This window comes from Granulicella sp. L60 (assembly GCF_009765825.1).
Classification (GTDB): Bacteria; Acidobacteriota; Terriglobia; order Terriglobales; family Acidobacteriaceae; genus Edaphobacter.
Genome location: NZ_LMUR01000018.1, coordinates 1,925,302 through 1,972,207, shown reverse-complemented (window position 1 = coordinate 1,972,207; position 46,906 = coordinate 1,925,302). Strand labels below are relative to the sequence as shown.

41 protein-coding genes and 1 tRNA gene (1 of these 42 cut by a window edge) are annotated in these 46,906 nt (G+C 56.2%); 11 read left to right on the top strand and 31 right to left on the bottom strand.

Annotated features, from left to right (window positions below; translation table 11 throughout):
* Positions 1-71, top strand: a 71-nt coding sequence (locus GSQ82_RS25805; protein ID WP_371417236.1) for a DUF6527 family protein, incomplete at its 5' end; no start/stop codon positions are given.
* Between the two features lie 140 nt (positions 72-211).
* Entirely contained in the window at positions 212-4,288 is a 4,077-nt protein-coding gene (locus GSQ82_RS18470) for a tetratricopeptide repeat protein (RefSeq protein WP_158793614.1), read from the top strand.
* Positions 4,289-4,579: 291 nt separating this feature from the next.
* Here the strand turns inward: GSQ82_RS18470 and mobF are convergent, their stop codons facing one another.
* The 17 genes from mobF to GSQ82_RS18385 all read right to left on the bottom strand — a co-directional run bounded on the left by mobF (position 4,580) and on the right by GSQ82_RS18385 (position 23,349).
* On the bottom strand, positions 4,580-7,711 hold the full coding sequence (gene mobF / locus GSQ82_RS18465) for a MobF family relaxase (protein ID WP_158793613.1): 3,132 nt from the start codon (positions 7,709-7,711) through the stop codon (positions 4,580-4,582).
* Positions 7,712-7,719: 8 nt separating this feature from the next.
* On the bottom strand, positions 7,720-9,795 hold the full coding sequence (locus GSQ82_RS18460) for a type IV secretion system DNA-binding domain-containing protein (RefSeq protein ID WP_254061741.1): 2,076 nt from the start codon (positions 9,793-9,795) through the stop codon (positions 7,720-7,722).
* Positions 9,792-10,169 (bottom strand): ribbon-helix-helix protein, CopG family, encoded by a 378-nt coding sequence (locus tag GSQ82_RS18455; RefSeq protein WP_158793612.1) that lies wholly within the window; start codon positions 10,167-10,169, stop codon positions 9,792-9,794. The genes GSQ82_RS18460 and GSQ82_RS18455 overlap by 4 nt, the downstream gene beginning before the upstream one ends.
* Before the next feature lie 184 nt (positions 10,170-10,353).
* On the bottom strand, positions 10,354-10,680 hold the full coding sequence (locus GSQ82_RS18450) for a hypothetical protein (protein ID WP_216847110.1): 327 nt from the start codon (positions 10,678-10,680) through the stop codon (positions 10,354-10,356).
* Entirely contained in the window at positions 10,667-11,689 is a 1,023-nt protein-coding gene (locus tag GSQ82_RS18445; protein ID WP_158793611.1) for a CpaF family protein, read from the bottom strand. The genes GSQ82_RS18450 and GSQ82_RS18445 overlap by 14 nt, the downstream gene beginning before the upstream one ends.
* A gap of 62 nt (positions 11,690-11,751) precedes the next feature.
* The gene (locus GSQ82_RS18440) at positions 11,752-12,135 is read right to left on the bottom strand and encodes a single-stranded DNA-binding protein (protein WP_158793610.1); all 384 of its coding nucleotides are present in this window, start codon (positions 12,133-12,135) and stop codon (positions 11,752-11,754) included.
* Between the two features lie 452 nt (positions 12,136-12,587).
* Complete coding sequence (locus GSQ82_RS18435) at positions 12,588-13,274, bottom strand: VirB8/TrbF family protein (RefSeq protein WP_158793609.1); 687 nt, start codon at positions 13,272-13,274, stop codon at positions 12,588-12,590.
* Positions 13,275-13,284: 10 nt separating this feature from the next.
* Complete coding sequence (locus tag GSQ82_RS18430; protein WP_158793608.1) at positions 13,285-14,154, bottom strand: type IV secretion system protein; 870 nt, start codon at positions 14,152-14,154, stop codon at positions 13,285-13,287.
* 22 nt (positions 14,155-14,176) lie between these two features.
* A complete protein-coding gene (locus GSQ82_RS18425) occupies positions 14,177-14,980 on the bottom strand; it encodes a hypothetical protein (RefSeq protein ID WP_158793607.1) in 804 nt (267 codons plus the stop codon).
* Between the two features lie 51 nt (positions 14,981-15,031).
* Positions 15,032-15,319 carry a hypothetical protein gene (locus GSQ82_RS18420; RefSeq protein WP_158793606.1) on the bottom strand — a complete coding sequence of 96 codons (288 nt, stop codon included), beginning with the start codon at positions 15,317-15,319 and terminating at the stop codon, positions 15,032-15,034.
* An 8-nt stretch (positions 15,320-15,327) separates the two neighbouring features.
* The gene (locus GSQ82_RS18415; protein WP_158793605.1) at positions 15,328-16,656 is read right to left on the bottom strand and encodes a TrbI/VirB10 family protein; all 1,329 of its coding nucleotides are present in this window, start codon (positions 16,654-16,656) and stop codon (positions 15,328-15,330) included.
* 30 nt (positions 16,657-16,686) lie between these two features.
* Positions 16,687-17,454: a TrbG/VirB9 family P-type conjugative transfer protein gene (locus tag GSQ82_RS18410; RefSeq protein ID WP_158793604.1), complete on the bottom strand. Its 768-nt coding sequence runs from the start codon at positions 17,452-17,454 to the stop codon at positions 16,687-16,689.
* A gap of 11 nt (positions 17,455-17,465) precedes the next feature.
* Entirely contained in the window at positions 17,466-19,955 is a 2,490-nt protein-coding gene (locus GSQ82_RS18405; protein WP_158793603.1) for a VirB4 family type IV secretion system protein, read from the bottom strand.
* Positions 19,955-20,257: a VirB3 family type IV secretion system protein gene (locus GSQ82_RS18400; RefSeq protein WP_158793602.1), complete on the bottom strand. Its 303-nt coding sequence runs from the start codon at positions 20,255-20,257 to the stop codon at positions 19,955-19,957. The genes GSQ82_RS18405 and GSQ82_RS18400 overlap by 1 nt, the downstream gene beginning before the upstream one ends.
* 57 nt (positions 20,258-20,314) lie before the next feature.
* Entirely contained in the window at positions 20,315-20,647 is a 333-nt protein-coding gene (locus tag GSQ82_RS18395; protein WP_158793601.1) for a TrbC/VirB2 family protein, read from the bottom strand.
* A 137-nt stretch (positions 20,648-20,784) separates the two neighbouring features.
* Positions 20,785-21,759: a LysR family transcriptional regulator gene (locus GSQ82_RS18390; RefSeq protein ID WP_158793600.1), complete on the bottom strand. Its 975-nt coding sequence runs from the start codon at positions 21,757-21,759 to the stop codon at positions 20,785-20,787.
* 702 nt (positions 21,760-22,461) lie between these two features.
* Positions 22,462-23,349: a LysR family transcriptional regulator gene (locus GSQ82_RS18385; protein WP_158793599.1), complete on the bottom strand. Its 888-nt coding sequence runs from the start codon at positions 23,347-23,349 to the stop codon at positions 22,462-22,464.
* 124 nt (positions 23,350-23,473) lie between these two features.
* Between GSQ82_RS18385 and GSQ82_RS18380 the strand changes: the two genes are divergently transcribed.
* From GSQ82_RS18380 to GSQ82_RS25800, 3 genes are all read left to right on the top strand, one after another.
* Entirely contained in the window at positions 23,474-24,232 is a 759-nt protein-coding gene (locus GSQ82_RS18380; RefSeq protein ID WP_158793598.1) for an SDR family NAD(P)-dependent oxidoreductase, read from the top strand.
* A gap of 10 nt (positions 24,233-24,242) precedes the next feature.
* Positions 24,243-24,638 carry a cupin domain-containing protein gene (locus tag GSQ82_RS18375; protein WP_158793597.1) on the top strand — a complete coding sequence of 132 codons (396 nt, stop codon included), beginning with the start codon at positions 24,243-24,245 and terminating at the stop codon, positions 24,636-24,638.
* 219 nt (positions 24,639-24,857) lie between these two features.
* Entirely contained in the window at positions 24,858-25,784 is a 927-nt protein-coding gene (locus GSQ82_RS25800; protein WP_158793596.1) for a CPBP family intramembrane glutamic endopeptidase, read from the top strand.
* 93 nt (positions 25,785-25,877) lie between these two features.
* Here the strand turns inward: GSQ82_RS25800 and GSQ82_RS18365 are convergent, their stop codons facing one another.
* The gene (locus GSQ82_RS18365; protein ID WP_158793595.1) at positions 25,878-26,609 is read right to left on the bottom strand and encodes an SDR family oxidoreductase; all 732 of its coding nucleotides are present in this window, start codon (positions 26,607-26,609) and stop codon (positions 25,878-25,880) included.
* 60 nt (positions 26,610-26,669) lie between these two features.
* Here GSQ82_RS18365 and GSQ82_RS18360 point away from each other — a divergent pair, with 60 nt between their 5' ends.
* Positions 26,670-27,119, top strand: coding sequence for a MarR family winged helix-turn-helix transcriptional regulator (locus GSQ82_RS18360; protein WP_254061740.1), 450 nt, complete (start codon positions 26,670-26,672; stop codon positions 27,117-27,119).
* Between the two features lie 127 nt (positions 27,120-27,246).
* On the opposite strand, the gene GSQ82_RS18355 is transcribed toward GSQ82_RS18360, so the two are convergent.
* Entirely contained in the window at positions 27,247-27,984 is a 738-nt protein-coding gene (locus GSQ82_RS18355; protein ID WP_158793594.1) for a sensor histidine kinase, read from the bottom strand.
* A gap of 345 nt (positions 27,985-28,329) precedes the next feature.
* On the opposite strand from GSQ82_RS18355, the gene GSQ82_RS18350 reads away from it, so the two are divergent.
* The gene (locus GSQ82_RS18350) at positions 28,330-29,586 is read left to right on the top strand and encodes a GAF domain-containing sensor histidine kinase (RefSeq protein WP_158793593.1); all 1,257 of its coding nucleotides are present in this window, start codon (positions 28,330-28,332) and stop codon (positions 29,584-29,586) included.
* A gap of 133 nt (positions 29,587-29,719) precedes the next feature.
* On the opposite strand, the gene GSQ82_RS25795 is transcribed toward GSQ82_RS18350, so the two are convergent.
* From GSQ82_RS25795 to GSQ82_RS18290, 12 genes are all read right to left on the bottom strand, one after another.
* Complete coding sequence (locus GSQ82_RS25795; protein WP_158793592.1) at positions 29,720-30,037, bottom strand: helix-turn-helix transcriptional regulator; 318 nt, start codon at positions 30,035-30,037, stop codon at positions 29,720-29,722.
* Positions 30,038-30,135: 98 nt separating this feature from the next.
* Complete coding sequence (locus GSQ82_RS18340; protein ID WP_158793591.1) at positions 30,136-31,200, bottom strand: site-specific integrase; 1,065 nt, start codon at positions 31,198-31,200, stop codon at positions 30,136-30,138.
* Between the two features lie 74 nt (positions 31,201-31,274).
* A tRNA-Leu gene (locus GSQ82_RS18335) sits at positions 31,275-31,361 on the bottom strand.
* Positions 31,362-31,477: 116 nt separating this feature from the next.
* Positions 31,478-32,389, bottom strand: a complete 912-nt coding sequence (mak, locus tag GSQ82_RS18330; protein WP_216847108.1) for a fructokinase — start codon at positions 32,387-32,389, stop codon at positions 31,478-31,480.
* A gap of 165 nt (positions 32,390-32,554) precedes the next feature.
* Positions 32,555-33,598, bottom strand: a complete 1,044-nt coding sequence (locus GSQ82_RS18325; RefSeq protein ID WP_254061739.1) for an Asd/ArgC dimerization domain-containing protein — start codon at positions 33,596-33,598, stop codon at positions 32,555-32,557.
* Positions 33,599-33,637: 39 nt separating this feature from the next.
* Positions 33,638-34,504 carry a CDP-diacylglycerol--serine O-phosphatidyltransferase gene (gene pssA, locus GSQ82_RS18320; RefSeq protein ID WP_371417229.1) on the bottom strand — a complete coding sequence of 289 codons (867 nt, stop codon included), beginning with the start codon at positions 34,502-34,504 and terminating at the stop codon, positions 33,638-33,640.
* A complete protein-coding gene (locus GSQ82_RS18315; protein ID WP_158793589.1) occupies positions 34,504-35,163 on the bottom strand; it encodes a phosphatidylserine decarboxylase in 660 nt (219 codons plus the stop codon). The genes pssA and GSQ82_RS18315 overlap by 1 nt, the downstream gene beginning before the upstream one ends.
* A 99-nt stretch (positions 35,164-35,262) precedes the next feature.
* Positions 35,263-35,481: a DUF465 domain-containing protein gene (locus GSQ82_RS18310; protein WP_158793588.1), complete on the bottom strand. Its 219-nt coding sequence runs from the start codon at positions 35,479-35,481 to the stop codon at positions 35,263-35,265.
* Positions 35,482-35,613: 132 nt separating this feature from the next.
* Positions 35,614-36,102, bottom strand: a complete 489-nt coding sequence (locus GSQ82_RS18305) for a GNAT family N-acetyltransferase (RefSeq protein ID WP_158793587.1) — start codon at positions 36,100-36,102, stop codon at positions 35,614-35,616.
* Positions 36,102-36,755 carry a tRNA (adenosine(37)-N6)-threonylcarbamoyltransferase complex dimerization subunit type 1 TsaB gene (tsaB, locus tag GSQ82_RS18300; protein WP_158793586.1) on the bottom strand — a complete coding sequence of 218 codons (654 nt, stop codon included), beginning with the start codon at positions 36,753-36,755 and terminating at the stop codon, positions 36,102-36,104. Before tsaB ends, GSQ82_RS18305 begins: the two co-directional genes overlap by 1 nt.
* Positions 36,755-37,960 carry a methylmalonyl Co-A mutase-associated GTPase MeaB gene (gene meaB, locus GSQ82_RS18295; RefSeq protein ID WP_254061738.1) on the bottom strand — a complete coding sequence of 402 codons (1,206 nt, stop codon included), beginning with the start codon at positions 37,958-37,960 and terminating at the stop codon, positions 36,755-36,757. Before meaB ends, tsaB begins: the two co-directional genes overlap by 1 nt.
* A 30-nt stretch (positions 37,961-37,990) precedes the next feature.
* Positions 37,991-40,276, bottom strand: a complete 2,286-nt coding sequence (locus tag GSQ82_RS18290; RefSeq protein ID WP_158793584.1) for a M48 family metallopeptidase — start codon at positions 40,274-40,276, stop codon at positions 37,991-37,993.
* Between the two features lie 499 nt (positions 40,277-40,775).
* Between GSQ82_RS18290 and GSQ82_RS18285 the strand changes: the two genes are divergently transcribed.
* The 4 genes from GSQ82_RS18285 to metG all read left to right on the top strand — a co-directional run.
* Positions 40,776-41,696 carry an alpha/beta fold hydrolase gene (locus GSQ82_RS18285; RefSeq protein ID WP_371417228.1) on the top strand — a complete coding sequence of 307 codons (921 nt, stop codon included), beginning with the start codon at positions 40,776-40,778 and terminating at the stop codon, positions 41,694-41,696.
* A gap of 285 nt (positions 41,697-41,981) precedes the next feature.
* Positions 41,982-43,325, top strand: coding sequence for an MFS transporter (locus tag GSQ82_RS18280; protein ID WP_158793582.1), 1,344 nt, complete (start codon positions 41,982-41,984; stop codon positions 43,323-43,325).
* A gap of 141 nt (positions 43,326-43,466) precedes the next feature.
* Positions 43,467-44,231: a FadR/GntR family transcriptional regulator gene (locus GSQ82_RS18275; RefSeq protein WP_254061737.1), complete on the top strand. Its 765-nt coding sequence runs from the start codon at positions 43,467-43,469 to the stop codon at positions 44,229-44,231.
* Positions 44,232-44,600: 369 nt separating this feature from the next.
* Positions 44,601-46,906 carry the 5' portion of a methionine--tRNA ligase subunit beta gene (metG, locus tag GSQ82_RS18270; protein WP_158793580.1) on the top strand. The gene runs 124 nt beyond the window's last position, so 2,306 of the gene's 2,430 nt are visible here — the first part of the coding sequence; its start codon is at positions 44,601-44,603; its stop codon lies off the right edge, out of view.

Below are 46,906 nucleotides of genomic sequence, written 5' to 3'. Positions count from 1 at the left end.
CTGTATGGAGGACGCGCGGCTGTAGGTCACACTTCATTTTGCGGGACGGTACCGTCCAGTGGTGTACCTAGCTGGCGGGTCCAAAGCGACAATCACGATGTGGTGACAGTTGTGTCTGGGACGTAAGAGAGTTCCACCAAACTATCTTCCGATAGAAGGTCGGATTTAAGCATCCCGTAGGTCTATTCTCTTTTTATTCGCCGAGGATTCCGTGAACAACCCCTTGTCTCACATCCCGCAATTCTATGAACTGGTGCCTGCCGACGACATTGCTGCCGAAGAGTCTGCTGTAACCGAGCGTCCATCTGATACGAACGCCGAAACGCTGCCGTTCACGCAGTTGGGCGGACCCCGGTTCGAAGTGCTTTCTTATCAGATCCTTTGTGGTGACCCGCTTAATCCCCAAGCAAAAGTCGTCCTGGTGAAGGCTTCCGGCGATCAGGGACGCGATGTTCTTGTCTATAACGACGGGATATTGCGAACTATAGTGCAGTGCAAGAATCAAGCATCTCCCGTGACGAAGCCGCAGCTCCTGCGGGAGCTTGTCAAACTCATGTTGCACGATTCAATGACACCGTTTCTTGCTTCCGGAGGAGTGGCTTATGAGATCTGGGCACCGGGAGGCCTTACGGAGCCTGCAGAAAAACTGCTTGCTGAATGGCCTCACACACTCCCCAGCGAGGAAATTAGGCAGGCTTTCGATTCGGTGACTGGAGAGTACGAGAAGCTGAAAGGGTTTCAATGGGACATTTGCGGCGAAGCGCTAATTGCGTCTTTGGGCGCGAAAATCAAACCCTGGCGTCAGTTGAATGTCGATCTCGCACGGAGGGTGCGAAATAACTCTGATCTCCATGTGCGATATTTTGTTGCCACAAGCGTGATGCCCACGCAGGCGGTCCAAGCGTTCTTTCGTCAGAAGGAAGCCGAAGATCAGGACACTAGAACCACGCTCCTGTCAGCAGTGACACAGACAAACGAGAGCTTTGGAGTCATTCGAGAAAGTTTGTCAAAGCTTCAGGTGCAAAGCGACAACAGTGAGATTGATCTCGATATCGACTATGCACGCGATCGTGTTCGTGCCGGGTATACAGACGAGGGCAAGACGCTGCTCAAGAGAGTGCAGGAAAAGCACGTCGCGAAGCTTACGGCATACCATCGCTTCCGCTTGGCGTCGAACTTGGCATTTGCGGCTTTGCAGGAAAGTAAGCTGGCTGAAGCGTCCCAGCTATTCTTGCAAGCATTGCAATATGAACCCGAGAATGAACTGGCGCGCGTAAACGAAGTCTTAGCGTATTACCTAATTCGAGACCACGTGACTGCCTTCGGCAAGGCATCATCACTGCGGGCGATATACCCTGCCTCTGGTCGCCTAGCATCCTTTTGGATCATGACTGCTCCGGAAGAAACGAAAACTTCAGAGCTTGCCGATCAGGTTGGCCCCATTCTCCGAGCCGATGCCGACGTTGCCCTTGCCGTCGCGCAGCGAGGGGTACAACATGACGAGCTTGAATTAGCTGGCGAGTATGCCTTGATCCTCAAGAAGATTCGTCCAGAAACGTCGCAACCTTTCTCCATACTTGCGCAGATTGAATTGAGGCGGACTATTCGCACTTTGAATAGCCGACCGTCGAATAAAGAAGACTTGATTGCGCACGCAGAGGAAACAGCAAAGCTCGCGTCAGAAGCTTTGACCTTTGCGGCTCGCGAAGGCACAAAGCCTACCCAGGTAGAGATTTTACTTGTCAGGTGCCGGGCGCTGTTAGCGCAAGGCAAATCGTCTGAAGGCTCCAAAGACGCAGCGACGGCGTTCGCTCTGCTTCCTGGACATCCGGATGCTCTGCTGGCGTTGGCAGAAAGCCATTTGGCGGCCGGCAATTTTCAAGAATCGGCGGATGCAGCGGAAAAGCTGAACGAAGTTTCACCAGCTCTTCCGGTACGAGTCATGCAGACGCACGCGCTGATTGCCACGGGCAGCGAAGCTAACTTGGATAAGGGAATCGCTATTCTTCGTGAAATTACGGGGCAGCTTCCGCAACCAATGTTGGCACCAGCAGCGATCATGGCAGTAAAGGCGATGCTTCGCCGGAACGCTATCGACGTTGCTCAAGTTTATCTCAATAGTCTGTCAGGAAAGCTCGATGTCGTAACCGAACTTGCACTCCAGAGCGCTATCGAACCGGATGCGAACCGGGCAGTGGAGATTGCCCTGGATTCCAAGTCACGGTGTACGGATGAGGTTAGTACCGAAACAAAGGATTTCTTGGCCCGAACGTTCATGCGACTCCAGCGACCTGGAGATGCACTTTCTTTATTCCAAGAACTTTATGAACGAGATTTGCCCGGCTTTGAACTGAGGTTCCTCGTCGATTGTGCGTTCAAACTAGAGCGTCACGATCTCATCATGGAGGTGTTCGATAAGCTGTCTGAACGACCGGGGCGGACATGGGATGAGGTCGAGTTTGAGGTTCAATTCCTTGAGAAATACAACATTCCCAAGGCAATCACTAGACTGACAGCGTTTTTGGAGGACAACCTCGACCATAAGCTTGCGCAGCTACGTTTATCGACAATAGGAGTTCTCCATCGCAAACCTGAGTTGGTCAAATCCTCTATTGTCGATTTGCCCACAGTCGAAGAACTCCCAGATCGCTATATTAGGGTTGCCGTCGGTGTTCTCAGTCAGGGTCCAGATAAAGCTAAGGCCGTGGATTACGCCTACCGTTATTTGCGGAATCACTTCGATGAACTAGACGCTCATCAAGCAATGATGCAGAGCGTTCTCGCGACTGGAAGCCTCGCGATTCCCGAGATAGCACTTCCAGTAGTGGAAATGGGAGCGGCGGTTCAATATCAAGTGTTGCCGAATGGCGAACTGAAGTGGATCGTGCTCGAAGAGACCGACCACCCCGTTCGAGACTTTGACGAAATTTCGCAAAGCGATCCGCGGACTGCCGAACTGCTCGGCAAGAAAGTCGGAGATAGCTTTATAATCGTCAAGCAAAATATCCGCGACATTGATGGTGTCATCAAGCAGATCATGCCGAAGTATCTTCGGCGTCATCACGCAACGCTCGCTACTATCTCTGAGCTATTCCCCGGCTCTCATGTTGTGGAATCCATCACGATAGAGCCAGCGGATCATCCTTTGCAGTTAGGACTCGCCGCCGTGCTCGCTTCGGCACAGTCGCGTTCCCTTCGTGTTGAAGAGATGCGGAAGGTCTATCAGACTATGCCGATGTCGCTGCATTTATACGGAGCGCATGTTGGAAGGAATGCCTATGAAGCTCTCGTTAACATTGCTTCTACGGAAAAGCTGGCAGTCAAATGCGCCGTAGGGACGAGCGACGAATATCAGCGAGCTTCCGCTTCATTGGCCAACGCTAAGCTAATCGTTCTGGACCTGTCAGCAATAGCCACTCTGAGGCTTTTGGGATTGACCGATGCTCTATCGTCGCCGGTATACCGCTTCGGGATGTCTGAATCGACGTGGCTTGAATTAGCTGAAACACTGGGTCCCGGAGTGACGGAGATATCAGACGGCGGGATTCTCGCATTCGAGGACGGTGAGTATCGAATGTATCAAGAGAGTGCTGAAGAGAAGAAGCGCAGATTGGCAAGAGACGAAGAATTCATCAGGGAACTTGAGTCAAAGGTGCAAAGACTTCCCCCTACCCAGCTGGCGGCTTGGTCACCGGAAGAGCGAAAGACTGTAATAGATTTCGTGGGTTTATATGGCGCTGAGGCGATCGCATTATCAACTCAGGAGAACGCCGTTCTATGGACGGATGACGTTATCCAATCGCACTTGGGGGCCGGCATGTTTGGCGTCTCCGGTGCCTGGACACAATGCGTCCTTGCACGTCTCGCAGATTCGGGAACCATATCGAGACAGGAGTACGTCGAAGCGACGGCTAAGCTCGTTGGATTTGAATACGCTGGTACTTACCTGGATGGCGATGTGCTTATTGAGTGTGCTCGACAATCTCAATACGATCCAGAAGTCGCACCCCTCAAGCAAGCTATCGAGGTCATTGCATCCCCGCAGGCGAACCCCCAAGTGAGGTTCGGAATGTTCAGACAGCTTTTGGCCCATTTGTACAGCGGAGATGTCAGCCCTATGCGGGGCTGCATGGTAATTCGGTCCTGCTTGATTGCACTTGCACAGACTCCTGTACTTTGGCAGCAGCTAATGATCTTGAGACGAAATAGCCGGGTTTTGTTTGGATTGGATGTCATTGCGGAGCAGAATTTCAATCGCTGTTTCGACGCATGGACGCGAGGCTACTAGTTTCCCAAGCATTGAATGGCAATACTGCGGCGAGGCATTGATTGCATACCTATATTGACCAGAACTTCCTCATAAACTGCGCGAACAGCTCCGAAATGCTAGCGAGAGCTAGAGCAGCCTCGGCCAACCCTGCGATATCTTTTGTTCTATCGCCCTGGCACTTTTATGAGCTTGGGTCGATTGAGCCGTGTGGTAGCGACGCAATGCCCGTTCAGGGTTGCAGAGGGTCAATCCGCAGAGACCTTCTTGAACTCTCTTCACTGAAGTCTTCTTAGTCATGTACGTTGATGGTCAAAGGCTGATTGCGTTGTCTGTTACCACGGAAGCCTTAGTCAATGTTTGACCAGAATCGTTGTTGCCGATTGAATGAGACGTGGGATGATGAGCGTGTTCGAGTGCCTGATCGCGTGAAATAGCTTGGACCTGTCTATCGTAAAACTGTCCCTGCGGGTCGATATGCAACCATCCGTTCGTTTGGTTGTGCTGATAGCTCTGGATGTCGCCTGTCTCGCGTTTCCAATCGTAGCCGGACGCCTCATTCGGCAACGCAGTCTGTAAAGGTGTGTAGTGACGGAGCTCGGTTTCGCTTTGGGTTCGCACTTTATCGCTCGCTGGAATCTGAGCCTCATGATGGAACTGCCGACGCTGCTCTTCCTGGGTCTGCTCTCTTGTGTTGGTCATGGTTTGCTCCTTGGGTTGGGGTTGCGGGGTATGTGCCTCAGAATTGGCTTTTGGAATCTCGACGGCCGAGGCTTTACTAATGTCGGTGCTGAGGCGTTCGGCGAGCGTTGAAGCGTCGTTGGTATAGATTCGCGCGTCCTGGGATGCGCGGGAGACAGACACATAGGCGAATCGGGTGTTGATGAGTTCTGGGTGCGTTGTGGTGTCCATGTTGACGAGGACACGATCCGTGGTGAGTCCCTGGGAGCTGTGCGACGTGACTACGTAGCCATGGTCAAAGTGCCGCATCTGCGATGTATCGAACGTCAGAGTTCGGTCCTTCTCGCCATCCATGCGAACGGTCATAGCTGGGCCGTCGATCCGTTCGATGGTTCCCAAATCCCGGTTCTTCACGTCCATATCCGGCTTGCTCACGGTGAACTGAATTCGGTCTCCCTCCGAGAAATCGCGGACGATCTCGCGGTAGGCTGCGATGCCGTGTAACCTTTCGGGGTTATAGGTGACGTGCTGGCCGTCCTGCCGCTCGACCGTGAGCTGGTTATCCTTGGGGTTCGTGGAAACGACGGTGGCGTAGGTGCCACGGTCGATTCCGAGTTCTTTGCTGCCTCGCGTGTAATACAGAACGTCGGCTGGCTGGTACAGGGCGGCCCAGTTCCGGTCTGCGCTCGTCAGCTCCGACCGCTGCGTGAGAACGGTCATGGGGTGGTTCTCTTTCGACAGAGCACCGCTGTTCTGCAACTCCGCGCGGACGGCATCGTTGATGTCGCGACGGCTGACATTGTCGGGCGAGACGATGAGCGTACTCTCAGGCCGCGCAACGTAGTCCTTCGCGATAGCTTCGATCCGCTGTTTGTTGTCTGAAATCTCGGAAATGCGCTCCTGCTGCTGGAGAAGCTGAATGCCGGTGCTCGTCTCATTCCGTGAAAGGTGCTCGACGGCACGGAGAAGTTCCGGGTCTTTCTGACGAACGATCTGGTCAAGCTGGGAGGTACGCATCCCAGCTTCCTGCATCTGCTCGAAGGGCTTTCCGGCGTCTACCCCCTGGTGCTGCCGTGTGTCGCCGATAAGCAATACCCGGTCTTGTGGGCCGATCTTTTCGAGGAAGGATTGCATCTGGCGGGTGCTCGCAAGACTGGACTCGTCAAGCATGTAGAGGTGCCGCGCGTTCGGGTCTCCCGCGTTCCGTTCGACGCCTCCACGTGCAAGGAAACCTTGCAAGGTGTCGGCTGGAATTCCAGCATCGCGCAGTTGGCCGGCAGCGCGGCTGGTGGGCGCAAAACCTTCTACGGCGTAGCCGTTTTTCTCTGCACCCTCACGAATACTGGACAGAGCCGAGGTCTTGCCTGAACCTGCGAGGCCCTGTAGCCCATGTATTCGGTCTTGCGAGGTAAGCACTTCCTCGATGGCTCGTTGCTGGGCTGGATTCAGGAACTCGCGGGAGCGGGCATGGGTGGCGGCGTCATCCTGACGCATTACCGGCTCGACGGTCTGTTGGCCCTTTTGCATCTGCTTGATGGTCGAAAGCTCCTCGGCAATCGCCTCGCGGGTCGTGAACTGGCGGCCCGTTTCATGTTTCTGGCCGGGTGCGATCTGGAACTCACCGGAGGTCACTCGCTGCTCGAAATGACCTCGCACCTGGCTGTAGGTCAGGTCGCCCATACCGCGCCGCAAGGCATCGCGCATGATGTCTCGTTCATCGGTAACGGCTTCTCGTTCAAAGTTGCGGCTCTTTGCGAAGGTAACGGCTTCCTGAACGCGTTTCGCTGCTGGAAGCGGTTTCCGTTCCATGCTGTTTGCTCGGTCTCTTGCCTCTTGGACGACTCGATCTGCCTGATTGCCGAACTCTGCGGCAACCTGCCTGTGGGCAACCAGCACCTCCGACGGGGTATGAATCTCCTTCTTGTCGCGGGTGGTATGAGCGGCGATCTGCGCCGCCTCTGGCCCCGCAAAGCCGCTCCTTTCGAGGTAATCCCGAATCTGCTGGCTGCGGGGACTGGAGGCGTCAAGGTACTCCTGCGTGTAGCCTTTGATCTCGGGTGCGCCGCTTCTTCCCGGCACGATCTCATAGCCCAACTGAGAGAGCCGGTACATCAGCTCCGATTGGTAGACAGCGGTCGCAAACTGCTGGCTATCGAAGTAGCTCTGGGGCTGCACTGCGCGAATGGAGCCGTCCGCGCGCTCCGTCATATTGAAGATGACAGCGTGGGTGTGGAGCTGAGGCGCGGCGTAGCCATCGACAGGACGGGCGGTGTCATGCTCGAACTTGGCGGCAATAAACTTCCCGGTTGTTTCGGCGGCGTGGTTCCCGCCGATTCGAGCCTGAGTGTATCGCTCCAACTCGGTGAGAGCGGTTGTGACAGCTTCCCGATGCGCCTCGCGCACCCGGTCATCTCCACCGACAAGGGCAGTCAACGACACGGACTTTGGCGCTGAGAACGTGGCATCCCAACCGGCCCGATGCTCGACGGGTTTCACGGTGGTTCCGTCGTCAGTCGTGTACTCCTGACCGCTACGGTGGCGAACCAACTGCTCACCAGTGAGGGGATTCTGCCCCTCACTGAGGCGAGCGAAGTGGTCCGCGTCAATGCCTCCGGCAAGGCCGTACTGCTCGGCCATCCGTCCCTGCCATTCTCCAAGGATCGTGTCGCCCTGTTTCCAATAGTTCTGCTCGGCAGACGTGAACTCCTTGGCGTGATACGTCTGCGCCTGGCCGGAACTGAGCGGTTTGGAAATAGTCAGCATGGGCGGTCTCAGACGCGAATCGTTTCATCGGCTGCTATCGGTACATCCTCTTCCTGCTCGTCGTCCGCACTGTCGGGATTTGCTCCACTGGACGCGATCTCTTCTTCTGTTGGCTCGTCAGGCTCCGCATCGTCTTCGTCCTCCGTCGCGGCAATCGAAGGGGATGAAAGGGGTGGTGGGGCGGGTGTGGCGGCCTCCAAGTCGATACTCGGCGCGACGGGTGCCGATGCCTTCGGTACGAGAGTCTTCGGATCGAAGGGAAGCTCGTCATCCTCCACCTTGCGCGGCACAAATCCGGGTGTGGTCTGTGCCACGTCCATGTACTCGAAGTGGAAGCGGGCGACGTTGTTGCCCAACTTCAGGAACGCATGGCGGTTCTCCAAGCCGGAGATTTCAGAGTCCATGACGAGGGGTTCAACCTGACGATCTATGGTGAAGTTCTTACCGGAACGCGATCCGTCGAAGTGCGTCTCTTTCATACGCTCGATCTCGATTTTGCCGATGGCGTTCGACACCCATTCGGCGGCTTTCGGCTCCGTCGTTTTCAGGAATATCTTGGTCGCGGGCTGCGAGAGCATGACCTCGGCGAGATGTCCGTAGATGACTTCCAACTGAGCCTTACCTTGAAATCCGAGAACGAGTGGGTTCTTGGATTTGCGGTTTTCGGTGATGGCCGTATGGAGTTGGGGGAGACGCTGCAAGCTGGCAAGTTCGTCAAGAACAAACCAAACCGGAGTCTGGTTCTCCTGCGGCGCGGTGAGCAGCCGCATCACGAGCAGGTCGATCCATAGGCTGTGCAAAGGCCTCAGCGCCTCGCGTTCCGTGGCACTCGACGTGATGAAGATCCAACCCTTTCGCTCGACCGCCCATTCGGTCGCGCTCCACGTTTTGTTCTTCGCCTGTTCCTTGGTCGGGAGCATCCGAAGGCTGTCCGCCACCAATCCCAGTGAGGCCAAAACACCGTTCCTCTGCTGCTGTGCGCCCTTCGCAATCATGGCCTCCATCTCTGTCCCGCGCACTCGCTGGTCGATCTCGGCAGGATTGGATAGCCACTCCACAAGCTGCTGCGGATTCGGGCCGTAGGTCAGAAGATGAGCAAAGATTTTCTGGGGCGTCTCAGTAAAGAACTCACCCTTTTTGTCACTGGTCGGCTGGTAGAGCGACGCGGCGATTGCCTTGGCTTCGGCCTTGCGGCGCAGCTCCTCGGACGGTCCCCAGTAGGGGCACCGTTCGTCCAAAGGATTGAGCACAAGGTCGCCGCGCTTCTGGTCGTAGAACCTCTGAATGAACTCGCAAGCCGGGTCATAGACGATGGCGGAATGCCCCCGGCTCTGTATCTGCCGGAGCACCTGCATAATCAAAGTCGTCTTGCCGGCCCCGGTGTCGCCCATGAGTTCGATATGCTGCGCCTCGGCCTGTAACGGGATACGCATCATGTCTTTGGCTTCGGTGGTGACGAAGCCGATGCCATCGCCATTCACGGTCTTGTTGAACTCTTTCGGGGTAAGCAGGACGGGGCCTTTGAGCCGCCGTCCGTACTTCAATTCTTTGCGGCGGCGGATATCTTTGCGGATGGCGAACGGGAGCTGCGCCAGCAACGAAAGGAAGCCGAAGAGGAGCGGCGGAGCGTAGATGCTGCGGAGCTGATCGCCGTCAAAAACAGCAGTGCGGAGGTAGGCATGGAGCGGCGCGTCGAAGAACGTCTGCTCCGGGCCGCGATAGAGAATGCGTAGCCCCTGAGCGGTAGCCTGGGCCGACACCGCAAGCGGGATATGCTTACCGTTCGGAGCGGCGGTCACTCCTTCCTGAACGTCTGGCTCGGTTGCGAGGCGGGCCAACTTCGCTCCGTCTCCGATGTAGAGGAGCTGATACTTGCCCTTCCTGTTGAGCGCTCCCCCTGCTGCGCTCTTTGCGTAGATCGGCGTGTAGAACTGCTGCAACGGCGTCTGCCCGTAGGTGAAGCGGAGGTAGCCGAAGATGCTCGTCAGTACCAGCGCGAAGAAGATCGCACCGTAGCTGTATATGGGCGAGTGTGGTGGAAAGATGATGGTCTCTTTGCGGCCCCACTGTGTGGTGTTCATCATGCACGCTCCAGGTCTTGCATCGCGTCTTCCGCGACGCTGCGTTTGCGTTTCTTGACCTCGGCAACCATGTTGTCGAAGGCTTCCGGTGTGAGCTTCTGGCCGGTGGCGAGAGGGCGGAAAAGGTTGGTCAGCATGAGGCGAATGCCCATGATTTCGGTCAGCTCCGTGCTGGCGATCGAGGTGTCAGCACCTTTCGCCAGTTCATTGCGGATGAGCTGGCGGATGAGTTCGCCGCGCTGCACACCGCGACTCTTTGCAAGGTCGTCAAGGTTCCGAGTCTCCTTGCGTGTCAACCGAGTCGAGACGCTGATCTCTCGGAACACCTCGCGCCGCTGCGCCGCCTCTGCGATTTCGTCATCCTTGAGTAGCGACATTCCGGCCTCCAAATCGCGTATTCGTATGAATACCTCTGTCTCCATGCGTATTCATCATGCCGCTAAGTGTCTGGTGCCATTGCTTCGCCTTCACGAATCCGTGTGGCACCGCTGCACGACCCTCGGAGGGGTGGAGTGTCACAATTCTTCCGGTGCGAAGCACCGTGCCTGCACCGGAACGAATTTATGCGCGAGCTGCAACACTGCTGGCACCCTCACTCTTCGGAGTTGGCATGGGGGCAACCGGCTTCCTTGCACCCTCGGATGGCGTCACCGGTTGCACAGCTTTCCGGATACGCAGAGTCGCGGTCACCTTGGAAGCCTCCGGAGTCTTCTGGAATTCGCGAAATCCGGGATCTTTGCCGAAGACGTATTGGAGCGCCTTCTCTACGACATCGTCTGCGGTGGCCTGGATGTAGGCCGCATATTGATCGACCTGCGTTGCTGTCGATTCCGATAGCCGAATCGAAGCGCTAATCTGTTTGGTTTGGGTAACTTCAAGCAGTGGCATTGTGGGCATCCTTTCGAGATGATTCGGGGGTAAGGTTGTGAGCCGATTCCGGCGAGCAATCGGCCCGATAGAGTGGGGTGGTTTCAAAGCGTTGAAGCCGACGATCATAGGCTTCAATCTCAAGAACTTCGCTGATGCGACGGCGTCCCGGTTGGCGTTCTACATGGACAACGAGATTGACCGCCTCGGCAATTTCCGCTTCAACGTCAGAGATGGTGGCTTGCGCGTGACTCCGCATAACCAAATTGGCGAATCTACGTAGTGCCTTCTCGGCGGAGTTTGCATGAATAGTCGCGAGCGATCCGCCGTGCCCTGTGTTCAAGGAATCCAGCAGCGTACGCGCCTCGGTTCCGCGAACTTCTCCCAGGATGATGCGGTCCGGTCTCCACCGGAGAGCTGACTTCAAGAGGTCATCGAACGTGACGGCCGATTTGAAGGTATCGGTCTGGCATTCGACCGCCAGTACGTTCGGCTTCTGGATACGAAGCTCAGACGTATCCTCGATCACGACCACACGCTCATGCTCGGGGATTGCGTTCGCGAGGATGTTGAGAAGTGTCGTCTTCCCGGTTCCGGTTCCACCACTGATGAGCAGCGTCTTTCCACGGCGAATCTGTTCTTCCAAGAGATCGGCGAGCGAGCGCGTGAGCGCGCCGCGAGCAATCAGGTCTTCAGCCGTGAACTTCCGGCTGGTGAACTTGCGTATCGTTACGGCGGGCGAAGGCCGCACGACGGGCGGAATTACTGCCGCCAAGCGGCTTCCGTCTGGAAGCTGCGCGTGGAGAACCGGGTTATCTTCATCCAACCGCTTGCCGAGCTTGTTGGCTACCACTTCGAGGCCGGTGCGGAGCTTGCCGGCGTCGAAGGAAATGCTCTCTTCCCTTCGCACAATACCGTCGCGCTCGTACCACCATGAGGCATCGGGATTGCCCATGATCTCGCTGACGCTGTCATCCAGTAGCAGCGGCTCTATGGGGCGAAGGAACGGAAGGATTAGCTCGAAGCTCATAGCGGGATCTCCAGTGATGGAAGCCCAGCGTTCGCCGGGCTTCCATGGGTGAAAGGGATGGCCTAAGCGGCCACATCCTCTACAGGACTGTCATCGTGCTCTTCTGCTTCCAGGGCGGCCTTCTCAGCGCGGTCAAGCTTCAGGATCGAATCGACCTTGATCTCCCAGATGCGCTGCTTGCTGTCCGTCTTCTTGCTGTCGTACTCCCGGCTGCGAAGCTCACCCTCAACCTGGAGATGTGCGCCCTTCTTGAGGGTCTTGGCGAAGTCAGAGAGCTTCCCGAAAACCACGCAACGGTGCCACTCGGTATGCGAGATGTACTTGCCGTCTTTCTTGTAGGACGACTGGGTTGCCAGCGAGAGGGTTGTGAAGCTGCGGTTGTTGTTGGCGCGAACTTCTGCGTCACTGCCGAGAAAGCCGATGAGGTTTACTTTGTTCTGGTACATGATGGTGTCTCCGTTTGGTTGAATTTCCCGATCTTGCTCGGGTCACTAAATAGCGAAGAGGGCCCGGCTCCCAAGTGCCGAAGCTCTGCATTTACGGAGGGTCCCGAAGGGAAACCGTAACCCGTAGGGCGGCGTAGCCGAAGCAGAAGAGCGAGCTGCCGCAGGGCGCCGGATAGGCCCCGAAGCAGTGACCGTGCAAAAGGCGGGATACCGGACGGCTGACACATACGGGACCAAAGTTTTCATCTGCGTCTTGGCTGCAGAAGTTCATCGCCATTACCGCGCGAACGGAGCTGGCACTCGTACCCGCAAGCATGCTTGAATCGCAACCTATGGCCGGGGTTTGAAAGGTCTCGTACTCCTGCGCCATCCCACGTAGAGACAGGTGGGGCAAAGCAGCCGGATTGGCAGCATGTCTGGACATCGCTAAGCCTCTGGAAAGTTGATTCTGTCTAGCTGAACGCCTGGTCGGCACGGAAGCGAACGATGGTCAGTCCGAGAGGGTCAACGGCAAGCTCATCGTTCTTCACACTCTCGCGGAAGACATAGGTAACGCTGGCTGTCCATCGCTCCCGCTTGAGCTCGGTATGATCCGCCGGATTCGTGTACACCCGTTCAAACTCAATCCGAGCCGAATAAGGGGATTGCCGAAGGTCGTCAAGAACGACGTTCTTAACCTCTACGTCGATGTACGGCAGGGTCGCATCTTTGACGTAAGTTTGGATGATGTTGTCTTTGCGCTCCTGCTCGATGACGGCCCTTTGCACGTCACTGTTGAGGAAGTACAAGGCATTGGTCTGATCGCGTTCGATAGTGAAGCGATTGCGTGAGAAGTAGAGCTCGGCCCACCGGGTCAAGTAATACTTGTTCTCGGCTTCCTGGGGCCTGTACTGGAAGTTCCGGTAGTCAATCGCTTCCGCGTGTCCTACGTCGTTGATTCGGACGATTAGCGGGTGCATGGAAGCAAGCGCTTTCTGGCTCTTGAAGACGAGCGCGGCGAGCGCGAGACAAATCACCACAAGAGCGATGATGGTGACCTTCAAGTAGGTATTCATCACCAGCGGATCGCCATACTGTTCTAGATAGCGCTCCGCGGCTCTTGTGATCTCGGGGGTGGCTTTTACCGTTGCTGTAGTCATTGGAAGCTCCTTAGCCCATCAGTGCGCCAGTAGCGGCGGTTGTTGCGAGACTGGAAACGATCCCTGTACCGGCGTCGTGGCCGCCGACATGGCCGGAGAAGATGGTCGCGGTCATAGCCGGAATCTTGAGAAGAATGAAGCCATTCACGATCACCAAAAGGATAAGCACGGGCAGCTTCTCAACCATGGTTGCGGGATCTGTGAATCCGCTCATCATTGCGTAGTAGTGAGCCAAGAGCTGAGAAAGAACGCTCAGAGTTGCGGCGGCGACGACTTTGTAGAAAGAGAACGCAAGGAACGCTCTAAGCCAGCCCCAAAAGAGAAATTCGAGCTTCTCGAAGACAAGGAACGGAATGAAGATCGGACCTAACAGCCCCACGATGGCGCTAGCCACTGCACCGTAGGCGATGATGACGGAGATGAGAGCCGAAAGCCCGGCGAGAAGAACCTGGATCAACGCTAAGATGATCGCGTTATAGGGGTTCATAACCGTAGACATCATCCCCGGCCCTTGGCTGGTTTCAGCCTGCTGCAGAGTGCTGAGAATGCTGTTTGCACTGTCTGTCCCGATCAGGTCAACGAGTTGCTGTGCGCCGCCGTTGATGAACCCCTTTAGCGAGTACCCAATACCGGGGATAGAGGAGTCATAGAACTTGACCATGACGTAAGCGAAAGTGATGAGCATGAAGAAGTTTAGGAACTTCCCCATGCTGAAGCCTGGGCCGCCCTGAGCGGAGGATAGAGCCTCTTGAACGCCAAACCAAACGAGCATTACCGTTGCCAAGGCAATGCAGATACGGACACCCATCGCGTCAATGGAAGGGGCCATTGTGGACGTGAGCGAATTGCATGCTTGCGTGATCCAAAGAAAGATATCCATATCCGCCTCGCTGTTCGGTTGGTTAGTAGCGCATTGCCGCCGCTGCTCCGCTGTAGGACGGGGCCGTTGCCATATAGCCCGTCTGGAAGTGATTAGCTTGCTGGAAGGTGGCTTTTAGTTGGTCCTGTTGCTGCTTCTGAGCCACGATTTGTTGCAGCGCATACGCCTGGCTGATCTGATTCGCTTCCTGTTGCGCCATGAGTTGCAGAATCAGTGCCTGATTGATTCGCTGGAGCGTTGCGAGTTCAGTGTGCTGCGCTGGGTCTGTTGACTGCGTGGCGGACTGTAAAGCGTTGATATCCGTCTGCCTTTGCTGAGCGTTCGCGCGAATCACTCCCAACGTCTGCATGTTGCTGGCAGTGACAGCGTCATTTAGGTCGGCGGTAGCACCCTGCGCCGCGATCTGTTGCTGGGAAGATAAGCTCACCTTCCCGTATCCATTCAACTGCGTCGTGCGTGGAATGGAGGCCTGTTGATAGGCATATTGAGTGCCGACGCCGTTGTTCGTGGAGTTCACCCATTGCTGGGAGTTTCCATAGGTATTCGCCGCTTGGTTGATCGCCATCCAATACGACGAAAAGGAAATGAAGGGGCGATAGAGGCTGTCGGGAGACATCGCCATCTGATGGGCCAAGTTGTACGTCGAAATGGCGTTGTCTGCCAGTTTGACGGAGTTGGTGAAGATGTTCTGGCCTTGCTCGATCTGTTGCAGAGCGTGGGCAGACTGCGTTGGATCGAAAACCACTCCCGAACCGAACTGCGCTCGGGCAATGGTCGAACCTGAAATCGCGAGCAAGAGGGTGATTTTAAGACAAAACGGCTTCATGTTTGCGTCTCCTTCGTAGATCGCATGGACGGTTTAGGTTGTGGTTAATAACTACTGAGAAGCGGCTTGGAGCTGCTGCTGGAGAGCACCAGCTTTTTTCGCCTCTTGGTCGCACTTCTGCTGCTGTAGAGCTTCTTGTTGCGGGCTCGGTGCCTTCGCAGTCTTCCCGCTAAGTGCGGCGCTTGCTCCGCTCGTCATTGGCGATACGCAATCGTCGACATATTGCTTGTGCGCATGTTGGTACTGCTGCTGCAAGGCAGCCACGTCCACTTGCTTACTGTGGCAACCGGCTAGGGCAATGCACGACGCGAGAACGACTGTTGAAAGGAATGGCTTCATGACTCCTCCTAGAAGGATTGAGGTATTGCGTGGTTTTCGTATGCGGGCAGGAGCATATCCTGCGTGACGTAGACCTTCACCCGATGGCCTTCGCGGATCGTAATGGTCGGAGGTATCTGCATGAAGCGGTCCAAGACGGACGTTGCTGACTGTGCGACGGATGCCGACGCACCATTAGTGAACACCTCCGGGCCAGAGGCGGTCAAAGCACCACCACCCTGCGTAATCTCGGCGGCACCCGCGATTACTCCTAAGGCGATGGAAGCTCCGAAGATTTGCAAATAGTGGTTGTTCACCTTGTCCTTAAGTCCTTCCTCACCAATCTGATCCAAGCCGTGAAACTGGTCTAAATCCACGGTGTACCCATCCGGCATAATCATCCGGTGAAAGACGACGGCCATACGTCGCTGCTGGCCGAAGCCGCTGCCACCAATCTTCTTCGCCTCTCCCAGCACGATCGTTCCGTCAGGAATGAGAACGTGCTGGTGGTCATGCGAGTAAAGCGGATTGGAGACAAGCACCTTGACGGGGCCAACCGCGTCGCCGTCTAGGCGGTTCATAAGAACGGTGTCCACGGTTGTACCCTCATAAATGACGTAGGGCTGACCGGAGGCGGCGTCGATATTCACTTCCGGGGCGCGTTTGGGAGCGGCTGCTGACTCTCCCTGCGATTTCGCACCCGCCTCGCGAGGTGCCATCAGATTGCTTTGTTGAGGGGCGGCAATACCGCTAGACGAATTGGGCTGTTCTCCCCCTTGGCCCCGAGCAGGTGACGCGGTCTGTGCAAATACCAGATTGGACGAGAATCGGGAGTCATACGCCAATTCACGCTCTTTAGCCTGAAGCTGTTGCGAAGCCTGTTGGACTGCCGATAACTGTCCGCCGCCGTTGCCCTGAGCGTATCCATAGGCTGGCGGCTGCTGGCAAGGTTGCCCTGGCACACACGGGACGGGTTGGCCCGTGGTGCCGTATCCCGCAACGGCTGCTCTCTGGGCGGGAGTAGCCATTTGCATTGAGGGATCTGTTGCCGCCGCAAGCTGCGCGTTATTCTGCTCGGCTTCTTTCTGTCGTTCGGCGGCAAGCTGAGTCTTCAGGTCTTGAATGTTGTTTTCGCTGTTGTCCTGCACGACGGGCTGCGGGGGTTCATGCCGAGCCGCCGCTTCCTGTGCCGGCGTCTTCTTCCCGCGTGAGCTGAAGACGGCGGCAAGGATGACGAGTAGGGCCACGCCCAGATAGAGGAGCGGCTTCATGTTCTTCTGCAGAACACCGCGCGGGTCAATGGCCCATTTCCGAAGTACCGGCTCAGATTGCTGTGATGTGCTGACTGTCTCTGCCATGATGCTCTCTCCCTCTCTTGGGTGTCGGTACTAGCCTTTGCGGGAAAACTCCATCTTCTGCTTGCCAAGTTCTACATAGCCGGAGTCCATCACCTTCGGGATGATGTAAGTCCCTTCCCTCAAGTCGTAGGAGATGAGGTTCGGCTTTCCGTCCTTCATCTCGTACACGCTGAACTTCTCGGGAGCATTGGTCTTGATGTAGGTGAACTTGTCGTCGTGATAGATCGACTGGATATCGAAGGGCTTCTCGTTCGCTTTGAAGTGGTAATCGAATGTGAGTTTGCTTTGGTAAGCGCTCTTGTATTCGTCAACCGCCTGCCCAACGTGCGTTTGCAACGCGGCGAGCTGTTGCTTCGACTGATCGAGCTGGGCGGCGGGAACGTATTGTGCCGGGCCGGATGACGCAACGATCGAAGACTGGTCAGCAGGTTGAACGAGCACCTTGAGGTCGGGCGGAACAGAACTGTTGGAAACGTCCTGGAGAGTGAAGGAGTAGATATTTCCTTTGTCGGTGATGAGATTCAGATTGGAGCTGATACCGGCCTTGGCCGGATGCACGAAGCAGAAGTTGCCGACAACATCCACTACCCAGAAGTCCTTGTCGCCGGTTGCCGCCTCCATGATCTTCTCGGTGGCGGGTACCTGGATCAAAGTCGTGTACTTGAGCTTGGCGCGGATAGGCACGATGTCCTGCGAGTGATACTGCACGGTGCGAGCCGTTGCCTCCTGGGCGGAGAGCATGAGGTTGGGAGAGAGAGCCAGAGCGATCCCGGCAAGTGCGATCAGTTTGCGGTTCATGGTGATTCTCCTTAGCGGTTGGTGGTGGAGGAAACGGCCATTGTGCGTGGTCGAAATGGGTGATCTTCTGCAAGCCTTCGTAAACCGTCGGCGATTCCGTATCGCTCGAAGTATTCGCGTTTTCTGAGGTTGTCGCGGGCGTTGTTGGTCGCGGTCCAATGGGAGACGGAATCCACGTTCAACTGCACCTTCTTACTCGACTGCGCCTTGCGGATGAGCATCTGTCCGGGAGGCACGAGACCAGCAATCAGTTCCAACTCGGTATCGTTCAGGTGGAACGCTTCGCGGTACAGGTCGCGATCCATCTCGGGGTTTGCCAGGAAAATCTTTGTTGGGCAGCTTTCGGAGACAATCTGCAACATGCCCGACTCTTCGAGTTCCTTGATGGACTGAGTTGCCAGAATCATCGCCGCATTATGTTTGCGCCAGGTCTTCTGTGCTTGAACGATGTAGGTGCGTATCGTCTCGTTCTTGATGAAGAGCCATGCCTCGTCCAACAGAAACATCTTGAAGGTGGCGAGCTTCTGAGGGTTGGCGATTTCGTTCGACGCGCGGTGAAGGACATAGAACAAAAGCGGTTCTAACACTTCAGGAGCATCGCCCCAGCCCGCGAAGTTGAATGTTTGAAAACGGCTGAACGATAGGGTGTCTTCGGGATTGTCGAAGACGAACCCATACTGTCCTCCTGCCGTCCACCGATGCAGGCGTTCCTTCAACTCCCCGATGATGTTCACGAAGCTGGAAATGGTGCGCTGTCCCGGCTCCAGAACATAAACGCGCTCGATGGCGTCCCAGAGCTTGCGCTCCTCTTTGAAGTCAAGGCGGTAACGCTGTTCGGTGCCCTCGATCAACACGCGAAAGAAGCTGAAGAGAAACTGCAGATTCTCTTTGGTAGGGGCGAGCGAAAACGGATTGATCGTGAAGTCGCGCGTGTCCTGACCGACGTTCAGATATGAACCGCCGAAGATTGTCGTGAGGGATTGGAAGCTGCCGCCGATATCGAAAATGAACGTGAGGGGCGCGTACTTCTGAGCGTTTTGCAGTAAGAAATTACAGAAATAGCTCTTGCCGCTACCTGTCATGCCCAGAATCAGCGTGTGCGCCACCTCACCGTTATGGAGATTGAGGAAGTAGGGCGTGCTGTTCTCGGTTTCGAGGACAGCGAGATACTCCGTGCCGAGGTGAGCATTGCGCCTTTCGCCCGGCAGGATCGTGAAAAGGAAACTGAGGTCTGCGTAGTTGCTGTTGAGCAGGTAAAGCTTGCGGAGGTTCAGAGCGTAGTTGCCTGGGACTGTGGCAAAGTAGGCGTTAAGTTGGTTGTAGGTCTCAGTGAAGAGATTTCCGTCCGCGTTGGTGAAGACACTGGTGAACTCCCCGGCAAGCTGATCCAGGTCGCGTTTCGATTCGCCATGCAAGACAATCGAGAGTGAGAAGTCACCAAGTGACTGTCCATCGCCGAGGGCGCGAAGGCAGTCTCCGAGGTTTTCGATGTCGGCTTGCTTGGACTCATCAACCAAGACATCGCGCGGGTTGGTCTTGCTGGCGTCGTTTCCCATTTGCGAAACGAAACCGGTCTTCGACATATTGAAGTGACGACGACGTTTGTTCACTTCCTTGCGAGCCTTATCCGTCGGAAGAGGTGTCCATTCAGTGCAAACCATGAAGCTAGCCGGGATCTTCAGCAGTGAGTCCAACACCAACGGCCTCGTCTCCGTGATGGCTTCCTTCATCGTAAGGACACGAACGAAGTGCTCTCCGACCCGCAAGTGATCTCGCTCGGCCTCGATGTTTGAGTTCGCAATCTGATAGTCGAGAAACTGAGTGCTCTGAGGTTTGCCCGCAATCAACCGTTCGTCATAGTTGAGGAGGCGACGCAGGAATGTGAACTGCGCTGCTTTGTCCAGAATCGAGATCGAAACGAAGTCTGACAGTTGCCGATTGAACGCTTGCACTCTCTGATCGAGTCGCGCAAGGTCGGCTTCGATCTGAGCCTTCAACAAGGTCTTCATGCTGTTGTTCGTAAACTGAGCGCGGAGTTCTTCGATTGCACCGGCTGGGTCGTGGAAGAATCGGCCGATGGCTGTCCCGACGCCCCGCTTGGATCGCGCTCCTTCAAGCATCACGACGTAGAAAATCTCGATTTCGAAAAGATGTTCGCGCTTCGATTCGAAGAAGCGACGGCGCTGGTCGATAGCAGCTTCGACAACAGGGTCTTCATAGTTGGCGAATGGGATGTCGGGTCGGTTCGATTTGAAGAGGTATTGGTAGACGTGGAATCCGGCTCCGAACGCTTTGAGCGCTGCTTCAAGACGCTTGACGGCATATTCCTGCTCGACGCTGTCGAGGCTTTCATAATCGACGCCTTGAATCTGCAGGACGATTCCCAGGTCTCCCGACTTGGTAAGAAACGTGGTGTCGTTCCAAAACCCGTAAAGGTTGATGTGGTCATTGAGAGCGGCGCTCTCTTTCCATGGCTTGATGACTCGGTCTAGTCGCAGCATCAGCGAACCTCCACGCGGGGAACGAGCTGCTTTGCAGCGTCGTACCGCAACTTGTAACGCTCGGACTTTGCAAGAATGCGAAGAAAAGCCGGATCGCTGCTCGTGACCCAATGGCCGAAGATGAAACCGGCGATGAAGACGCCTAAGCCGGCGAGGATGCTGTTGAAGAGATTGAATGCTCCAACTGCTCCGACGCAGACGAAGTAAAAGAGTGTGCGCTCCACTCCGAGGTATGTAAGGGGCTTATGTAAGCTTTTGAATACGCGATTTGTGCGCCGCTTCCGGTTCGGTTGTTCCGACATAGGCCCCTCGCAAGGTGGAATGGATTGGTGCGTTGTGGTTAGGCATGACGCGGTGGGTTACGCGCCCCAAAGCCAACTCAGGACGTTCGCCGCCATGACGGCAATGCCCGTACCGGCTGCGACACCCGCGAGTGCCTTCTTGGCTCCCGGTTCGCCATGAGCGAAGCCGTAGCCTCCGATCACGATTGCGATGAGACTTGCCGCCTTTGCAATCGTTCCGGTGAAGAGGGTCTGCAGGTTGGTGAAGCCGCTATCAAATGGGGACGATTGAGCGTGTGCTGCCACAGGCAGTAGCAGCAGCACGCCGATGAAGAGGAGACGAGACCGAACCCAACTGCGGACGGCCTGTACTGTTTGGCTTGGAATGATGACACGAATACTGCGGGACATCGGCACCTCCTGCGACTGTGAAGCAGTCGTGGTATGCCGAGACATTAGGACGCAAGTTGCCCGCTCGTCTAATACTTCTTAGGCATCAGGTGATGCCTCCCGGATATCGCATTCGCATCCGTCCAATATCAGCGCGGCTATCCAAGCAATTTCATCTGCCCATTTTGCTCGTCTGGACGGACGCTTTGTGGCTCTTTCTTTCTGCCCAACATCCTAGCCATTCTCGAAAACTGCTTTCGCAGGTTCTTACCAATGATTGGGATGATTCTAGCCTTCGGACTAGCGCGGTATACGAAGGCTGTATCGACGGTCCAGTCCACTCCAATGATGGGCCGAGTCGTCAACCCGTCCAGCATCACTGTTCCTTCTCGGATCAGTGCAAAGCCTGAGCCGCTTTTCACCATCTCTTGCATCTCGTGCGGATGAGACGTGTGCGAATGCTCTTCGAACTGCACTCCAAGTTCTGAGAGCAATTCGACTAATCTGGCGTGGGCCTCTGGATGCTGATTGGGATGACGGAAAACCGTGAGGTTGGAGGTCAAGTCCTCAGCTGATAGCGCGGGCTTTCTACTGAGCGGGTGATCGACAGGGAGACACACAACAAGCCGTTCTTGCTTGATGATCTCCACTCTCAAGTCCTCATCCTCGACGGGAAGACTCACAACGACGGCGTCCAGAACATCGTTCTTTAGGTCGGACAGCAGCGTACTGGTATCACCCGTCGAAACATGAATAGAAGCCGCCGGAATCAGCGCCCTTTGAAGGTCGGTAGCCTTCTTGCAAACTTCTTTGTCGACAAAGGGAGCGCAGCCTATCCTCAAGACCTGGGCTTCACCGCTTTGAATCGCTTCCAGCGCCGCCAGAGCTTGGTCGCGAACTTCAAGGACATCTTTCGCAATCACCAAGAGAGCCTCGCCAGCTGGCGTCAACTCTACATTCCGGCCCTTCGTGGGTCGAAACAGTCGGAGGTTGTAGTGCTCTTGGAATTCCTTGATCTGGCGACTGAGAGAGGGCTGAGTGGTATTTAGAGCTTCTGCGGCAGCGCGAAAGCCCTTATGCTCAGCGACCGCGAGGAGATACTTGAAATGCCGGAATTCTGCGAAGTCGTCCATGCCCTGAATCTCCACTGGCGAAGATGGCCGAACCAAGTACAGAAATGGTTGGATGTTCGACTTGCATTTTGATGTTGCCTATCTTGATTCTCCGCAAACGGCGGGGGTGGGAGGGCAAGTGATAGTTGGGAGGCATCACCTGATGCCTAAGAAGTATTGGACGCGACATGCGCTTCGATTCAATCTGGTGCAACCCAGTCGCTACGCGCCTGCGGTCATCCGCCAAAGGAGAATGCCCGTGAGTTTCGAGTCCTTGCCCCCCAAAAAGAAACCGCAACGCGCACACGTCAACACTGACGAGAAACTACTCGTCGGAAGAGGTGAAGCAGCGCAGATGTTGTCCATTAGCGAGCGTGCGCTTGATTACCTCGTCGCTCACAAGCAACTGACTACGCGGCGAATAGGCAGCCGCGTCTTGATCCCTACAGCAGATTTGCGTCGTTTTACGAGGTCGGATCATCCTGAGCGACTCGCGAGCTAGTCATTCTTCTTTGCTTGGTGGGTTCTTTGTGCCGTGAGGCGAAGGGAGCTCCACCAAACACGCGCATTGGGCCGCATGCATCCGGTTCCGCAATACTGACGAAAACGGCGTTTGTGAGGACTAATCCAGCGCTCAATGAGCGCATTGGCCTGCTATCGCCAGTTGGAAACCTGAAAGATCATTTCGAGAAGCCGAGGTATGAAGATGTGCGACACGCGTGGTCAATCGGTATGTCGGAGCGTATCGATCAGCGCCGAGAGAGCGGCTGGTTGATTCCGACGGCTGGGATGGTAGAGAAAATATCCAGGAAACATCGGGCACCAATCTTTCAAGACTTGTACCAGGCGACCACTTGAAATCTGGCGGGCCAACGGTTCTTCGATGGATGAGCCGATTCCCAAGCCCGCCTCAACTGCCTGAATGACGAGTTCGGGATCATCGAACGAAGCGTGCCCTTGCGGGCTGACAGTTACGACTTTGCTGCCTTTTTCGAATTCCCACCGGTATAGACCATTGCTGAATCGAAAGCCGATGCAGGAGTGATCTTTGAGATCTTGCGGATATTTCGGGATGGGATTGGACTTGAAATAGGCAGCGGAGCCGACGATAGCAAGCCGCATCTCTCTTGTGACACGGACTGCGATCATATCTCGCTGGATAAATTCGCCGAGCTGGATACCCGCGTCGTATTCACCGGCCACCAGATCGACGGGATCGTTTGATGTCGTGATTTCCAAAACGATTTCGGGGTATTTGCGTGCAAAAGCGGCAAGCTTAGGCATGACCACCATTTGCGCCACAAGGCGCGGCACGATCAGGCGAATTCGGCCGGTCGGTTTCTCAAGCTGATTCCGTGTTTCGGCCACCGAGCGCTCAATCCGTTCCAACGCAGGTGCAAGTTCCTGTAGTAGTGCAGCGCCAGCGGCTGTTGGCGAGACGCTGCGCGTTGTTCGTGCCAGCAGTTGAACCCCCAGTCGCTTTTCCAGGCCGCGCATCGAGTGACTCAAGGCCGACTGTGACATTCCAAGTCGAGCCGCCGCTCTTGTGAAACTGCGCTCCTGAGCGACGGTGGCAAAAGCTGACAACTCAGACAATTCGTCACGGATCATTTATGCATGATACTCATAACGCCATGCTGTACGGGATGATTTCCTGCATGAGAGGAAGCATCTATCTCTTATATAACCGGTGTTCATTCTTGGACGCCTCAAGAACTCACCCGAAGGAGAAAACATGAATCCGAAATATGACTTTTCAGGACAGGTAGCGCTTGTCACCGGCGCAGCCTCCGGCCTTGGCCGTGCTACGGCGAAAGCCTTTGCTGAAGCTGGCGCGGCAGTCGTGCTGGTTGATCGAAATCAGGAGGATCTGACGGTGCTCCTGAAAGAGATCACAGGTGCCGGGGGCAAGGCGATCATGGTCGCTGGCGACGTGTCGGATGAAAAAGTGGCAGAGTCAGCGGTGGAACGTGCCGTGGTTGAGTTTGGCAGTCTGGACATGGCGTACAACAATGCCGGCATCCTCGGGCCAATGTGCCCCATGATGGAAGAGACCGGCGAAGGCTATGACGAGGTGAACGCCGTCAATCTGCGCGGTATCTGGACGTTTATGAAGCACGAGCTGCTCCAGATGAAGAAGCAAGGAGCCGGATCGATCGTTAACTGCTCGTCTCTTGGCGGTCTCGTAGGTCTTCCAGGCCGCGCAGCCTACCATGCCACCAAGCACGGCGTGATTGGTCTCACTAAGAGCGCAGCGCTTGACGTTGCTGCGCAGGGAATACGTATCAATGCCATCTGTCCTGGCTGCATCGAGACGCCGATGGGCGATGGCATCGATCCCGCCGCGATGCAGGAATTCCTCAAGCAGCAACCGATCGGTCGCCCCGGCAGACCGGAAGAAATTGCAGCCGCTGTGCTGTGGTTGTGCAGTTCCGCAGCTTCGCTCGTTCTGGGCGTTGCCCTTCCCGTTGACGGCGGCTTCGTCGCCCACTAAAGGAGAGTTCATGGAGATTCAAAAAGTAGGTTCCAAGCCATCGATAAAAGGACCGGACGACTGGTTTACTGGCACTGTGAGGATCGATCCGCTCTTCGATAGAGCAGAACCAGCCCGTGTAAGTGGTGCCTGCGTTACCTTCGAGCCCGGCGCACGGACAGCCTGGCATACCCATCCGCTCGGACAAACGCTCATCGTGACATCCGGTCTTGGCTGGGTGCAGAAGAATGGTGAATCGGTGCAGGAGATTCGGCCTGGTGATGTTGTCTGGTTTGCCCCAGGCGAGAAGCATTGGCACGGTGCCAGTGCCGCGACTGCGATGACCCACATCGCCATTCAGGAAAGACTGGATGGCAAGGTAGTCGATTGGATGGAGAAGGTTAGCGAACAGGAATACGAGAGATAGTCCGGTTCTTCTCATGCGTCAGTCCGAAGAAAAGCTCCTCTCATCGTTAGCGAATTTCGACTAGCGAAAAATCGCCAATGCACCTATCGACTCGGATTAGTACCGATATGTCGGCATATCGTCAGCAATCCTCTACTGACGCGAACGGCGTTTCTGATTACTTATATCGAGGACCTAGTGTTATTAGTTCGCGTATTCCTGCCACATTGAGAGGGGTTAATGAACGAGAGCGTTCAAACAGACAACTTGGGCAACGGTAGGCAAACCGTAGTCTTTCTGAGCGCGACACTTCTTCTCAGTGCGCCTTGGTGGGTGCTGCTTGCGAAGTATAAGATGCAGGGTCATTGGCCGCTCGTGCTGGGCCTGATGTGTTCCCCAGGACTGGCGGGTCTCTTGACGTCACGGGTATGCCGTGTTCCGATGCGCCGATTTGGCTGGCGGTGGCCGAAGTGGAAGTGGGTCGCTGCCGGCTATTTCATTCCTATCGGCTACTCCCTCCTCGCATACAGTTTCATTTGGATCACCGGACTGGGAACCCCTCACGAGGCCTTCATTCGTGGCCCCGGCCAACCAACCGGATGGGGTCTTATATGGTGGGTTCATATATTGACGTACATTCCGATGTCCGCACTGCCGGTCGTGCTTGGTGTCTTCGGAGGAGGGACTCTTGGGGCGCTGGGGGAAGAAATCGGTTGGTCCGGATTTCTCGTGCCTGCACTCGCAAGAAGATTTGGTTTCACGGCAACTTCGTTAATCTCGGGCGCGATCTGGGCTGTTTGGCACGTGCCATTTCTTCTATACGGTGGGTACCATGGGGATGCGCCTCTCTGGTACAGCTTCCTATGTTTTGCAACCATGGTCATAGCCATGAGGTTTCTATGGGTCTGGGTAAGACTACGTTCCGGGAGCCTTTGGCCCTGCGTCTTGTTACATGCAACCCATAACTTTTGGATTCAGACCGTGCTCACGCCACGCACTGCTGATAGCGGTCACACTCGTTGGTGGATCGACGAATTTGGCGCGGCACTTGCAATCGTAACTTTACTGATGGCCGCCTTTATCTGCTGGCGGCAGCGGAACTTGCTAGGCAAGGCGCTGCTAGCCGACACTACAGATGGACCGATCCAACCTTCTTATGTTCTCTAGTTCAGACGCATCCCTGTTAATCAGCATTTCGTCATCGATCCTACGGAATTAGGCATCCAATAACGGCGTTTGTCGGTACTTATCTTGGCAGGTCTACCAACACAGTTGGTGTTCATCCTCAAAAACAGCACCTGTCGGCCCATCAATATCCAATTGCGCCAATCGAATTGCCACCTCGGCTCCATGTTCAGGCGTTCGCGTTCCACGAAAGCCGTTGAAGTCGGTGGCGACGTGGCCGGGCGCCGCCCCGTTCACCTTGACGTGAGTCTCCGCAAGGCTGCGAGCGTAATGAACTGTGATTGCGTTCAGGGCGGTCTTTGAGCTGGAGTACGTCATGTTCGGGCGGCCAACCCACGCCCCCTCCTCGCCAAGCGATCCGCGCTTACTCGTTACGTTCACGATGCGCCCCGCATCGGATTGGAGAAGCAGCGGAAGAAAAGCATTCGTGACCCTTACGACGGCAAAGACATTCGTCTCGTAGACGGCACGCATATTTTCTGCGATCTCTTCTTCGGGAGTGTTGAACCTCGAACCGGGTGCGGCACCAATCCCAGCGTTATTCACCAGCACATCCAAGCGGCCTGTCTCCGATTCAATCAGTTGCTTCGCGCTCAGCACAGAAGTTAAATGGGTGACCTCCAGTTGAACAAAGCGCACGTCTCCCTCGGCCTTAAGTTCGGCAGCAGCGGCTATGCCCTTTTCAGAATCACGCGCTCCAAGAAAGACAGTAAATCCTTTCCGCGCCAGCCCTTTGGCGATGGCTTTGCCGATCCCTTTGTTCGCTCCGGTCACAAGTGCAACCTTTCCATGGGCATCAGTTGTCATGTCAACCAAATTAGTTAGTTTAGGTTGTCATGTCAACCCATCCGCTGCTAGCCTGTCACTATGTCCACGAAACCGCTTTCACCACAGGAGCTTCGCATCTGGCACGCATTCAAGTTGATGGGTGAAGACGTGATGGAGAGAGTAGGACGCGACATTGCAGCAGGCACCGGTCTGTCGGGGCCGGACTTCGGAGTTCTGTCTCGTCTGGCCGATCTAGGTCAGGGCGAGATGCGACAGCAGGCGCTAGCGGAGTCGCTGGGCTGGGACAAAAGCCGCCTCTCACATCATCTGACGCGAATGCAGGATCGGGAATTGATTGGGCGACGTGAAGCCGTGGCGCGAGTTGTCTTCATCGTTCTGACGAAACAAGGCAGGGCAAAACTCGATGCAGCGCGGCCGGTCCACGCAGAATCAGTCCGGCGTAATCTGCTTTCGCGGCTCAGCAAGCAACAGGTTGAGACCATCGTGAGAGTGAGCAACCTTCTCGCTGACGAGGAAGAGGAGCTTTAGGATTGACGTCGCTGAACGAACCCATTCTTGTGGTAAGTCCTCATAAGTCGGCTTATCGGAAGCGATCCACTGTTAACGAGAAGAGCGTTTCCCGTTACCTATCCGAAGCTCCGGAGAGGACGAAGGACTAGGCCTTCGTCGCGAGCGGCAGACTGATACGAAAAGTAGTCCCTGTCTTTCCTTCGCGCCGGGAAGTCCGGAATCGTAAAGTGTCACGATGTTTTTCGATAATTCTGCTCGAAAGCCACAGCCCCAATCCAGTCCCTGACACTTTGCTTGTGAGATACGGCTCAAAGAGTCGGGTAGCGAAACGATCCGGAATACCCGGCCCATTGTCCGTGATGGTCATGTGCATGCTGTTGGGACAAGACTTAACGCTCACACAGATTCTCCCTTGTCCTCGTTCCAAAACTTCTGCTGCGTTCAAGAGCAGATTGGAGACAACTTGCAGTATTTCGCTGCCGAAGACAAAGGCCATCGCCGGTCCACGGTATCTCCGCGTCACAGATATGCCATGCCGAGATAGTCTGTCGCTATGAAGCTTCAAGGCGGTTTCTGCGATTTCGACCAGGTCGTGATCTTTTGCCTCAGACTGTTCGCGATGAAACGTGAGAGCTTTGCTCGTCACTTTACCCAAGGATTTTAGCTGCTCTTCGACCACGGTCATGTTGTCCAAAACTTGCTGCGGATCGTGTCTCTCAAGCTTGGTTAGGTAGATGAGATTTGTAATGGCCTCAAGAGGGTTGTTGACCTCATGCATGATGGCACTAGCATAGCGGCTAGCCACAGCCATGCGTTCACTGCGCTCAAGTGCCTTTTCAGCCTTGTCGAGTCTCTCCTCTAAGCTGGGTACGATATTTTCCATTAGGTTCACAATTCCTAAGCCCATTAGCCGGGTTCCGGCTGTTTCGTCCCCTCAAATCGTTTGATGTACAAACCGAGGAGATGGTGGGTGGGCTCTCAAGTGGTCGCTCGCATTCGCTTTAGCCCGTCAATTTGTCGAATTTCAGTTTCCATCGACAACAAGGCGCTGCCGGGGTTTGGGCAATCCCCACATTGTGAGAAAACCGCTGTGAAATCCGTCGGCAGGCATGCCTGAGACATGAGGAACGTTGCGTTCTGGCGCTCCGGGAGTAGGTATCCGAGCTCATTGCCCGAGCGAGGCTTTCGCACAAACCTGTTCTAATGAGAACTCATCCTGTGAGGGTCCATGTACTCCGCACCAATCCCAGAACACGATGTCGGGCGAGTAGCTACCCTTCACTCCTACGCAATTCTCGACACGCCTCCCGAACCGGGATATGAAGACGTGACTGCGCTTGCGTCATACATTTGCTCCACGCCCTATTCCACCATCACCTTCGTTGATGAAGACCGTCAGTGGTTCAAGTCGGAGGTGGGTTTTGGCACCCACGAGACGGGTCGCGCAGATGGTTTTTGCGCGTGCGCCGTCCTTCAACCGGGGTTGATGATCGTCGAGGACACACTCCTCGACGATCGTTTCGCCGAAAATCCTTTCGTTGTCGGTGGGCCACAGATTCGGTTCTATGCCGGCGCGCCCTTGGTAGCGCCAAATGGGCATATTCTCGGTACGGTTTGTGTCTTCGATAACAAGCCGCGGGCCCTGGACCCCGCTCAGATTGCCGCTCTCACATCCTTATCGCGGCAGGTCATGTCTCTTCTCCAGTTGAGACTGAAGTTGGCAGAGCAGGAACGAACGGCTGCCGCGCTGATGCAGAGTGAAAAGATTGCCGCAGTCGGCCGCCTTGCCTCCAGCATGGCGCACGAGATCAATAACCCTCTCGAAGCAGTAACGAATCTCCTGTTTCTGACTCGTCAGAAAGCCGTCGACTCGGATTCAATTGATTGGTTGGAGCAGGCCGAGAAGGAACTTCGACGGATTTCCACAATTACTAAGCACACGCTACGCTTCCACAGACAGACGTCCTTTCCGCAAGCCATTACCTGCCTCAGTTTGTTTTCGGCCACTTTGGACCTCTACGAAGCGAAACTGCGTAATTCTGGAATTCTAGTAGAGAAGCGGAAGCGGGCGAACGAACCGGTTCAGTGTTTTGAAGGAGACATTCGTCAGGTTTTGAGCAATGTTGTCTCAAACGCGATCGATTCCATGCCGCTCGGCGGTCGCCTGATCGTCCGAAGCCGTGAGGCCACCGAGTGGACCACAGGGCGCAAGGGGTTGGCGCTAACCATCGCGGATACTGGACACGGGATGAGCCGCGAAACTGAACGCCACATGTTCGAAGCGTTTTACACGACAAAAGGCATCGGGGGAAACGGCCTCGGCCTCTGGATAAGCGCCGATATTATGCATCGGCATCAAGGAACGATTTCGATAAAGAGCTCTCAAGGCTTGGCGTGCGGAACTGTGGTGACGCTTTTTCTCCCGTTCGAGACATTCCCAAGAACTCAGAACGCGACGGATATCCTGAGGTCAGTCCCCAGTTAGTACTGGAAATACGCAACTCTGTACCCAGACAGCTGTGCCGTTATTAGTACCGCGAAGTCGGCTTATCGTCAGTAGTCTCCTCGGCAATGAGATGCACGTCTATGAGACACCAAAGAATAGACCGCAGCGTTTTCTACTGAGATCGTTTGGGCGCCCTCAGTTTGGCGACGATTTCCGCGTCCTGTAGCTTTCGACCAAGTTCGTCGTCCTTTGCCAGAAGTGTGAGATCCCCTTCCAATCGCAATGCTTGCATGATCCGAACATAGACTCCCAACGCAACGGCGGGATCTCCCCGCTCAGCTTTAGAAAAAGTGCGCAGACTGATTCCTGCGCGTTGCGCAACAATCTCCGCTGAGTATTTACGTCGAAGGCGTGCAAGCTTTAGACGAACTCCGAAATCGCCGAGCAATCGGGAGACTCTCGGAAGGAGTGATGGTGTCGTTCTTCCCATAACAAGCATTATCGCGGACCTAGACGCCTGGCATCATGCTTTTTATTGCTCGTTACACGGCGGGCCGCGGTCGGAATTTGGTACGCCAGAACCCGCCGTCACAAGCCACTAACGGCCGCATGAAGAGACTTCTCCCCCAAATGCGCGTATCTCGCGCTCATCTGGATTGTTTTGTGTCCTGCGAGTTGTTGAATTACCTTCAGGTTCTCGCCGCGCATCGCTAAGCGGGAGCAGAACGTGTGCCGGTTGTCGTGCCATCGGTAGTTCACGATCTTGGCGTCCTCCATCGCGGGCTTAAACCAGTCCTTCGGATTCTTGATCGGGAACACCAGAGCATCCCGGCTCGTGGACTTCGATCGGCGAGCAAACTCCTCCATCGCCTTCATGACAGCATCGTTCATGGGAATCATGCGCGGAGAGCCGTTCTTCGTTCGATCAAGATTGATCTCTCGACGCTCGAAGTCGATGTTCTTCCACGCGAGCGTGTATTGCTCCGAAAGTCGCATCCCCGTGCCGAGCGAGATGCTTAGTTCCGCCTCATGTTCAGGGAATCGTTCTCGGATGGCAGCACGAAGATTGGTTTCTTCTGCCTCGGTCAGGAAGCGAATGCGCCCATTGTTCTCGGCGCGCTGACGAACGAGTCGGGCCGGGTTACTAGCGACCTTGCCATTCCTCAGAGCCTCCCTAAATATGAGCGAGAATAATGCGCGGTAGCGGTTTGAGGTCGCGGGCGTCTTCGTGGCCCGGGTTAGCCAGGCATCAATGTCGGCAGGCTTGATCTTGTCGACTGGTGTGTCGCCGAAGGCCTCCACGATCTTCTTGACTCTGATCTCGACGCTGCGGAAATCGCGATGATGCTTCTTGCTGAAAACGAGAATGTCGTCGCAAAGCGCCTTGAAGCGAATCGAAGTATGCCGCATGTTCTCCGGCATCTTGATCCCTTCGCGGATTTCGTTCTTGCGCTTTATGAGGAGGTCGCCAGCGGCTTTCTTGGTTCCAACCTTCTCGCGCTTTAGAACCCCATCGACGCGATAACGAATCCAGTAGATCTTGCTTCCAGGTTCACGTTCCCAAACGCCTCGTACCTTCTTCTCGTCTTTTCTCGGCATAACGAGCCCTCTGACAACAAGGTAGCAAAGTATCACCAGAAGTATCACCTGCACAATTTGGACATGAAAAAGCCTCTCAAAGTGAGAGGCTTGGTCTTTGTAACCTATTCATTATCAACATGTTGTATTGGTGCCGGGAGGGGGAATCGAACCCCCATGAGGTTGCCCTCGGCGGATTTTGAGTCCGCTGCGTCTGCCAGTTCCGCCATCCCGGCTACTCCGTTAAGTATCGCATGACAAGCACCCAATCCATCTTCAAAAGTAGGGCTCGCCAAGTGTCTTCCCGCCGATCCTATCCCCATGCTGTTTGTCGCCATCAATCTCATTGTCTTTAGCTTGGCCAAAGCCACGCTGCCCCGCGCACCCCACTCGAATCTCCATACCTAGCGGGCTGGATAGGCGTTGAGAACTCGCCCCCGAACACGTAAAGTGGCAATTTTTTAGGAAGAGACTCGTAGATAGACTGCACCCCGGAGACGCCTCCCCCAATCACGATCATGTCGGGATCCAGCGTATTGATCACCTGCGCAAGCCCACGCGCCAAGCGATCCTCAAATCGTCTGATACACGCTGTCGCCTCCTGCTCTCCTCTTTCGAACTCCACGACAATTTCACGCGTCGTCAACGTTCTACCCGTCACATTTTTGTAGTCCAACGCTATCCCTGTACCCGATACCCACTTCTCCATGCACCCATACTTACCGCAGTAGCATGCCGGACCGGGGGTTTCCTCCGGCTTCGGCCAAGGCAGCGGATTATGTCCCCATTCTCCTGCGACGCTGTTCGGCCCGGTATGGACACGACTATCGATGGCCACCCCACCCCCGCATCCCGTTCCCAAAATCAAACCGTACACAACATGCTTGCCTGCCGCCGCTCCATCCGTGGCCTCCGAAACCGCAAGACAATTCGCGTCATTTGCGATCCGTACCTCGCGATGCAACGCACTCGTCAGGTCACGGTCGAGTGGGCGTCCATTCAACCACGTAGAGTTCGAGTTCTTTACCAGCCCGGTCACTCCAGAGATACTTCCCGGAATCCCTGCGCCGACACTTCCAACCTTGCCCGTCTCCTGCTCCAGACGATGCACCAGACCGACCATCGCCTGGATGGTCGCCTCGTAGTCATTCTGCGGGGTGGGAATGCGATGCCGCGCTAGCTCGCCACCCTGGTCGTCGATAGCAAGTGCCTCGATCTTCGTCCCGCCAAGATCAATTCCAATTCGTATCTCTGTTTTTTTCATCGCACCTTATAAAAACGATTGAAGGTTTATACAGCTACTGAGAAAGATATCCGCACGCTCACCCAATGCCATGCGCTACACGGTGCGCATCTTGTCGCCAACATAAGATTAAAAGTTCCGACTCACAAGAGACAAATGCAGGCCACGATCCACCTTGGCCAGCTCCTACTGAACCTTCCCCTGTGGTCGCAGCCGGCGCAGCTCTGTGGCACAAGCGACCGCGTTCAGCGCTGCGAGTTTTAAATTATCAGACGCTATCCACAACCAGAAACGTGTGCCAGCCTTCCCGTCACCAGTCGCTTCAGTCACCCGCACCATGATGTCCTCCTGCCCCGCCGCACTGAGATTGCTCGGCGGGTCAGACTCCCCGCTCACCACATCCATATGCTCTCCGGATAACGCTGCCTCCACCTCGGTCATAGTGGCAGGCTTGTCAAAGTCGATTAATAACGATACTGCATATCCATGAAATACCGGCGCCTGCACCATCTGCAAAGCCAACGCAGGAAGCGATCCCTCAGCCAATCCGACGTAGTGCCTACGTATGCGTTGCCCGGTCGCCTTCAAATTCACCTTCGCCGCCTCGCCCAATGCCGGCAATAGATTGAAAGTGACCTGCGCATCATATTGCTCGCGAGGCAGAGCCTGAAAGGACAGCAAGTTCACCGTCTGCTGATGCAGTTCATCCATCGCCTCGCGGCCGTATTCCGAGGCTGGCTCCATCACCGTAGCCGCAATGCCAGCCAATGGCATCTTCGCTTGCAGCCTCGCCGCAATCAACGCAAGCATAAGCGCAACTGGATGTGCCGCCACCACCGCAGGCGTCTTCAGATCCGGTTCTACTGCGCGATGAATACTCTTCTCTGCAAGCACCTCCGCCACCCACGGTGCCCGCACCAACACATCCTTTTCATCTTCCAACGCGTATGTCAGATCGACAATACTTGCCCCTGCTCGTCGTGCGCTCTGCCAGTGTTTCTTCGTCACCGCATCTGCGCCCGCAAAAAAAACGAAGTCCATCCGTTCAAACGACGACGCCTCCAGACGCTGGATAAATGAGACCTCATCCGCAGCTGTAGTTATCTGCCCTGCAGCCTCTTCTTCGTCGAGAAGCACAAAGTCCGACGCTCCAAGCAATGACTCGCCCAGTTCCTCGCTTAACTCCTTCCCAGCAAGCGACGACGCGCCGACGATTCCTATTCGATACATTTTGCTCTCCATCCAATATCTTCTCTCTGAAGCAATCCGCTATCGCGGTCCCGCAACTACTGAGTGCCGCCGGTCCCTACTCCACGAATACGCCAGCCGTGCCACGACTCCCGACACCAGATACGCCATCGCCAGGATGATTAGCATGTACTCGGAATACAGCACAATCAGCGCGCCAATCGCTGCGATCACCGCGACCAACTGGAACGGATGCCGATTGCCAACCGTAATCTCCTTCGCACTCCAGAAGCGCCAGTTGCTCACCATCAGAAAACTCGTGACCACCAGCAGACACAACCACACCACCGCAATCCAAGGGCGATCAATCGGTGAGCCCCTCTGAAAGTGAATCACCGAACTGATAACTCCTGCACCCGCAGGTATCGGCATTCCCACAAAATACTTCTTACCTGGCCGCCCCGGATTACGTGGTTGCGGATTAATACTGATATTGAATCTAGCCAGCCTGCTCGCGCCGCAGATCAAAAAGATAAAGCAGACGAACACACCTATATGTACGATCTGCTCCCGCGCCTGCGGATGCGCCATCAACGGCAGCATGCGGAATCCCCAGACATAAGCCAGCAAGCTCGGCGCAACGCCAAACGTAATTACATCCGCAAGCGAATCCAGCTCTTTGCCAAAATCGCTCGTCGTATTCGTCATCCGCGCGATGATTCCATCGAGCCCATCAAACAACACTGCAATCCCAATCGCGAGCGCTGCCCGATCAAAGTAGCTCTGATCTGCCACCGATCCTTGGATCGTCTGCGTGATCGCGTAGTATCCCGCCGCCATATTGCCTGCCGTAAACAGCGACGGCAGCAGATACATCCCGCGACTCGGACGGCGCTTTCCCCGTCCCTCTTCGCTAGCGCCCGCAAGCGTACTCGTCTCGCCGGTCATCAGGCCACCACTGCCGATGCAACTTGCGCCGTCTTAAGAGAACCCTCCGGCAGCACAGCAATCACAGTCGACCCGCCCTTCACTCTGGCTCCCGTCTTCACCTTCAGATTCGCCGCAGCCGGGATCAACACATCAACGCGCGAGCCAAATTTAATCAGTCCCATACGCTGCCCGCGCTCCACCCGGTCGCCAACTTTCAAATTGCAGACAATACGTCGCGCCAACAATCCCGCGATCTGCTTGAAGCTCACCTCATACCCGCCAGCATCGATCGTAATCAGCGTCTGCTCGTTGTTCAGCACAGATTCAGCGTTCATTGCATTCATGAACTGCCCCTTGCGCAACTCGCATACGGTCACCGTACCTGCCACCGGCGAGCGGTTTACATGCACATCGAAGACGTTAAGAAAGATGCTCAACCGCAGCCTGCTGCCGCCGATCGTCTCAATCCACTCCGCCTCGGTCACCACCCCATCGCCAGGCGAAACGATCTCACCCACACCCTGCGGAATCACCCGGTTTGGATCGCGGAAGAACCACAGAAAAAATATCGCCAACACAATCGGCAACGCCACCAGCCACAATGGCATACTCAGATACCAAAGTGCCGCCGCAACAACCCCGAGCCCTAAGGCATAGAAGAACCCATCACGAACCATAAGTGACTCAATTATAGGGCCACGCACACCTTCGCCCGGCGCCCAAACACCTTCTGTGCACGCTCACCCTCTCGCCGCCTACTTCAGGACCAGATGGAGCTACGAGCCGCCCAACCGCCGCAGCCTCTCCATCTCGTCCTTCAAACTCAGTTTCAACTTTTTCAACCGAACCTCTTCCAGCTTCTCTGGCTCGGTCAAAAACATCTTCGCACGCAGCGTATCCAGCCTGCGCGCATACAGGCTGTGCTCTTGTGTCAGTTGTTGGATAGAAGGAAGCGACGAGGGCTTGGGGAGTTCCGTAAACTTTGCAGTCTGCACGAGAGAGTACCTCCGGCAACAGCGACATCGAAACGATTGGCAAACCACCGCTCGGCGGATCACCAATTGGCGAACACGCTATCACAGCCTGTGGAGCACCGGCAACCGCGCCGACGATAGCAGATCTGTGGATTACTCGTCCCCAACTAACTCAAGCCGCATCAGCACAGCATCCTCCGCCGGCGCACGATAGTACTTTCCGCGCCGCCCCACCTCCGCAAACCTCAGCGACCGATATAACGCAATCGCACCCTCGCTCCCAGCCCGCACCTCAAGCTCCATCGCCTCCGCGCCCCGCTCCCGGCACCACCCGATCACTGCCACACACAACGTCCTGCCGACCCCCATCCGCCGCGCAACCGCATCAACCGCCACACTCTCCAACTCACCCACGCCCACCCCTGCCCCAATCACCTTCCCCACTGCAAACCCGACCAGCCTTTCATCCCTCTCCGCAACCAATAGACACCGCTGCACTAAGCCAGCATCATCCTCCACACCGACAATCGCCGCATATTCACCCTCAGTCCAGTGCGGGGCCTCTGCCGCACCTCGCTCCAATTCGAAGACCCCGCCCAGATCCGCAGCAACCGCAGCCCGAATCCGTAACTTGTCCTCCATTATCGTGCAGCCTTCTGCGGTGCCGTCTTCGCAAAAATCTCAAGATCGGTCCGCCGCAGATAATTCGCATCCACAGAAGCCGCATCGTCAAACTCACCTACTGCAATCCTCTCAAGCGCAAAAGGCAGAGCATCTCCCGCCAGAGGCTCACTCACCAGCCGGAGTTCCAGCACCCCCAGAGACTCCATTACCTTCGCCTCGCAAGTCACCACCAACCCACCAGCATCAGCAGAGATAACCTCTTCAGCAGAAAGCAACGCCTCCCGCACGCACCGCCGTCCCAGATACTCTCCAAAATAAAACTCTCCGCGCCCTGCATCAAGCACTGCAAGCACCGGTCCATCGCCTCCTGCAGCCGCAGCGACCAGCGCCAGACGCGATAACGCGATCAACGGCACTCCACCGGCCTCTACAAAACCCTTCGCCGCGCTCAGCCCCACCCGCACACCGGTAAACGACCCCGGCCCACTCACCACGACCACAGCCGTCAGCTCGCCCAGCTGCCAGCCCCGCTCCGCCATCAACTCGCGCACCACTGGCACCAGCCGCTCCGACGAACTCCTTCCCGGCAGCACCTCGGCAGTAATCACCTCCGTATCCGCCAGCGCAACGCTTCCCTCACCGCCAGCCGTATTGATCAGCAACACCTTCATCACTCCCCCACAATCTCAAGCAGCACACCGCCCGTACTAGCCGGATGCACAAAAAAATATCGATGTCCGCCAGCCCCAACCCTTACCGCATCGCTCGTCAGCCTCACTCCCTGAGCGATCAACCGAGCAAACATCGCATCCACCCTATCCACATGCACGGCAACATGGTGCAATCCCTCCCCGCGCTTTGCCAAAAACCTGCCAATCGTCGAGTCCTCCTGTGTTGCCTCCAGCAACTCGATCCTGCTCTCTCCCAGCGGAAGCATGGCTGTCTTCACCTGCTCATGTTCCACCGTCTCCTCATGGCTCACCACCATCCCCAGCGCCTCATAAAATCCCCGCGCAGCCGCAATGCTCTTTACCGCAACACCAAGGTGATCTAGCCGCAGCCCACCCGTCTGCACCCTGCCATCGCGCACTCGCGGCTCCAACTTCTTCACCTCTGCGCACCGCCGTACCGTCTCTATCAACTCCCCCACCCCATCACCGGTAGACGCAGCCGTCCTCACCACCGGAGCCGTCCATCCGGAGCCACCACCGCCCAGCCCCTGCATCGCAACAATCTCCTGCTCCACCAGTTCCGCACCGCCCCGGTCCGCCTTATTCACCACAAAGATATCCGCAACCTCCATCACCCCAGCCTTCAGACTCTGGACCTCGTCCCCCATTCCGGGCACCAGCACCAATACCGTCACGTCCGCGAGACCAATCACATCCACCTCGTCCTGCCCTACACCCACCGTCTCGATCAGGATGGTCTGCCTTCCCGCCGCCTCCATCACCGTACATACATCAGCGGCCGCTCGGGTCAACCCGCCCATAGCGCCGCGCGAGGCCATGCTGCGTATAAACAATCCCGCGTCACCCTCGCTCGTCCTAAGCGCACCCTGCATCCGAATCCTGTCTCCCAGCAGCGCTCCGCCCGTATACGGACTCGAAGGGTCGATCGCCACTACGCCAACCTTCTGCCCCTCCGCTGTCAGCAACCTCGCCATCTGGTCCACCAACGTGCTCTTTCCGGCACCGGGAGGTCCGGTGACTCCAACCCGCAACGCGCCCGCACCAGAGGCGCGACAAGCCACCAGCAACTCCACAGCAGCGGCTCCGCCGTCCTCCACGATCGACACTGCTCGAGCCAGCGCCCGCACCTCGCCGCCCCGCAATCGCTCCATCATCTGCGCTATACCAATGCGTTCTGTGCTCACGTCAGAGATGATACCGTGCATCGCGGATGCCTATGGGATCGAGCAGGTAATTCCGGCTGCCTGACAGTCGTCTGCAAGCACCTTCTTCCTCTGGACACTCTCGGGAGTTAGCCGGACCGCGAGGCGTTGCAGCTCCACAGCACGCTCTGGCTGCTTCATCTGCATATACGCAGCGGCCTGCGCCTCTGCGATCTGTGCGTTGAACTCGACTGCGGCGGATGTAGCGCTTTCACGATAGGGGCTCTCATGAGCGGCCTCAGAGAGAGCATTCAGGGCTTGTTGTGACTGCTGCTCTGCCAGAAGGATCTTGCCGATCAGGAGATGCCGTTCGTAGTCCTCACGAGAGAAGTGCGCAGACTTCTGTAGCGCTTCGACGGCTTCTGGATAGCGATGCTCATTGATATACAGCAGCGCGAGATCGTACCAGACAGCGTCGGTCTGCTTTAGGTTGATCGCAGCCTGAAGTTCTTGCTCCGATTCGTCGTACTGCTTCAGGTCCAGCGCTGTTTGCGCGCGGATGAGCAGGAGAGTCGGATCGTTGGGATAGATCGCCGATGCGAGATTCGCTGCCTCGTCTGCCTCGTTGAAACGCCCGAGCAGCGAGTAGATTCCACTTGCGTTAGCGAATATCTGATAACGCTCTGCTCGTTGGCGATAGCTGTTTCCATCTGGTTCCGCTGATGGGAGAAGATTTTGTTTGTTGCAGTCGATCGACGGCGGACGTGGGCCGGGGTTATTGCGTTGGAAGATGATGGCGGTAGTGTCCAGGTAGATTGGCGTCCATTGCTTGCTCTGGCAGTCGGCGAGTAGAGGAAACTCTCCCAGAGCGAAGATGCGCGAGATGGGGAAGATGACGGTGTTGATGTGGTTAGTGTCGGCGGCTCGCGTCCACTCTGGCGAGTCCAGTGGAAGACTGGTCAGCGTGCGCTGCTCGTCGAATAGTCTCTCGCCGAATGGGATGTAACGTCCGTCCGCGAAGTCGGGATATTGTTGTCCTAACTGCCATACGAGGTAGCTGCTCAGGTTGAAGTTGGAGAAGACTTCACCGGGGAGATGATGTTGAAGGAGAAAGTCGGTTGCGTTCTTCGGAAGCCACCAGGATGGGCCGCTGCCGAAGAGCGTGATCGCTCCCGAGGAGATGTAGGTGCGGTTCGTGATCAGGTCGAAGCAGCGGACGGCGACCAGGATCGTGAGCAGCGACGCTGCTCCGATGGCGAGAGTCTTCCTGCGCCAGAGAGACAGGTTCAGGCTGGCGGCGCTGGAGATAGCAGAGCCGCCGATGAGGCATAGAACAACGATGCATGGGCCTTCCATGCGCTGATGTCTGACGAACGCATAGGCAGCTGCGAACAGCACGAGTGCTGGGCCTAAGCGACGCCGCCACAGGCAGATCAGCGCCATCACGACACCGAAGGCGAGCAGCCACCAATGCGCGCTCTCGGGATCTCTCCAGCCCAGCTCCTGGAGCGCATCCGCTGCCTTGACCGGCGCCCACTCTTCCAGGAACGCGCTCTGCTGCTGCGTCACCGCCTGCTGTCTTGCGACTGCGGCGAAGATGCGAGTTCCCCACGGATTCAGGATCGTTGCTGCGACTGCGGCTGTCAGCCATGGAGCTGCGCGGCGGACGCGGGCGATGGCTGCTTGGCGGCGCAGAGGAAACGGCGTCTCCAGTGCCTCTACGATCAGGTACGCGGCGATCAGGGCGATCCCTGCGACGAACCCGGTGTGAAGGTTGACCCAGAGCACCATGAGCGGAGCCAGGAGCCAGAGCGGGGCGCGACGATCTTCGAAGTGCTCCAGCAGGATTCTGGCGAAGCAGGTGAAGAGGAGCATCGTGAAGAGGCTTGCGCGAGGCAGCGTCTCCGAGGCCAGCACCGGGACGGCGAGTACCGCGAGAACGATTGCGCCCAGACTGCGTCGATAGATCAGAACAGCCGTACAGCCGACACAGGCCAGAGCACACAGCCAGGAGATGGCTGCGTATCCGCCAACCTGATGAAGAAGGTAAAAAACTATGCCGGACAGAACCGGATAGATCCACTCGACGCCACGGGCGGTGTAGGAGAACACGTCCGTTCGAGGTACGGCGTGGTGCTGGAGAAGGTAACGGCCGGTCGCCATCTGCCAGCCGAGATCGAAGTCAACGACGGTTTTTAGTCCGGCTATCAGTGCATAAAGCAGGGCCAGAACGATCAGGCCCCTGCGGAGACCAGTCATCCAGGCTGGAGGCGGGTGTAGCTCCCGGTCTGCGCCTGCAACGTGGACACTCTCACTGCGCAGTCGGAGGCCGCGCTTACCAGTTGCAGGAGAGTCCATGCCTAAATTCTACGTCGCTTGTGGTCAGCCAAGGCCACCGGGGGTACCCCCTCCCCTGGGGGTGGGTGTAACTAAATCGTCCGCTTTGAACGATTTGCGATTTTCGCTCCTTGCAAAATATTCATTCGATGTGGGTTGCGGGTAAATATTTCTTTCTAAACGGTTTAGCGCGAGAATGGAAAAAGCCCCGAAGTTTTCGGGGCTTTTCTACGTTCTATATACAGTATAGCGGTTAGGGCATAACTAGTACGTCATGAGAATGTCCGCGTCTGGCGCGGGTTTTAGATGATTTGGGGCTTGACAGGAGCTTATGGAGAGAATGGTCGGATTGCTTCTGCCGGTCTCACAATGCAAAAGCTGATAGTGAGTCATTTTGAACTGAATAAGTGAAGTTGCTGAAAAGCGGAATTTTAAGAAATCGGGTCGAATTGGTCAACAGAAGCGCGTTTGTCGGGACCTATCCTTAGACTACAAACTTTGGCGGTCACATGCCTGAAGGATGACGATAAGATACCTCGATATGGCAAGCCTGAACGAGCAATTGGTCCTTCCTGATGGCCGGAAACTTTGCTGGGCGGAGTACGGGCATCCGGATGGACTTCCAGTCTTTTATTTCCATGGTTGCCCCTCCTCGCGCCTTGAACCGGGGATGTTCGGTGATCAATTGTCCTCCACAGGTCTCCGCATTATCGCTCCCGATCGACCCGGAATCGGCCTTTCTGATTTCCAGCCGTCGCGCAGCTTCGAGGACTGGGTAAACGACATCGTTCACCTTGCGGACCATCTTGCATGGCCGACCTTCGCCCTTTTGGGTAATTCGGGGGGAGGCCCCTATGTCGTGGCATGCGCGGCTCTCATCCCGGAGAGAGTGACCGTTGCCGCAGTCGTTTCGGGAGGTTGGCGAATGGACGCCCCGGAGGTGAAGGCGAATCTCCCTTTCGTCAATCGGCTCTTCTGGATGTTTGCCCGCTCGTTCACTCCGGGGCTTCGACTGATGCTCACGGCGATGCGAAAGTCCGGATCAAGCGCCAAGTCTGATTCTGCTGCATCCGATTCGCCTTCGGCAAACGATCTCAAAAAACTGCGTTCCATGCTGCCGCCTCCAGACGTGGCGGCACTGTCCGTTCCAGGCCGCATGCGGGCAACTTCCGCGGCGACGACGGAAGCCCTCCGCAACGGCACAAAAGGAGTGGAGTGGGATGCTCGGATGTATGTGCGTCCATTTGATTTCGACCACACAAGCATTCGTGTACCGGTTCGCGCTTTCCACGGTGGTCTGGATCGAAATGTTCCTCTGGCCCTAGTGAAGGCTTACACCGCCGAGATTCCGGGCGCCACCCTGACGGTATGGCCCGACGACGGGCATCTCTCTGCTCCGTGCAACCACCTCTCCGAAATCGTCGAGGCGCTGAAAAGTTAGTAACCAAACCAGCTTCCAAATCGGCGGATTTACCTATCCCACAGACCAGTACCGATATGTCGGCTTGGCGGTAGTGATAGTCACCGTCGTTTCCGCAAAACGGCATTTTCGGCAACATGCGTTTGCATCTGTCTTCAAGCTGACCCCACTGCCCTAAACCAATCTGCTTGACACCGATAGGCCAAGAACGACTATTCTCATCAACGACAACCTTCAACCGATTTGCAGGGCGCGAGTTTCCTCCAAGCGCAGGCCGACCAACATATACGCGGGAGTTGCAACTAAATGTCGATCCAAACCGCCAGTCCGCGTGATTCGGGCTTTACCTCCGCTCCCGAGAACGCCAACATGAGATGGTTTATCTGCGCGCTTCTGTTCGCGGCGACCACCATCAACTACATGGACCGGTCGGTGCTCTCGCTGATCGAACCGCTGCTGCACCTGCCGTTCATGGGCTGGGTTCCGGGGCTCGACGCCAAGCTGCAATCTGCCTATAACCTGAACTACGGCCACATCATCGAGTGCTTCCAGATCGCGTATGGCATTGGCCTGCTGACAGCTGGGCGCATCATCGACAAGGTGGGGACGAAGATCGGTTACGCGGCTGCGATCCTGGTGTGGGCTTGCGCTTCCATGGGCCATGCGCTGGTCGCGTCGGTGATTGGATTCTGTATTGCGCGTGCGCTGCTTGGGCTTGGCGAGTCGGGCAACTTCCCTGCTGCCATCAAGGCGACTACAGAGTGGTTTCCCAGCGAGGAGCGGGCGCTTGCTACGGGCTTGTTCAACTCTGGGACCAACGCCTCTTTCTTTATCGCGCCTATTCTTATTGCGGCAGTGACGTCTCGTTTTGGCTGGCGCTCGGCGTTTTTGTGTACCGGGTCGATGGGGCTGTGCTGGCTGGTTGTCTGGCTGATCTTTCCTTATAACAAGCTTCGTCGCGCATCCACGTTTACGCAGGAACGGCTTGTGCCCGTTACGCAGGGTGGTCCGCTGCTGGGGCGGCTCATTACCAATCGGGGTCTCTATGCTTTTTCGCTGGGTAAGGGACTTACAGACCCTGTGTGGTGGTTCTATCTCTTCTATCTGCCGAAGTTTCTGAATGAGAACTACGGGCTGGATCTGAACCACGCAAAGTATCCGCTGATTGTGATCTATAGCGTCTCGAGCGTGGGGTCGATCGGGGGTGGATGGCTCTCGGGCTTCTGGATGAAGCGTGGGCATACGGTGAACAGCGGCCGAAAGTTTGCGCTGCTGATCTGCGCTGTCGCGGTGCTTCCGATCATGCTGGTGCCGCATATGCACACGCTGTCTCCGAATAACGCATGGCCGGCGATTGCGCTGTTTTCACTGGCTGCGGCTGCGCACCAGGGGTGGTCGGCGAATCTGTTCTCTACGCCGTCGGATATGTTTCCATCGACTTCGGTCTCGACGGTTGTGGGCATCGGCGGAGCGGCGGGAGCGCTGGGAGGGGCGATGTTTACGTGGATCGTCTCGCACTACTTCGCGCTGCATCCGATGGTGATCTTCTTCATGGCGAGCTTTGCTTACATCATTGCGTTGACGATCTTTCAGATACTTGTACCGAAGATTGGAGTGAGTGGCGTGCCTGAGTCCGCAGAAGCGGTCTGATAGACAGGAACGTTTAGGCGCTGGATGTAACGTTCACGGCGCACTGGCGTCTGATGAACGAAACCCAGCAGAGCGTGTTACTCTTCGTCCAACCGGATGGCCATTCAAGGAATTTCACTTGCGCGCAAGGAGAGTTTCAGCGTGAGAAAAGCTGCTAAAGAAAATGAAGACGAGGTGGTTGGGCACAGTCAACTGACGATGCAGGTGGTGGAGCATGTCCGTTCGCTGATCAGCTCGGGTGCGGTTCGTCCGGGCGACCGCTTGCCTCCAGAGCGTGAGCTTGCGCGGGAGCTGAAGATCAGCAGGTCGAGTCTGCGTGCCGGCATTGGGTTTTTGTCTGCCATGGGTGTGTTGAAGAGCAGGCATGGGGCGGGGACGTTTGTGTCTTCGGGGCCTCCGGCGCTGGATTCGAGTTCGCTGGACGTACTGGGGACGTTGCATGGATTTCTGCCGTGGCAGATGTTTGAGGCGCGGATTGTGATTGAGTCGAATGTGGCGGCGCTGGCTGCGGAGCGGGCTACCGACGAGCACATCGCTGAGCTGGCGGAGGAGGTGACGGAGATGTATGCGTCGTTGGACGATCCGCAGGAGTACCTGATTCACGATGTGAGGTTTCATCGGACGATTGCGCGGGCTGCGGGGAATCCGATTCTGGCGGCGCTGATGGAGACGATTACGGCGAGCCTGTATGCGAATCGGCGGCAAACTATTGATAATGCGCAGGATCTGAAGGAGTCTTCGGAGATGCACCGGGAGATCTATCGGGCTATCCGGTCGCACAATCCGGCGCAGGCGCGGTTGATGATGGAGCAGCATTTGAACATGGCTCGTACGGCGCAGGCGGCTGAGGCGGCTGCGGTAGAGGGTGCTGGGCCGGTGGAGGATGGGACTCGTACTGGCAGCTAGGATTTTTCTGGTGGGTTTGTTTGCGGATTTTTTCCTGTGTGGTGGGTGGGTGTTTTTGCAGGGGTTTTTGGCTAAATGCGGGTGCTCGTCGTGGTTGGTTGCTGGTGAGTTGTGTTAGTTAGCGTGGTGGGGGTGGTTGGGTTGCGGTTGGTTTTTTGGGTGTGGATGGTACGCCATTGATTTCGGGTTTATTTTGCTGGTTGGTCTGGTGGGTGCCTGAGTGGGACGGATAAGGGATTTTAGGACAGGCGAGGCGTGCTGCGCGCACGGCGCGATCTGCCATCGAGGCTGACGCGCCTTCGGCGCCATTGGGACTGCCGGGTCGGTGGGGTGGTTCCCTCCTGCTAAACTTGGCTTTGGCCACCCAGCATGTCTAAGCAAACTTTCTATCTCACTACCCCTATCTACTATGTCAACGCGCGTCCGCACATCGGGCATGCGTACTCGACGATTGCAGCTGACGTGATCGCGCGGCGTCATCGGCTTCTTGGCGACGATACCTTCTTCCTGACCGGTACGGATGAGCATGGCCAGAAGGTAGAGCGGTCGGCTGCGGCGGCAGGCGTCGCGCCACAGCAGTTCGCGGATGAGGTCTCGGCGAGCTTTCGTACACTGTGGGACCGCATGGGCATTACGTACAACGACTACATTCGCACGACGGATGAACGGCATAAGCAGGGTGTGCAGCGGCTCTGGAAGCATCTGGAGGAGCGCGGGGCGATTTATCTGAGTACGTACACCGGTCAGTACTCGATCGGCGAGGAGATGTTTGTCGAGGGGCCTCCGGGGACGATTGGACCGGATGGTAAGCCGACGGAGACGGTGACGGAGGAGAACTACTTCTTCAAGTTGTCGGAGTATCAGCTTCCGCTGATTGATCGGATTGAGAGCGGCGAACTTACCATCCAACCCGAATCCAGCCGCAATGAAGTCCTCAGCTTCCTTCGTGGCGATCTCAACGCCGTCATAGTCCGTGTCTACGATGAGAGTCTATTCGCGGACGCACATCTACCATCCGGCACCGTCGTTCCCGCCAAACTGCCAGTAAACCCGTTAGACATAGCTTATGACCGGGGCTGGGTTTTGAAGAGCGCGTCAGGGAAGTACTACATCCCTGGAGCGCTGAAGGATCTTTCGATCTCGCGGTCCAGTTTCAAGTGGGGCATCCCGGTTCCGGGGGATGAGAAGCATGTGATCTATGTGTGGCTGGATGCGCTGGCGAACTATATGACGGCGATTGGGTATGGTTCGGACGATCCGGCGATGCAGGAGAGGTTTGCGAGATACTGGCCTGCGGATCTGCATCTCGTGGGTAAGGAGATTACGCGGTTTCATTGCGTCTACTGGCCGGCGTTTCTGCTGGCTGCGGGGATTGCGACGCCGAAGTCGGTGGTGGCGAATGGCTGGCTGCTGTTTGATGACAGCAAGATGTCGAAGTCGAAGGGGAACGTCGTTCGTACGGAGACGATTCTTGATGCGTTTGGGACTGAGGTTTATAAGAAACAGTTTCCTGACTCCACGAAACGCGAGCAGGATCTCTTTGGGGCGGATGTGCTGCGGTACTTTTTGCTGCGGGAGATTCCGTTTGGGCAGGATGGGAGCTTTAGCTTCGACGCGATGATTACGCGGTACAACGCGGATCTGGCGAATGGGTATGGCAATCTTGTGAGCCGCGTGCTTACCATGATTAGCAGTAATTTTTCTGGTTGTATGCCGGTGTACCCCTATGAAGCACCATCCGAACCCAAATCGCTTCCGCTAAGTATTCTTTTTGAAGATAAGGCGAGCAGCAATAATTTCTTCGCTTTCCTAAGGCAAGCGATGGAAGTTATTGGAGTTGTTGATGGAAAGATCACATCAGATGCTCCCTGGAAACTTGCTAAGTCTGATTCGCCTGATGACAGGGTGAAGTTAGCGGCGAGCCTTTACAGCGCGTGCGAAGCCATTCGAGTGATCACCGCCTATCTCTATCCGATCATCCCCCACGCCACGGCGAAGGTGTGGGCGCAGTTGGGGCTGGGTGATATTGAGGCGGCGGCGAAGAATGGTGAGTTGAAGAATCTTGAGTGGGGTGGGTTGAAGCCGGGCACGAAGCTTGGTGAGCTTGCTCCTATATTTCCACGGGCAGACAAAGGACTTGCGCAGATCATGATCGATATGGAAAATCCGACTATTTCTACACCTTCGACTACTTCTACACCTTCGACTACTTCTCCTGCTTCAGTTACTCCTCCTGCGCCTTCGAAGCTGGTCGATGAGAAGACGACGCATACTTCGGCTGTTCCTACGGACCCGACGCATCCGGGGGCGGCTCCGCGTACTTCGGCTTTGCCTGAGGCGAATCCTGGCGCCACGGTTGGCGGGAGTTATGCGATTAGTACGGAGCGGCCGGGGACGCCGTCTCATACGGAAGCTCCGGCTTCGGGTCCGTTTGCTGCTTCGGCTGCGGGTTCTTCCACTCCGGATACGCCGCAGATCGCTATCGACGACTTTGTGAAGATCGATCTTCGCGTGGCACAGATTGTGGTTGCCGAGCGCATTCCGAAGGCGGATAAGCTGCTGCGGCTGGAGGTCGATCTGGGCTATGAGAAGCGGCAGATTCTTTCGGGCATTGCGGAGTGGTATACGCCGGAGGAGTTGATCGGAAGGAAGATTGTGGTGATTGCGAACCTGGC

Coding starts and splice junctions, on each gene's coding strand:
- GSQ82_RS18410 (WP_158793604.1), bottom strand. CDS start 17,454: ATGAACCGCAAACTGATCGCACTTGCCGGGATCGCTCTGGCTCTCTCT.
- GSQ82_RS18280 (WP_158793582.1), top strand. CDS start 41,982: ATGTCGATCCAAACCGCCAGTCCGCGTGATTCGGGCTTTACCTCCGCT.
- GSQ82_RS18305 (WP_158793587.1), bottom strand. CDS start 36,102: ATGGAGGACAAGTTACGGATTCGGGCTGCGGTTGCTGCGGATCTGGGC.
- GSQ82_RS18355 (WP_158793594.1), bottom strand. CDS start 27,984: ATGGAAAATATCGTACCCAGCTTAGAGGAGAGACTCGACAAGGCTGAA.
- GSQ82_RS25795 (WP_158793592.1), bottom strand. CDS start 30,037: ATGGGAAGAACGACACCATCACTCCTTCCGAGAGTCTCCCGATTGCTC.
- GSQ82_RS18420 (WP_158793606.1), bottom strand. CDS start 15,319: ATGAAGCCATTCCTTTCAACAGTCGTTCTCGCGTCGTGCATTGCCCTA.
- GSQ82_RS18405 (WP_158793603.1), bottom strand. CDS start 19,955: ATGCTGCGACTAGACCGAGTCATCAAGCCATGGAAAGAGAGCGCCGCT.
- GSQ82_RS18400 (WP_158793602.1), bottom strand. CDS start 20,257: ATGTCGGAACAACCGAACCGGAAGCGGCGCACAAATCGCGTATTCAAA.
- GSQ82_RS18385 (WP_158793599.1), bottom strand. CDS start 23,349: ATGATCCGTGACGAATTGTCTGAGTTGTCAGCTTTTGCCACCGTCGCT.
- GSQ82_RS18435 (WP_158793609.1), bottom strand. CDS start 13,274: ATGACTACAGCAACGGTAAAAGCCACCCCCGAGATCACAAGAGCCGCG.
- GSQ82_RS18390 (WP_158793600.1), bottom strand. CDS start 21,759: ATGGACGACTTCGCAGAATTCCGGCATTTCAAGTATCTCCTCGCGGTC.
- tsaB (WP_158793586.1), bottom strand. CDS start 36,755: ATGAAGGTGTTGCTGATCAATACGGCTGGCGGTGAGGGAAGCGTTGCG.
- GSQ82_RS18285 (WP_371417228.1), top strand. CDS start 40,776: ATGACGATAAGATACCTCGATATGGCAAGCCTGAACGAGCAATTGGTC.
- GSQ82_RS18290 (WP_158793584.1), bottom strand. CDS start 40,276: ATGGACTCTCCTGCAACTGGTAAGCGCGGCCTCCGACTGCGCAGTGAG.
- GSQ82_RS25800 (WP_158793596.1), top strand. CDS start 24,858: ATGAACGAGAGCGTTCAAACAGACAACTTGGGCAACGGTAGGCAAACC.
- GSQ82_RS18360 (WP_254061740.1), top strand. CDS start 26,670: ATGTCCACGAAACCGCTTTCACCACAGGAGCTTCGCATCTGGCACGCA.
- GSQ82_RS18450 (WP_216847110.1), bottom strand. CDS start 10,680: ATGCCACTGCTTGAAGTTACCCAAACCAAACAGATTAGCGCTTCGATT.
- GSQ82_RS18395 (WP_158793601.1), bottom strand. CDS start 20,647: ATGTCCCGCAGTATTCGTGTCATCATTCCAAGCCAAACAGTACAGGCC.
- GSQ82_RS18455 (WP_158793612.1), bottom strand. CDS start 10,169: ATGTCGCTACTCAAGGATGACGAAATCGCAGAGGCGGCGCAGCGGCGC.
- mobF (WP_158793613.1), bottom strand. CDS start 7,711: ATGCTGACTATTTCCAAACCGCTCAGTTCCGGCCAGGCGCAGACGTAT.
- mak (WP_216847108.1), bottom strand. CDS start 32,389: ATGAAAAAAACAGAGATACGAATTGGAATTGATCTTGGCGGGACGAAG.
- GSQ82_RS18415 (WP_158793605.1), bottom strand. CDS start 16,656: ATGGCAGAGACAGTCAGCACATCACAGCAATCTGAGCCGGTACTTCGG.
- pssA (WP_371417229.1), bottom strand. CDS start 34,504: ATGACCGGCGAGACGAGTACGCTTGCGGGCGCTAGCGAAGAGGGACGG.
- GSQ82_RS18460 (WP_254061741.1), bottom strand. CDS start 9,795: ATGATGAACACCACACAGTGGGGCCGCAAAGAGACCATCATCTTTCCA.
- GSQ82_RS18325 (WP_254061739.1), bottom strand. CDS start 33,598: ATGTATCGAATAGGAATCGTCGGCGCGTCGTCGCTTGCTGGGAAGGAG.
- GSQ82_RS18430 (WP_158793608.1), bottom strand. CDS start 14,154: ATGGATATCTTTCTTTGGATCACGCAAGCATGCAATTCGCTCACGTCC.
- GSQ82_RS18380 (WP_158793598.1), top strand. CDS start 23,474: ATGAATCCGAAATATGACTTTTCAGGACAGGTAGCGCTTGTCACCGGC.
- GSQ82_RS18365 (WP_158793595.1), bottom strand. CDS start 26,609: ATGACAACTGATGCCCATGGAAAGGTTGCACTTGTGACCGGAGCGAAC.
- GSQ82_RS18425 (WP_158793607.1), bottom strand. CDS start 14,980: ATGAAGCCGTTTTGTCTTAAAATCACCCTCTTGCTCGCGATTTCAGGT.
- GSQ82_RS18440 (WP_158793610.1), bottom strand. CDS start 12,135: ATGTACCAGAACAAAGTAAACCTCATCGGCTTTCTCGGCAGTGACGCA.
- GSQ82_RS18445 (WP_158793611.1), bottom strand. CDS start 11,689: ATGAGCTTCGAGCTAATCCTTCCGTTCCTTCGCCCCATAGAGCCGCTG.
- GSQ82_RS18315 (WP_158793589.1), bottom strand. CDS start 35,163: ATGGTTCGTGATGGGTTCTTCTATGCCTTAGGGCTCGGGGTTGTTGCG.
- GSQ82_RS18375 (WP_158793597.1), top strand. CDS start 24,243: ATGGAGATTCAAAAAGTAGGTTCCAAGCCATCGATAAAAGGACCGGAC.
- GSQ82_RS18350 (WP_158793593.1), top strand. CDS start 28,330: ATGTACTCCGCACCAATCCCAGAACACGATGTCGGGCGAGTAGCTACC.